We start from the raw sequence: 52,679 nt of genomic DNA, 5'->3' as shown, positions 1-52,679 counted from the left end.
CCAGCCCATGGCCCGTTGCAGCACCACGGTACGAACTTGGCTGGCCAGAGAGTGACGGATACGCTGCGGGTCGCGCTGATCGACCAGATTATCCTCCAGTGCGTCAATGACACCGCTGTTGTCGAGCGCTTCGCGGAGCAGCAGAGCACCGCTATCACTGGTGGTGCGCTCACCGCTCATTTCGACGCGGATAGACCCGTTGCAGGAGGGAGTCCAGGGAGATAAGATTTCACCCATAGCGAATGGCCTCTTGGAATCGTGTTCTTGCAGGAACTGTATGATTCTATTGGAGTTTACCATTCGCTATCTTCGTTTTCAGCACTCCCTCATGAATATCCCAGGTTTAGGTGAGCTCTAAGGACGAACATTAAGTTCGTTTATAAATTACCCTGAAATATCGTTTCATGCGGTAAAAGCTGAACTACCAGCAAGCAGTATTAAAAGTATACTCGAGAGTATTGATAATACTGATAAGCGAAGTAATGAAATAAAACTAATAACATTTCCTGGGATTATGTATTTTCGTCCAACAGGTCAAAGTCTTGCTCCTGCTGAAGACGACGAAGGGGTACCGTTTGACTTTCCGGACATTCCTTCGGAAGAAGGGCCAGTAGCCGCCCTTATCGACGGCTTCCCTCTGTTACAGCACGATGCCCTAAAAGAAAGGATACTAATTGATGATATTTTTGAATTAGAGCGCCATTATCAGCCTGGCGATCGAAAGCATGGCACCAGCATGGCATCGCTAATACTGCATGGTGATATGGGTGCTGAATATTCTGAACCGCTGACTAGGAAGTTATATTGCATTCCAATAATGCAACCAGACCCTAAAACACAAAATAGAAGCGAGCATATACCGGAGGACACCTTTTTTGAGGATAGGCTTCATATAGCTATAAAACACCTAGTAGAAGGATCGGAAACTTCACACTCCACCGGCATTCGACTGATTAACTTGTCTATGGGAGATCCTGAAAGACCTTTTATTCACACACCAAGTCCGTGGGCGAGACTTCTTGATTGGTTATCTTGGAAGTATCGAATTTTATTTTGTGTGAGTTCTGGCAATTGTATAAAACCGATTGATTTAGGCGTTAACCACAATGATTTTCGGGCTCAAACAGATGATGAAAAGCTATCTTCGTTCTTGAGATCTGTATCTCAAGATTTGTCTTCCAGAAGACTCATCTCCCCAGCTGAATCGCTAAATTCTTTAACTATCGGAGCGTTGCATGCTGATGATTTTGGAGAATATGTCGCAAATGGTAGAGAAGATATACTGCCGAGCAGTGAAATTTTCAGTCCGATATCAAGATTAGGATATGGGTTCCGAAAATCAGTAAAACCAGAAATTTTCCTGCCCGGGGGAAGGCAGCTCTATAATCCGCCTATGCTCGATAGGGATACTACATATCAAATCAACAACTTTACAGCTTTAGGTCCTGGTCAACGAGTTGCATCTGATGGTTCAAAACAAGGTGAGTTATCAAGTACTGCATTTACAAAAGGTTCGAGTAATTCTGCAGCTCTGGCTACTCGTGCCGGTATCAATATATACGACATGCTGGTTAGGCTCAGGGAAGACGAGAATGAGGAAATCCCAGATGACCTTATCTGTGTCGTCATTAAAGCGTTATTAGTACATGGAGCGAGACATCCGGAAAGTGCAAAGAAACCTTTAGTTCAATCACTTAAAACTAGTTCTAACTCTCGGCGGATAAAAGAAGTTATATCTAGATATGCGGGATACGGCACTCCTGATATAACAAGAGTGCTTGAATGCACGTCCCAAAGGGCTACGGTTATTGGTTGTGGAGAAATTCGAGAAGATGAAGTTCACGAGTATAAGTTCCCATTGCCAAGCGATCTTTCTGGCGAAAAATTGTGGAGGCGTCTTGCCATTACTCTCGCATGGTTATCCCCGATAAATCCCGATCATCGGAACTTAAGAGAGGCTAAACTTAATATTGAATCGGGTGGAACTAATTGGGGCAAGACGCCTTTAAAGGTAAAAAGACAAGATGCTGACCATAATCAAGTATTGAGAGGTACAGTTCAACACGAAGTGTTGGAAGGTAAAAACGAGATTGCTGCATTCCAAGAAGGAGACTCGTTAGTTTTGAGAATTATCTGTAAGAAAGATGCAACTAACCAACTGGATGAGTCAATTCCATACGGTTTAGCGGTAACCCTAGAGGTTAAAGAAGATACACAGATTAATATTTACCAGCAAATTAAAACTGCAATCAAGCCTCAGGTTCCAGTTGGCTCAAACCTTTAAGTTGGGATCTAGTATGAATTTGAGCAGTATCTAGTTTGATGGGTGCCTTTTTTTAATATAATGTACTATTATGTGCAAAATATTGGTTTATATGGACTATTTTTAGTTTTCCTCTTGCATACTCTCAACCTCATGGGAATATTTAATAAAAGCAGGAGGACATAATGAAAAAATTAGCACCCTTAACTACGGCAATATTGGCCGCTGCCCTGGCTGGCTACGCGGCCACCTCACGAGCTTACGATCCGGAAGAATCAATTTCGGGCTTTAAACCTGGCGAGAGCCGGTGGTACCTACGATATGGATTTGCGGGACTCTAAGGACGGTATCCGCTCCTACGGTAAAGACATGTTGGTGCCCTTACTGGATATTGTCAGTCTTGCGACTTCATTCGATGCACCGCTTCGACATCTGTCCGGTACCAAGACGTTTCTGTTCAACGCTACCCACATCATGATGACTCCAGAAAATCCGTCGGCGAGACCAAGCCTTATGGGTTGGATGCTTGCTTCGATGGTTGCGTCAGAACATCAAGCATATGAGCAGTATTTGGATCTGGTAGACCAGGCCATGCTGCAAGTTGCCAATGATATGGAGTTGAATGCCACCAAACTCAGCAACGTGGAGACGCCTTATATTGATGGCCATCCACTGGTGCTTTGGTCTATTGAAAGCGCTGAGTACGGGTGCGGTATAGGTCAATGTATGGTTGCCTACAACATAAAGACTCCGAATCGCTGGAAGGCACTCGCCTACGTGGAAGGTGGTGAATCTGAAAGCACAACATCGCAGCCAATCATCCAGAGAATTACTCTCGCGTGATTTTCCGGCAATCAGGTGAGCAATTTAGCTTCCCTGTGGACGAGTTCTACCGCGCTATCAGCGGTGCTATACCATTCTGGATAGTAATGTATTTTCCGCCGGGCACCATCATCCAAGATGACCAGTGATGTACGAGCAGGGGTAGCGAAGCCAAATCATGAGTGACTGGCACGATGAACTTTAGTTCGCACTGTTACCGCTTGAGGACACCAAAATCGCCAGCGACTGCATGACCTTTGTGGTCAGTTGGGTGCTCTTCGATCTATTTGGCCGTTTTATTTGCCGATACAGAAGCTGCCGAAGATCTCGCCCAACAAATCGTCGGCGCTGAATTCGCCGGTAATCTCGCCGAGCGCCTGTTGGGCATTGCGTAGGTCTTCTGCGAGTAACTCGCCTGCGCCGTAGCCATCGAGCTGAGCGCGTCCGGTTTCAAGAGCGTTCATCGCACGGTCAAGCGCGTCAAGGTGGCGACGGCGGGCTGAAAAACGGCCTTCGGTGGTGGCCGAAAAACCCATAATGTCTTTCAAGTGCGTCTTTAAGTTATCCACACCCTGTCCGGTTTTCGCTGATAAGCGCACCGTGGGTGGCGATGTGGATAAATCAATGTCTGCCTGCTCAGCGCTGGTGTCGATTTTATTGCGCACCAGGGTGAGGCGCTGCTGATCCGGTAGCCGGGCAACAAATTCTGGCCAGATAGCCATTGGGTCGGTCGCGTCGGTGGTGGAAGCATCCACGAGTAAAAGCACTCGATCAGCGTTTTCGATCTCTGCCCAAGCCCGGGCAACGCCGATCTTTTCCACTGCGTCAGGGGTATCGCGCAGGCCGGCCGTATCAATCACGTGCAGGGGCATACCGTCGATATGAATATGTTCGCGCAGCACGTCCCGGGTGGTGCCTGCGATGTCGGTGACGATGGCGGTATCTTGCTCGGTCAACGCATTAAGCAGGCTTGATTTGCCTGCATTGGGGCGACCGGCAATGACGACACTCATGCCTTCGCGCATTAGCGCCCCTTGGCCGGCGGCAGCGCGTACTTCGACAAGTTCATGGCGTACGTTGTCCAGCAAGCCTGCCACATGGCCATCGGCGAGAAAGTCGATCTCTTCCTCTGGAAAATCAATCGCTGCCTCAACGTATATGCGTAGCTCAATAAGGCGCTGTACCAGTGCCGATACGCGATTGGAAAACTCGCCCTGAAGTGAGCGTACCGCGTTTTCGGCCGCCGAGCGTGAGGTCGCCTCGATCAGGTCGGCTATCGCCTCGGCCTGGGCAAGATCAAGCTTGTCATTGAGAAAAGCGCGCTCGGAAAACTCGCCGGGCCTTGCCAGTCTTGCCCCTAGCTGCACACAGCGTTCAAGCAGTATATCCATGATCACCGGCCCGCCGTGGCCCTGGAGCTCCAATACGTCTTCACCGGTAAACGAGTGCGGATCAGGAAAAAGTAGCGCGATGCCCTCGTCAATGCTGCTTTCCGCGCCCATAAAAACGCCATAGTGCGCATGGCGGGGAGCTGGGCAGTGCCCTAGCATGGCCGTGGCGATATCGCGGCAGGCGGGGCCTGAAACACGAATGATGCCGACGCCGCCACGGCCGGGTGGGGTTGCCAAGGCGGCAATGGTGTCTTGGGTATAGAGTCGGTCAGCCATGGCGCTTCTCGCTGGAAAATGAGGCTAGTGTGAATTTTTTACCCCTAAAACGCCAGACCCCCGCAAGGGCGGGGGTCTGGGTGTCTTCGGGTATCGGCTTATTTTTTAGTTTTCATGCCTTTACCAATACTGGGGTCTTGCTCGATTTTGCGCGTAATAAAGTACTGCTGCGCCACCGAAATAATGTTGTTGACCACCCAGTAGATAACCAGGCCTGCCGGGAACCACAGGAAGAAGAACGTAAAGATGATGGGTAGCATCTTCATGATCTTCGCCTGCATGGGATCAGGCGGCGTGGGGTTAAGTTGTTGCTGTACGAACATCGAAACGCCCATCAAAATCGGCAGGATAAAGTACGGGTCTTTCACCGAGAGATCCTGAATCCAGAAGATGAAAGGCGCGTGGCGCAGTTCAACAGACTCCAATAGCATCCAGTAGAGAGCGATGAAGACCGGCATTTGAACCAAAATGGGTAAACAACCACCGAGCGGGTTGATTTTCTCTTTCTGGTAGAACTTCATCATCTCTTGAGACATTTTCTGGCGATCATCGCCATACATCTCTTTGAGACGTTGCATCTCAGGGCCGAGTTTGCGCATCCGCGCCATCGACTTGTAGGCCTTGGCAGAGAGCGGGAACAGTACGGTTTTTACCAGCACCGTCAACAGTACGATCGACCAGCCCCAGTTGCCCACGATGTCGTGGATTTTATCAAGCAGCCAGAATAAAGGGTTGGCCAGGAACCATAGCCAACCATAATCAACGGTTAAACGTAGATTAGGGGCTACTTCCTCAAGGTGATCCTGAATCTTGGGCCCCATATACAGCGTGGCACTTAGTGTGGCTTCTTCTTCCGCTGCCATATCACGGGTAGGGCCGGCAAAGGCAACAACGTTACGATCGCGTGAATCCGTCGAGACGTAGTAAAGGTTTTGCTGATCCTGAGGCGGTGCCCACGCAGAGACAAAATAATGTTGGATAATGGCTATCCAACCGCCTTGCGCCTCTTTGTTGTTGAACCCGCCGCTTTGGATATCGTCGAAATCAATCTTTTCGTAGTTCTCTTCTGGGGTTGAGTAGGCCGCGCCCAGATAAGAATTCATGCCCATGCTGACGCCGCTTGACGGGTCAGGGCTGTTGTCCCGCGCTAGTTGGCCAATAAAGCGAGCGCTAACGGGCTCACCAGTGTTATTGGCCAAATAGTAATTTACCTTAACGGCGTAGTCACCGCGTTCGAAGGTGAGCCGCTTGATGACATCAACACCGTTAACGTTGGCTGTCAGGTTCACTTCGACCCGATCATCATCATCGCCCAGTAAATATTCGCTGCTTTCAGGCGTAAAGGTGATACGGCTTGCTTCGCCGTTAAGCTGAAGCCCCGAGCGGGCTACGTAGCTGCGGGTTTGATTATCGGACAGCAAAATATAGCTGCGATTCGATTCGAGCGCCTGCTTATGCTGCGGCAGTGCCGCATAGACGATATCGCCGCCGTGCGGATCAATACGAACATCCAAAACATCCGTGGTGACGGCAATAAAGTCACGGCTGTCGCTTTCGCTGCTATCCAGTGCCTCTTGAGACGACGAGCCACCTTCGTTGGGCACAGCCAAGCTCTCAGCGTTATCGTCGCCGGTTCCTGCCCCGCTACTCGACGATGGAACGGCGCTGCTGCTCGTTTGGTTTTGCGATATCTCAGACGACGATTGGTAAGACGTCTGTCCGTAATCCTGATTCCACTGTACAACCAGTAGATAAGCCAGGATGGCAAGTGGAATCAGTAATATTAGTCGTTTTACGTCCATGAGGGTTCTGCCCGCTGGGTAGTGAACATGCTATGGCGCAGTGTCAATTACTCGACCTATGACACACGAAAGCCTGCCAGGCGGCAGGCCGAGGTAGAGCGATGAGGTGCCGATCAAGTATCGCGCATTGAGCCGCTAGCAAGAGGCGCATTAGCTGCTTGTGCATCGCGCCGAAGTCGCTTCCACATGCCGTGGAGTTGACGGAATAACACGTCGTTGTCCACTTCCTGAACGCCACGCCGAGCAAGCACCACAATATCCACAGCGGGGAGCTGGTCTTGACGTAGTCGAACCGACTCGCGAACGAGGCGTTTGAAGCGATTTCGATCAACGGCGAGTTTCACATTTTTTTTGCTGACCACTAAGCCAAGGCGAGGATGCCCTAAGGTATTCCAGCGTGCTAGCGCCATCATCCCTTTGCCATGCACCTTGAGGTCTGCTTGCTCAAACACGAAACGGTAATCCCCAGCGTTAAGTAACCTAAAGCACCGGGGAAACCCTTGATGTGGCACACGCAATCCGAGATCAGGCGCTCAGACGCTTACGGCCCTTGGCGCGGCGACGTGCGATAATGGCACGGCCGTTTTTGGTTGCCATACGAGCACGGAAGCCATGCGCGCGCTTGCGCTTAAGAACGCTAGGTTGAAAAGTGCGTTTCATAACTCGTTATTCCCACGTGGTTTAGGACGGAAAATGAATTCCAGAATGCCCGGTCCAGTGAGGAACTAGCCGGGAGATTTAATTCAAGACCGGAAATTGTAGAGGCTTCCTACGTCACGTGCAATTTTTCCTTGCAAAAAAGACCGGATGTTCAGAGATGACGCCCCCGATGTGATGCGCTGCGTTTCGCTATCACGTCATTTATCGTATCCGTACAATGTTGATAAGACGCTGTGACTAATAGTGGGGATACATTTTGTTAACAACTCGATATTAACTATCAAATTCAGTTGCTTATATGTTGTTTTATTATGTGTATAAGTTGCGCAAAAGACGATGATAAGCCGTTGATTAGCTGTGAATTAAAGTCTCGCTTTGATGAGCTTTTAGTCACCGTTAGCTAGCTAAACAGCCAAGCCTTATCGTGAAAAAGAAAGTTTTCCACAGGTTATTAAATCAGCCAATACCTGTGTGGATAACCACGCCGTTGGGCGCTACAATGGTCGGCCGTTTTCAACTGATGGTGAGATGAGTGTCACTCGCGCTTTGGCAACAGTGCCTGGATTACCTGCAGGACGAGCTGAGTTCGCAGCAGTTCAATACATGGATACGTCCATTACAGGCCGAAGATAGTGAGGCTAATGAGCTGCGCTTGTTGGCCCCCAACCGCTTTGTGCGTGATTGGGTCAGTGACAAGTATGCCAAGCGGATTAGTGAGTTAATGCGTGAGCTTGCCCCTTCCAAGCCGCCTAAAGTCAGCCTGACCGTTGGCAGCCGTCGTCCTGCGACACCTGCTCCGCAGCCTCGCGACTTGGGTAACCCGGTGTCCGCCTCCCCGGCACCCCGGGCGTCGGCGGCGGTTCACACGCCGCCGCGTGGTGATATTGCGGATGAGCGTGAAATTGATCGATTAAGAGATGAAAACGGTTCGGGAGGCGGGCGACGCAACAATGAGCGTCAAGTACAGGTAGAGGGCAGTCTCAAGCACCATAGCGGACTGAACCCTAATTTTACTTTCGACACCTTTGTTGAAGGTAAATCTAACCAACTCGCCCGTGCGGCATCTCGGCAGGTTTCCGAGAATCCGGGTGGGGCCTATAACCCGCTATTTTTATACGGCGGTGTGGGGCTTGGTAAAACCCACTTGATGCACGCGGTGGGTAATGCCCTGGCGGTGCGCCGTGAAAACGCGCAGGTGATATATCTTCACTCAGAACGTTTCGTCGCCGATATGGTCAAGGCGCTACAGCTAAACGCTATCAATGACTTCAAGCGCTTTTATCGCAGTGTCGATGCGTTACTTATTGATGATATTCAGTTTTTTGCTGGAAAAGAGCGCTCGCAGGAAGAGTTCTTCCATACGTTCAATGCGTTATTGGAAGGCGGTCAGCAGATGATCTTGACGTCAGACCGCTACCCCAAAGAAATCAGTGGCGTTGAAGAGCGTCTGAAATCACGTTTTGGCTGGGGCCTAACGGTGGCGATTGAGCCGCCTGAGCTGGAAACTCGCGTTGCCATTTTGATGAAAAAAGCCGAGCAAGCCAAAGTTGACTTGCCTCATGATGCGGCTTTTTTCATTGCTCAAAAGATTCGTTCGAACGTGCGTGAGTTGGAAGGCGCGCTCAAAAAAGTGATTGCCGATTCGCACTTTATGGGCAAGACCATTACCCAAGACTTTATTCGCGAGTCGCTGAAAGACCTGTTGGCTCTGCAAGATAAGCAGGTCGGGGTGGATAATATTCAGCGCACGGTCGCGGAATATTACAAAATCAAGGTGGCCGATTTGCTATCCAAGCGTCGTTCTCGTTCGGTGGCTAGGCCTCGACAGGTTGCGATGGCACTCGCTAAAGAGCTGACCAACCACAGCTTACCTGAGATCGGCGATGCCTTTGGCGGGCGTGACCACACTACGGTGCTGCATGCCTGCCGCAAGGTAAAATCATTGCAAGAAGAAAGCGCGGACATTCGCGAAGATTACAAAAATTTATTACGCCTACTAACCAGTTAATCACCCGAGGACGGACCTGTCTTTAGCAGGTCTTTCAGGATATAGAACGGAGTATTGATGAAATTTTCGATTTCCCGAGAGGCGCTGCTACGTCCACTAACGCTGGTGGCAGGGGTGGTAGAGCGTCGTCAGACATTGCCAGTGTTATCCAATGTGTTGATACAGGTCGAAGGCGATCAAGTAGCTTTAACCGGTACGGATTTAGAAGTTGAACTGGTAGGCCGGACTGTGGCCAGCCAAGTTGACCAGGAAGGGTCGGCGACCGTGCCCGCACGTAAGTTGATGGATATATGTAAATCGTTGCCTGATCAGTCAGATATACAGTTAGGGGTTGAAGAAGGACGAGCTGTTTTACGCAGTGGGCGTTCGCGCTTTACGCTGTCTACGCTGCCGGCAGCTGAGTTTCCGTCTATTGAAGATGCCGAAGGTAGCCAAGAGCTAAGCGTTCCTCGTGGTACCCTGAAGCACCTCATTGAAGCCACTTCGTTTGCGATGGCACAACAAGACGTGCGCTATTACCTCAATGGCATGTTACTTGAGATCCAAAGTAATTTGCTGCGCACTGTCGCCACTGACGGCCACCGTTTGGCGATGTGTTCACGCCCCGTTGATGTGGCGGTTGATCAGTCGCAAAAGCTGATTGTCCCACGTAAAGGTATTCTCGAGCTGTCGCGCTTATTAGACGACAGTGATGAGCCTGTTAGCTTAACGCTGGGAACGACGCATGTGCGGGCCCACACGGGGGATTTTACCTTCACCTCTAAATTAATCGATGGCAAATTCCCTGATTACGAACGCGTCGTGCCGCGTAACGGCGATAAGGTATTGATTGCAGAACGTGCTGAACTTCGCCAAGTGCTTTCTCGGACTGCGATCTTGTCTAATGAAAAGTACCGTGGTGTACGCCTTTATTTAGAAGAGAATAACCTTAAAGTCATGGCGAATAACCCCGAACAGGAAGAGGCAGAAGAAAACATCGCCGTTGAGTATGCGGGAACGTCCATGGAAATTGGCTTTAATGTGGGCTATTTAGTCGATGTTATGGGGGTGCTCGATGAGGATCGCGTGCAAATTACTCTCGCTGACGCCAATAGCAGTGCACTGCTAGAGGAGCCCGGTGGTGGTGATGCTCTCTACGTTGTGATGCCGATGCGGTTATAACGTATTATTGTCAACGACAACATAGCTTGGCGGCGCTGATTAAATCTCATGCGCCGCCAGCACTTTTCTAGTGCCGGTTAAAGACAAGTGATGGGTTAATGGGGCTTCTTCAACTTAATTTTGATGGTTTGCGTAACTTGCAGACTGTAGATATGGCCCCGTCGTCCCGTATCAACGTGATTAATGGTGTTAATGGCAGTGGCAAAACCAGCTTGCTCGAAGGTATCCATATACTGGGCATGGGTCGATCTTTCAGGACACGCCAGCTAAAGAATGTTATTCAAACTGAAGCTCCCTATGTGACGCTCTACGGCCGTTTAGCCGGTGAGCCACAGGTTGACCTTGGGGTGCGTCGTTTACGCAGCTCCAGTGAGCTGGAGCTGCGTGTCAAGGGCGATAAGAAGGCGCGCCTGGCTGATTTAGTTGAAACGATGCCGCTGCAGTTAATTAATCCCGATGCGTTTCGCCTTTTGGAGGGGTCGCCGTCCGGTCGGCGTGAATTCTTAGATTGGGGTGTGTTTCACGTGAAACACAATTTCCTAGCCATATGGAAGCGAACACGACGCGCGTTGAAACATCGGAATGCACTCTTGAGGCATGGTAGAATAGAACCACAGGAGTTGGCGGTTTGGGAGCAAGAGCTGGCGACCTGGGGTGAGCAAATGGATGTGCTGAGGCGAGCTTGGTTTGCTGAGTTTCTGCCTGTTTTCGAGGATACGCTCGATCAATTGCTTCCGTTGCCAGGTTTAACGCTCCGTTACGCTAGGGGATGGGATAAGAAGCGCGATTTAGCCGAGGTGTTACACGCGAGTCGGGCTACCGATCAGCAAATGGGTTTCACCCAACAAGGTCCTCAGCGCGCTGATTTGCGTATCAAGTTAAACAAGCAGCCCGCAATAGAAGTGCTTTCCAGAGGCCAGCAGAAATTAGTGGTCAGTGCGCTTAAATTAGCGCAGGGTCGGCTTCTGGAAAGTGCATCACAGCGACATTGCATCTATTTAATTGACGATTTGCCTGCTGAGCTCGATGAGCAACATCGCTTGCGTTTCTGTCAGTTACTCGAAGATATGCAATGCCAAGTATTTATTACCAGCGTCGAACCTAAAGCGTTAATGCAAACGTGGCAGGCTCAAACGCCCGTTAGTATGTTTCACGTGAAACATACAGATCGAGGGTTGAGCCAACTTACGCCGGATGGGTAGACGACACGGATAGAGACAGACTTCACGACGGAGTGGTCAATGAGCGAGCAGGCTTACGATTCATCAAGCATTAAGGTGCTCAAAGGGCTGGACGCAGTACGTAAGCGTCCAGGCATGTACATCGGTGATACCGACGACGGCACCGGGCTGCATCACATGGTCTTCGAGCTGGTGGATAACTCCATCGATGAAGCCTTGGCTGGCCACTGCAGTGAAATTCGCGTGGTTATTCACCCCGATGAATCCGTCACGGTTAGCGATAACGGTCGCGGTGTTCCAACCGAGATTCATGAAGGCGAAGGCGTATCGGCGGCCGAAGTCATTATGACCGTCCTACACGCGGGCGGTAAGTTTGACGATAATTCGTATAAAGTCTCGGGCGGTCTTCATGGAGTCGGCGTTTCCGTGGTTAACGCGCTGTCTGAAGAGTTGCGACTTACGATTTGGCGGCAAGGCGAAGTGTTCGAGCAAATTTATCGCGACGGTGTTCCTCAATCGCCGCTTGGCGTGGTTGGTAAAACCGACAATAGCGGTACGCGGGTGCATTTTCGGCCATCGCCCAAGACGTTCGGGAATATTGAATTTCACTACGATATCTTAGCCAAGCGCCTGCGTGAGCTGTCTTTCCTTAATTCCGGCGTTGCTATTCGCTTAATGGATGAACGCAGCGGTAAGGAAGAGCTGTTTCATTATGAAGGTGGTCTTAAAGCATTCGTTAACCACTTAAATAAAAACAAAACGGTTCTGAATCCCGTGTTCCATTTTAACGCCGTCCGAGACGATGGCGTAGAAGTTGAAGTGGCGATGCAGTGGAGCGACGCGTTCACCGAAAACATTTTCTGCTACACGAATAACATCCCCCAGCGAGATGGCGGCGCCCACCTAGCAGGGTTTCGTGCCTCGTTAACGCGCACGCTCAATCACTACATAGAAGCCCAGGGGCTGCTAAAAAAAACCAAGGTTAATACCTCGGGCGATGATGCTCGGGAAGGATTGACGGCGATTATTTCGGTCAAAGTGCCTGATCCCAAGTTTTCGTCGCAAACCAAAGATAAGCTGGTCTCATCAGAGGTGAAAACAGCCGTCGAGCAAGAAATGGGTCGGTTATTTTCGGATTATCTGATTGAGAAGCCAAACGAAGCCAAAGCGATCGTCAACAAGATGCTGGATGCTGCGCGGGCTCGTGAAGCGGCGCGTAAAGCACGTGACATGACGCGTCGCAAAGGCGCTTTGGATATTGCTGGCTTGCCCGGCAAGCTTGCTGATTGCCAGGAGAAAGACCCTAGCCAGTCTGAACTTTACCTGGTGGAGGGTGATTCGGCAGGTGGCAGTGCGAAGCAGGGGCGGGATCGCCGCACACAGGCGATTCTACCGCTGAAGGGTAAGATTCTTAACGTCGAAAAGGCGCGTTTCGATAAAATGTTGTCGTCGGCGGAAGTTGGCACGCTGATTACGGCGTTAGGCTGTGGTATCGGGCGAGAGGAATTTAATCCCGATAAGCTACGTTATCACTCTATTATCATCATGACCGATGCGGACGTGGATGGCTCACACATTCGAACATTGCTGCTTACGTTCTTTTTCCGTCAGATGCCTGAGTTGATTGAGCGTGGGCATGTCTTTATTGCCCAACCCCCGCTCTACAAAATCAAGCGTGGCAAACAAGAGTTGTATCTAAAAGACGAGCAGGCCATGGTCGATTACTTGACCACGACAGCGCTCGACGGGGCAGGCTTACACGTTAATGCCGATGCACCCAGCATTACCGGCTCGCAGCTTGAAACCTTGGTTAATCAATATCGCAACGTTATGAGGCGTATTGATCGGCTATCTCGTGTTTATCCCATTGAAGTGCTTAAGCAGACGGTTCATGCCACGGCACTACAGGGTGAAGCTAGTCTTAAAGACCGCGTTACCATGGAAAACTGGATTGCCGAGTTGCAAAAATTCATGGACGACATGCTGGCGTATGAAGGGGGGCCGCGTTATCAGTTTTATCTCCAGGAAGACGTTGAGCGTGGACTTTACCTTCCAGCGGTATCACTGATCGCCCATGGTGTTACGACCGAATACGTGTGGGGCCTGGACTTCTTTGAGAGCGCTGATTACCGCGGAATCGCTGGGCTTGGCGAGACACTGAATGGGTTGTTGGAAGAAGGGGCGTATATCGCCCGCGGTGAGCGTCAGCGGCCTGTTTCTCAGTTCTCCGAAGTCCTTGCCTGGCTTATGCAGGAAGGTCAGCGCGGGCTTTCTGTGCAGCGTTACAAGGGGCTGGGCGAAATGAACCCGGATCAGTTGTGGGATACTACGATGGATCCCGATAGCCGTCGTATGCTGCGTGTCACGATTGAAGACGCCGTCGCTGCGGATATGATGTTTAATACGTTAATGGGCGATGAAGTTGAGCCCCGCCGTGATTTCATCGAATCGAATGCACTTGTGGCAAACTTGGATATTTAGCGTAGTGTTTCACGTGAAACGCTAGCGCGGTAGCCGCGCTAAATGCAGCTTGAAAAAAGCGCCGCTCCTAAAAAGGGCGGCGCTTTTTTATCTCTTATTAGGCTATCAGGGTAGAAGGCTCTACCTAGGAGTCGGGTTATGCTGCTGGCACAGCCAGTCTGCAAACGCTGCCAAATCAGCGTAAATAACTGCGTTATCGAGGCCAACCTTGTTAGCTAATGTCTTCTCTCCTTTGCCGGTTTTAACCAGTGCGGGTCGACAGCCCACCGCTTCACCTGCTTGAAGGTCTCGAAGGCTATCGCCGACCATCCAACTCCCCGCTAAGCTCTCTATGCCCAGCTGATGCTGAATTTCTAGCAATAGCCCAGGTAGTGGTTTGCGACAGGTACATTGATCATCTGGGCCGTGTGGACAGTAAGCGATATAGGCAATGCGCCCGCCCTCAGACTCTACTAGGCTCACGAGCTGATTATGCATTTTGTGCAATGTCGCCTCATCATAATACCCTCGCGCAATACCCGATTGGTTAGTGGCGATGGCAATGGTAAACCCTGCTTGGTAAAGCTTGGCGATGGCCGAGATCGCGCTGGGGTAGGGGATCCATTCATCCAAAGATTTAATGTAATCGTCTGAGTCTTGGTTGATCACGCCGTCGCGATCAAGAATAACCAGTTGGTTGGCATTGGGCATAAGTGTCCTTCTTGAACTATTCGAGTACTGTTCAAAGCTTAATATGGGGGTGACAGCAGTGCGAATGTTTCACGTGAAACAGCTCGGCGAGGAAGTGAAAAGCCCGACACTTATTCAGTGCCGGGCTTGATTGCGAGTAAAGGGTTACATCTCCGCTTTAGTGAATACAGCGGAAAAATGGATACTTACTGGGGCAACTGAGAGATATCAGCTACTTCTAAGAACAGTGCCTGAAGGCTTGCCAGCAGTGCGAGACGATTACGGCGTACCGCTTCATCTTCCGTCATGACCATTACCTGATCAAAAAAAGCATCGACAGGCTCACGTAGAGCAGCCAATGCATCCAGCGCCTGTTGGTAATCTCCCGCTGCGAAGAATGGGGCTACCTGTGCCTGACTGGAGGACACCGCGTCGTACAATGTCTTCTCGGCTTCTTCATTGAGCAGAGCTGGATCGACGTGGGTGCTACCGTCATGGGACTGTTTGCTGAGAATATTGGAGACACGCTTGTTGGCAGCGGCTAGCGCAGCGGCTTCTTCGCGTTGGGAGAAAGCTTTGACAGCACGCAAACGGCGAGCGAAATCCAGCGGTTTGGAAACCGGGCGGGGGCGAACGGCCAGGTACATCTCCGCACTGATGCTCTCTTCCTGCCCCCAGGCGCGGAAGCGATCCAGCATGTAAGTCAGTACATCCTCGACGAGTCCATCAGCCTTAGGGAGGCCTTGGTGCTGCTTGGCGGCGACGTTGAGTAGATCTTTCAGGTCAAGATTTAGTTCGCCTTTGACCAGAATATTAAGCACGCCAATGGAGGCACGGCGAAGGGCAAAGGGGTCTTTTGCGCCGGTAGGACGCTGACCAATGCCGAAGATGCCCACCAGGGTATCCAAGCGGTCAGCCAGCGCCAGGGCTTGGCCGGTGAGGCTCTGAGGGATGGCATCGGTGGCAAAGCGGGGCAGGTATTGTTCTTCTAACGCCTGCGCCACTTCGGAAGGCTCACCATCTTGCTCGGCGTAGTAGCGGCCCATGATGCCCTGTAACTCAGGGAATTCGAGGACCATTTCGGTGACCAGGTCACATTTAGCAAGCGACACGGCACGTTGGGCGTGGGACACGTCACCGTTAATCTGCTCAGCAATAAAGCTGGCAATAGCAGTGCTGCGGCGTGCCTTGTCGGCTAAGGTTCCCAACTGCTGTTGAAATACGACGCTTTCAAGCTGCGGTATCCGCGACGCCAGAGTGCGCTTGCGGTCAGTGTCATAGAAAAACGCGGCATCGGCGAGGCGCGGGCGAATAACTTTTTCGTTGCCGGCGATTACCTGCTGGGGATCAGCGCTGTCGATGTTTGAAATGGTAATGAATAGCGGCTTCAGGTTGCCCTGGTCGTCCAGCAAGTGGAAGTACTTCTGGTTAGCCTTCATCGAGGAGATTAAGCACTCGGCCGGCACTTCAAGGAAGCGCTCATCGAAACTACCGGTCAGCGCGACGGGCCATTCGACCAAGCCGCTGACTTCTTCCAGTAAGTTCTCGTCGATCACCGCGTTGGCTTCCTGTACTTCAGCCTCCGCCAGCACTTGCTCGCGGATACGTTCGCGGCGCTGGTCGCGGTCAGCCAGCACATAGGCGTTTTCAAGCGCACCAAGATAGGCATCGGCGTGCTCAAGTTGAATAGCGTTAGGCGCGTGGAAACGGTGGCCGTAGGTGGTACGACTGGCTTCTAACCCCAGCGCTTCGGCGGCAATCACATCACTGCCGTATAGCGCCACTAGCCAATGCACAGGACGGGAAAACTCAATCCGAGAAGCGCCCCAACGCATGTTTTTGGGCACGGGCAGGGCGTCAATGGCTTTGCGAAGAATCTCGGGTAGCAGTGCCTGTATGTTGTCACCCTGTTGCTTTTCGCGATAGCCAAGCCAAGTGCCTTTATCGGTTTCCAAATGGATCAGTTGGTCAACGCTGACGCCACAGGAGCGGGCAAATCCTTCCGCTGCTTTGGTTGGGGCGCCGTCCTTAAACGCTGCGGCCAAAGCAGGGCCGCGGCGTTCTACCTCTCTGTCGGGTTGTTTGTCAGCCAACTGGCTAACCTGCACAGCAAGGCGACGGGGTGTGGCGTACGCAGTAACCGTCTGGAAGGGAATGTCGGCTTCCTGTAGGCCTTTCTCAATACCCGCGGCAAACGCATCGGAGAGCGCATCCAGCTCAGTGGGCGGAAGCTCTTCGGCCCCCAGTTCTAATAAAAGCGTATCAGCAGCCATTATGCGTCTCCCTGGTCGGCTAGTAGTTCTCGGCGCAGTGATTCAGTGGCCATGGGGAAACCTTCTGCTTTACGCGAATCAAAGTAAGCAGTGGCCACGTTTCTTGCCATGGTGCGAACGCGTAAAATAAAGCGTTGCCGTTCGGTGACTGAAATGGCATGGCGGGCGTCTAATAGGTTGAAGGTATGCGAGGCCTTCAATACTTTCTCGTAAGCTGGCAACGGTAGGTTAGCGGCTAGCAGTTTTCCGCATTCCTGCTCTTGGTGGTCGAAGTCGGCAAAGAGCTGATTAACGTCGGCGTGCTCGAAGTTGTAAGCGGATTGCTCGCGTTCGTTTTGCAGGTAGACATCGCCGTAGCTCACTTCACTGCCGTCGGGGGCAATCGCCCATACGAGGTCGTAAACGCTGTCGACGTTTTGCAGATACATGGCGATACGCTCAAGACCGTAGGTCAACTCGCCGGTGACGGGGTAACATTCAATGCCACCTGCCTGCTGGAAGTAGGTAAACTGGGTAACTTCCATGCCGTTGAGCCATACTTCCCAGCCAAGCCCCCAGGCTCCTAGAGTGGGGGATTCCCAGTTATCTTCGACAAAGCGAACGTCGTGTATTAGCAGATCCAGACCGAGGCGCTTTAACGAGCCAAGGTATAAGTCCTGCAAGTTGCTGGGAGATGGCTTCATTACAACCTGGAATTGGTAGTAATGTTGCAGGCGATTGGGGTTCTCGCCGTAACGGCCGTCCGTCGGGCGGCGAGAAGGCTGGACATAGGCTGCGTTCCACGTCTCAGGCCCAATGGCACGCAGGAAGGTGGCAGGGTGGAAGGTGCCTGCGCCGACTTCCATATCGAGCGGCTGGAGAATAACGCAGCCTTGCTCTGCCCAATATTGTTGCAGCGCAAGGATCAAGCCTTGAAAGGTCGACACATCAGGTGTCGATTGGTTTGTCGAGACACTCATCGCAGAAAGCACCGTTGGCCATGAATTCATTAGCCGTCAAGTATACAATCCCAGACAGATAGGTTATAGGCACCTAGGCCAACAAGCCGCTTTAGGTAAGGAGAATAGTATGATTGTGGTAACAGGCGGTGCCGGTTTTATCGGGGCCAACTTAGTTAAAGCATTGAACGCCCGTGGTCGTAGCGATGTGATGGTGGTGGACGATCTGCGCGATGGCACCAAGTTTGTCAATTTGGTCGACTGCACCTTGGCCGATTATCTCGATAAAGATGATTTCCTGGCTAGGGTAAAAGCTGCCCTGCGCGGTGAGAGCGTCGATCTACCTAAGATTGAAGCCATTTTCCATGAGGGGGCCTGCTCGGATACCACCGAGTGGGATGGTCATTACATGATGGAAAATAACTTCGAGTACTCCAAGGTACTGTTGAACTACTGCGAGTGGCAGGGAATTCCGTTTCTTTATGCCTCTTCCGCCGCTACCTACGGCGGTAGTGAGATTTTTAAAGAAGTCCCTGAGTGCGAAAAGCCGCTCAATGTTTACGGCTATTCTAAGCTGCTATTTGACCAGCACGTTCGGTTGCGCTGGGATGAGCTGACGACACAAGTGGTGGGCTTTCGTTACTTTAACGTGTACGGTCCACGAGAACAGCATAAAGGCAAGATGGCTAGCGTGGCGTATCATAACCACTTGCAAATTCGTAACGCTGAAAGCCTAAAGTTGTTTGGCGCGTATGCCGGCTATGAGGCGGGCATGCAAAGCCGCGACTTTGTGTATGTAGGCGACGTGGTAGACGTGAATCTATGGTTTTTAGACAACCCCAATGTCTCGGGCATTTTTAACCTGGGGACGGGACGAGCTGAGCCGTTCAAAGCAATAGGCGAAGCCGTGATCGACTTCTACGGCAAAGGGCAAATCGATTACATTGATTTTCCCGAAGAGCTAAAAGGGCGTTATCAAAGCTACACCCGCGCCGATATTAGTTATCTGCGTGAAGCAGGCTGCGATGTGGAATTCAAAACGGTTGCTCAAGGGGTATGCGCCTATTTGGAGTGGCTGAATGGCTAACACTGCAATGCGACTGCTGGTCATTGGCCCATCCTGGGTAGGTGATATGGTGATGGCCCAAAGCCTGTTTATGACGCTAAAAGTGCGTTTCCCCGGTGCTACCATAGGCGTGGTAGCACCGGCGTGGTCACAGCCAATTTTGGAGCGCATGCCCGAAGTAGACGAGGTGTTGCCGTTGGCGGTAGGCCACGGTGAATTCGGCCTTGCCAGCCGACGCGATCTGGCAAGGCGTTTAAAAGGTCGCTTTGACCGCGCTATTGTACTGCCCCGGTCTTGGAAAGCGGCGCTGGTTCCCTTTATGGCACGTATCCCTGAGCGGATCGGTTTTTTAGGTGAGCATCGCTATGGTTTGCTTAAAGAGCATCGTAAGCTCGACAGACAGGTACTGGATCAAACCGTTAAGCGCTTCGTATCGCTCGGCTTACCCCGAGATGAAGCGGAAGAGGGCGATTTCGCTATCCCTAAGCCTCGCTTAACCATTGATCGCGACAATTTGGTCAATTTGCGTCTGGCCCATGCGCTTTCCTCTCGCCCGGCCATCGGCATGATGCCAGGGGCTGAATACGGCCCAGCAAAACAGTGGCCGATCGCCTACTTTCATGCCTTGGCGAAAAAGTTGATCGCTGACGGTTATGAGGTTCGTGTACTCGGTGGGCCCAAAGACCATGATGACGCTAATGCTATTGTGGAAGGGCTATCTCAGGCGCACAATTTATGCGGTAAAACTGAGCTGGCAGATGCGGTGGATCTCCTAGCTGACTGCCGCCAGGTGGTCACCAATGATTCGGGCTTAATGCACGTGGCGGCAGCGGTAGGCGTACGTATCCACGCGCTTTACGGCTCTTCTTCACCCACTTATACGCCGCCGCTTACCCATAATGCCGTGATTCACTACCTGGGACTTTCCTGCTCACCGTGTTTTGCGCGTACTTGTCCGCTGGGCCACACTAATTGCTTAAATGAGCTATCGGTGGCGTCGGTTTATCAGGCAATCTTAGCTGACTGGCAGCAGGATATAGGGATGATTAACGCATAGTCTCATCTCTGTCGGTTCTGCCAGATGGCGTTTCAATTACTTGTTCCAGTGAGGGCCTCTCTCGGTATCACGGGGTTGAGGGGCGAGCCCATCCCACAAACGATGTTGTAAGGCGGTTTCCTGGCGCAGCCGTTCATTCAGCGTTTCCAAACTGTGACGCTCCACCAACGTCTTTTGCTCGCTAAGCAGTGAAACACCTAAGCCGGCCCGATGTTCATCCAGGGTGAAACCCAGGGCTTCGAGCAGGGTGGGGAATACGTCTAGCATTGTCGCATCGCGCTGAATGCGTTGAGGGGGTAAATGATCACCCAGCAGTATAAAGGTGTTTTCACGATCCAGTGCGGTCAACTCATCCCACACCGAGACGCGCATAGTGAGATGATCACTCATCACTGCCACGAGCGTATTGTCCAATAGCCCCTCACTGTCTAGGCGGTTAATCAAATCACGTGCCAGCCAAGCAGAGCACTCTACCGAATACAGAATATCCCGCTCATCAAACGGGCCCTGACGCTCGATACAACGTTGAGCGGGAAAGCCAGTGGGGGCATGGCCCGTAATGCTCAAGTTCACAACCCCCCATGGCCCATCATCGGCGTTGTCGAGCCGGCGAATTTCGTCAACGGTTATGTCATAAAGGCTGTCATCGTAAAGTCCCCAACTATTAACGTACTCAGGGTTATCTAGCTGGCGGGTTAATTCTTCCTTGCCTTTAACACGTTGAAATTGGTGGCCGCGATAAAATAAGCCCTTACCGGCAAATTCTTTGCTAGCACCGCCTAAAAAACTTAATCGGTAACCCTGGGCGGCTAATATATCACCCAGACAGTTAATCCCCGGGACCACGCTCTTCAACGGCTCAAATTGACTGTCATGGAGAAGACCGGCGGGCATTAGAGGAACACCACACTGGCTGGCTATCATACCGGCCATGGTCCAGCCGGTATTTTCCATTTGTCGAATGCCTTCAAAGACAACGCCGTGCTCACCAAGGGCGTTGAGATCATCGTAAGCATCGCCAAACTGAGGGTCGTCGTAGGTACGTTCGATACTCTCTAAATAAATCACTAATAGATTAGGGGCGCGCGATTGTTCTGAGGTGGGCGAGGCAACATAGCGATGGTCGAGCCAGTCTGCATCATCGGCCACCACCGCTGCGCTACGCTGACCAATGCCGTAAAGCAGAGGGTTACTGGCCAGCAAACCAATGGCAACGAAACGTTCCATTAGTCGCCAGCGTTGGTCATGGCGCGAAAGCCAAGTGACGGAAACCAGCACGCCGAACATACATAACGTATAAAGAGCGGCGGTGATCATTTTCCCCGCGCCGCCATGTTCTGCCATGCCTGCCTGTAGATGGAAAAAAACGGCACCTAAATCGACGTTACCGAAGCTATCTGCCAGGTAGACATAAATGCCTAACAAGCTTAACGGTGCTAGCGACCAGGGCCATACTTTGCGGTAGCGTGCATTAAGAGGGCGGCCCCAGCGTGATTTGACACCGACGCCTACCCATACAGCCGCAAAGAAGAACAGTGTCCACCAAGGCAGGCGCGTCAGCACGGTGATAGCATAGCCTAGGCAGAGGCCCAGCACCGTAATCGGCGGCCAAGTAGAAGTGTTTCGAAAAATACGCGCGGGCATGTGCCTCCTCTTGCGCTATTTTGAGAGATTGCTAACGGTAGATTGTTGCTCTCTGTTCATTAGCGTGCAAGTCTATTTGGATCGCTTTTTTCCCCTGCTATGCTGTCTATTCATGACCGGATCGCACGAAAATAGGTTTCATGGTCGCTTCATGGATCAGCGATTAGGAATCCAAGCATTACTAAAGCACCTTATAGCAGAGCTTGACCATATACATAATAGCTAAGTAAGCGTAAGCCATTGATTTTTTGACTAGTGCTATCGCCGTGTTAGTAAAAAGTTTACCATGAGGATGAATGAAGGTACGTACTGTGGTGCCGAAAGACTTCAATATAGGGAGGTGATAGCCGAGTGATAACTGCTAACATTATTACATTGAACGAAGAGAAACACATAGCGGAGTGTATCGAATCAGTTGCTAAGGTTTGTAGCGAAATTATTGTCGTAGATTCTGGTAGCGTCGACTCTACGGTTAGTATTGCAAAGTCTCTTGGGGCTAATGTTATATATCAACCCTACTTGGGCGACGGCTTCCAAAAAAATATAGCTATGGATCACGCTTCAAATGAATGGATACTTAGTTTAGACGCAGACGAAAGGTTGTCAGAAGAGATGGTGGAGGTAATAAAAAAGATAGACTTTAGTCAGTCCCCCTTTGATGGCTATGCGTTTAGAAGAAAAAATATGATTGGCTCAAGGTGGATAAAAGAGTGCGGCTGGTACCCTGATTTTTGCGTAAGATTATATCATCATAAAAGAGCAAAATTTTCAGAAGTAAAACAGCATTCAAGTGTTAAGTGTGAAAGTGTTTGTATGTTAAAAGCCGATATTATTCATTATTCTTTTGAAAATATAGGACAGCTTTTTTGCAAACCTGGCCGGGATTTTAGTGGCAGAGCTGCAAAAGTTATGTACCTTAATGAAAAAAAGGTAAATGCATATTCGCCTTTTATACATGGCTTCAGTGCTTTTTTAAAAAAATATTTGCTTCAAAAAGGTTTTTTAGCAGGCTTGGATGGTTTGACAGTTTCTATAAGTGCTGGACTAAGTGGGTATCTTAAATATGCTCGGCTGCTTGAGTTAAAAAAAGATTTATCGGTTTCAGAAAAAGAAGACTTTAATAAGATATGGTGACCTAGTTGAATATAGCACACGTTAATTTAGCGAGAGGGTTCCGTGGAGGTGAAAAACAAACTGTAATTTTGATAAAAGAACTCAGTAAAATGGGAGGAGTTAGTCACCAAACGTTGGTTTGTCGCGATGACTCTCCAATGAGAGAAGCGTTGTCAGATGTTTTAAACATAAGTTTCTACAAGGCAAATAATATCTTCGACGGGCACCTAACACAGCTTTCTGCAGATATGTTGCACGCACATGATGCTAAAGCGATTCACTGGGCTTATATAAATAAGAAAATTTATAAAGCTCCCTATATATTTACGAAAAGAGTTGATCTTCCTGTTAAAGATAAATTCTCTAACAAGCTGTCTTACTATGGAGCTTCGGCAGGCGTTGGAGTTTCAGATGCTGTTGTGAGAAAGATAGAGGATTTTGGTGTTAGTAGGATATACAAAATACCCGATGCTGGGTCTGACATAGTTGAGAATAAAAAGGAACAGCTTGAATTTCGCCAGAGATTTGAAAATAAGTTTATAGTTGGGCACATAGGTGCACTAGTTGATAGGGACAAAGGCCAAAAAGTAATTTTAAAGGCAGTTGAATTGTTGAATAAACAGAATAATGATTTTGTATTTGTCTTTTTTGGTGAAGGAGAAGATGAAAAAGTTTTAAAAAAAATCAGTAAAGGCTTTGAAAATGTTTTCTGGATGGGGTTTGATAGTAATGTAGATAGTTACATCTCTGCTTTCGATGCTTTTGTGTTTCCGTCTCGTAGTGAGGGTATGGGATCAATATTGATTGATGTTATGCAGGCCGGGGTTCCTATTGTTGCATCTCGTGTCGGAGGTATACCTGATATAATAGCCGATAAAGATAATGGTCTTTTGATAGAAAGCGGAGATTACGAAAAATTGGCGAGCAACTTGCTTGATATTAAAAATAATCTAATGCTTAGGGAAAGACTAATAAAAAATGGCATAAGTGAAAGTGAAAAATATTCTGCCCTTTCGATTGCTCAAAAATATTTTGATATTTATGAAAGAGTTTTAAGTGAGTGATGATTGAATATGAAGAAAGTTTTGCTGGATATCGAGAGTCTGATTGGGAAAGGCAATAAAAGATTATGTTTTGAATACCCCAAAAATAATCTGAGATGCATTAAGGTTGCCCACCGTAGAGATGGGTGGAAAGAGAATGTTATTGATTGGATTTATTTAAAATATTTGGTTTTCAGGAAGGCAGATTTAAGCCGTCTTGCCATGTGTCACGGGTGGGTGCTAACTAATTATGGTCGAGGGTTGGTTTTTGATAAGGTTGTTAATTTCGATGGAAAGAACGCTTCTACTCTCAAAGATTTTTTGAATAAAAACTTAGAAAGTTTGAGTCCTCAAGATGTATTGATGTTAGTTTCCGATCTAAAGCTTTGGGCTTTAAAGAATGGCGTAGCAGTTATAGAGCCGAACGAAGTTAATATTATGGTGAGGGATAACGGAGAGGCGTTGGAGTTGGTTGTCATAGATGGGGTGGGAGGAAGAGAGAGGTTTAGCATTAAAAATATTATGTATATTATTTCAAGAAGGTACTCTAACAGGAAGACAGAAAAACAGTTTTTAGCATTCGAAAGTAAATTGAAAAATCTGTTTTAAGGATTTTAAGGCTAAAAATTTAAGTAGAGAATTAAATTCTCAACTCACTTGGAATTCGAGTATCAAAATACATGTTGCTTTGGAGGCATAGTGTCACGTCAATTACCAGTTATACCCGGAAGAGACCCAGCATTTCTTCCATTAGCTGACGATAGAATGTATTGGCCGGTACAGCGCGCTTGGGCGCAAGTGGCGGTGCGTGAGGGTTTTCAGGCAGTGGTTGGCAACCCCATCGAGCGAACGATCTTCCAGCTATGGAAGTCCGGCGTTCCTGGAAGGAATATAGTGGAGCATATGGGGCTCCCACGTCGTGCAGTCGAACGGGACCTCAACAATAAGTTGATAATTCATGTAAACCCAAGGGATCTAGTGCGTATCCGGGATTGGCGTCAACTTCCTAAGCGTCAACGACCTCCAATTTCGGCGTTCATTTGGAGCGGAGATTGGGATCTGAGGCGTGGGGATCTTCGTTATGGCTCACGTTACCGTTTCATTAGTGACCTGGTGCTAAATCGCAATGATTTAACTCAGAGCGATGCGTTTTACCGTTACAAAGCTTATATTGATAAAGGCCGCCCCTGGTCTTCTCACCATTTAGGTATTTTTCTTGACTCGGAAGAGCGTATTCTCGCTTACCTGCGTGTTTATCTAAGTTTTATAGATGATATGAAGCGCAATGGTTTTGATCAGGATCGAGGTAAAGATGAATTAGGCGTTGTGGTAAGTAGATGCGGTCGTTTGATAAAAATAAACCGTGGTTTGCATCGGCTGGCCATGGCGCAATACTTAGGCCTGCCGACGGTGCCGGTGAAAGTGAAAGCTGTCCACAGAGAGTGGTGGCAAAAAGTGACCCAGAATACGCATGGCGCTGAAGCGCTTGAGCGTGTGGTTGAAGCATTACAGCATTGTCAGCCGGAAACAGAATCTGGCCCCCTTGATCCTGAGCAAACCCCTGAAAACTTTATGTGGCCATCCAGGAAATCCTAGATCAGCTTGCTGTGTGAGAGCCGTGAAGGTTGCGATAGCTTCCCATGTCCGGATTCAACTTGCTTGCACCTTCCCCAGTACCTCTGATTTAAGCTTTTTTGTACATGCCTGGGCGATCGATACAGGCGAAACTGGTCGTTCGTGGCGTGCTTTGTGATCGTTAAGGCAATCTGCAAAGTTGCGCACACCGATAGTGCGCTGAGTAACCAATTTGAAACCTGGTTGATGCAAGGTACGTGAGTACAGAGCCTCCGACATGTTGCCTTAGCTTACGATGAACAATATCTGGAAGTGACGGTCAGTTTGTATTTAAGAAATAGTTAAAAATCCCGCGGTATAAGAGGCGAAACACGTATGCTTAACTCCGTCTGCATTATGCGACTGTCTGCGTTAGGTGATGTGACGCACGTCATACCGGTTGTAAAAAGTTTGCAGGCTCAAGCTCCTGGTATTGCAATCACCTGGGTGATCGGCAAGCTGGAAGCCAAATTGGTCGGCGATTTACCGGGTGTGGAGTTCATCGTCTTTGACAAAAAAGCGGGGCTTGAAGGCTACAAAGCGTTACGTCGTGCTATGCGGGGAAGACATTTCGATGCACTTCTGCATATGCAGGTCTCATTACGCGCCAATCTTGCCGCGGCTTTGATCCCAGCCACCATCAAGGTGGGCTATGACAAGGCTCGTAGTAAGGATCTGCACAGCCTTTTCATCAACAGACGCATTGCCAGTGAAGCCGAACAACATGTCCGCGATTGTCTGGCCAGCTTTCTCGATCCTCTGGTTCTGGTGCCGGCACCACCGAGATGGCATATTCCGCTGAACGACGCAGATTATTCGCTGGCTCGCGAATACTGTGCGCAAGACTGTATAAACTTCGTTATCAGTCCCTGTGCCAGCCACGCCCTGCGCAACTGGTCATCACAACGATACGCTCAGTTGGCAGATTATGCTGTCGTCGCTCATGGTGCTAACGTCATTTTGGTGGGCAGCCCAGCAGAGTTTGAAAAGACCATATGTCGCGAAATTGAAGACTTGATGAACGAAAAAGTCGTGAATATCTGTGGCCAGGATACCCTCAAACAATTAACGGCGCTTCTTGAGCGCGCGGACTTGCTCGTATCACCGGATAGCGGGCCGGCGCATATTGCCAATGCCATGGGTACCGATGTGTTGGGTCTTTACGCCGCTAGCAATCCTGATCGATCCGGCCCTTACAACTCCTTGGCATGGTGCGTTAACTGCTATCCCGATGCATTACACAAGTTCACGGGCAAGACGGTTTCTCAGGCTCGCTGGGGGGCAAAAGCGGAATTTGAGGGTGCCATGGACATGATTTCGCTTGATGATGCCACTGACCAGTTGGACTTGTGGATGGAAAAACGTTTCAAGTCAGCATAGTAACCGAAATATCAGGGGGTTGAGGTATAGTCCTGATAAGACTTTTCTTCAACAAACCGTGATCCAAGGTGCAAGTTCACGTCTTTTTTGATGGCGGCACGTCGGTCATTGGTGAAATAGACTGACCGCGAGAGGGAGACAAACTGGGGCCCGAAATCCTGCTTTGCTTCCTGGGCACGGATATCGTCCTCTATGTCCCAAAGCTCTTCGTTGACGGATTTCATTTGAACACGTAAGTCCCCAATCCGTGATGAAGCATGAATCTCGTGCTCCCAGATACTATTCAGCGCGTCCAGCTCCAAGCGTACGTTGCTGATTTTTTCCTCGTTCTCGATACGCTCGGATTTAATTTCCAATATCGTGATCTTGTCCAGCACCTCACCGAACGACAGCGGCACTTCGATAGTGTCTTTCATGGGTATTCTCCCGGTGCATTATGGATAGCTCCCACTTGGCAAATTAATGGGGGCCGGGTCAGGTATGTTTCTACTCAGTAGCAGCGAGCCTGACACGAAGAGAGAGGCCTTTGATACCCGCTCCGAACCTTTTCAAGCCTTGGCACTCAACACAATGATTTCTCCAAAATCCTAGGATTATCCTGATATGTCATTATTGCCTGTTGTCCTGGCAGGGGGTGGTGGATCAAGACTATGGCCATTATCACGTCAATTGTATCCCAAGCAATTTCTGTCATTTGATGGCGGCCCCACCATGTTGCAAAAGACATTAGGGCGTCTTGATGGGCTTGAAACACAAGCGCCCATCGTCATATGCAACGAGGAACATCGCTTTCTGGTGGCAGAACAGTTACGCCAGATCGATACCGATAACCGTCACATATTGCTGGAGCCGGTCGGGCGCAACACGGCACCTGCGATTGCCTTGGCGGCCATTGCCGCCACTCAAGACGGCGCTGACCCTCTATTGCTGGTGTTGGCTGCTGACCATCTGATTCAGGATGTCGCGCAGTTCCACGACAGTATCAAGCAGGCGCAGTCGCTTGCAGAGCTCGATTGTTTGGTCACCTTCGGTGTGGTGCCCACCAGCGCTGAAACCGGGTACGGTTATATTCATCAGGGGGCACCGCTGGGATCGGGTTATGGTGTCAGGCGTTTTGTCGAAAAGCCTGACGCGGCGACGGCCGCTGCTTACATGGAAAGTGGCGAATATCTGTGGAATAGCGGCATGTTCCTGTTTCGAGCGAGTCGCTACTTGCAGGAGCTGGAGTGCTTCTACCCCGATATGCTTCGTGCCTGCCATCAAGCAATGACGCATACAACGAAGGATCTGGATTTCACGCGTATTGATAAAGACGCCTTCGCCCAATGCGATGACATATCGGTAGATTATGCCGTGATGGAGAAAACTCGGCATGCCGCCGTCGTGCCCTTGGCGGCGCGCTGGAGTGACCTGGGCGCTTGGTCGTCAATATGGGAGTTAAGCGATAAGTGCGAGTTGGGTAACAGCTATCATGGTGATGTCATTCAGGAAGATACCCGCAATACCCTGATGCGTTCTGAGAGCCGCTTGGTGGTCGCGATAGGTCTTGAAGACCTTGTCATTATCGAAACCAAGGATGCCGTGTTAGTGGCTGATAGGCATAAAACGCAAGACGTTAAAAAAATTGTCGAGCGACTCAAGTTGGAGGGACGAGACGAGTTCAAAAATCATCGGGTTGTCTATCGTCCTTGGGGGCGCTACGAATCGGTAGATAGAGGCCAGCGTTACCAGGTCAAACGCATCACGGTGAACCCTGGCGCAAAGCTCTCAGTACAAATGCATCATCACCGGGCAGAACACTGGATAGTGGTGTCCGGCACGGCGGAGGTGACTAACGGAGAGATAAGTTACCTTGTGTCTGAAAATGAATCGACCTACATTCCCATCGGCCAGATCCACGCGCTGAAAAACCCCGGCACGCTGCCACTTGAACTGATAGAGGTACAGTCCGGCAGCTACCTTGGCGAAGACGATATCGTTCGCTTCGAGGATCAATACGGCCGTGCTGGATCAGCTTGTTGAGCGATATCCTTGAAGAACAGGGTAGATCGACAGGCTTGAATCAAACTTGTGTATGGACTTCTCAAGCCTCTCCAAATTCGCGTTCTGCCACTTACCCGGTTGGCGCAATCGGCAGCGATCCAAGTCAATCAGCCATGGCGCGCCGTTGGCATCAATCAAAATATTGCGGGCGTTTAGGTCAACATGATCAAGCTGTGCTTGGTGAAAGCGTCGTATCATGGCGCCTACGCGTTGCAAGAGCGCTTCATCCGCCAGATGGTTGACGATCAACTCAGCTAACGCTTTGGCACCGCTGATGCGCTGAGTGATCAAGGCAGCTTCGTAGCTGAGCCCATGACGAACCACGCAAGTAGCGATAGGGCGCGGGACAGGTAAGCCTTGCTCGAACAGGTCGGCCGTGAGGCGCATTTCGCGAAAGCCGCGGGTGCGCTCAGCACCTAGCCAGAGGTAGCGTTTTTGGCTTAGTTTGGCGGCTAGGCCGCCTCGCCGGTAAGGGCGCAAAACCCATTGCTCCGTAGGGGTGGCCTGTAAAAAAAGGCTGCTGCCCCGGCCGGGTGCTTCGCCCACCACTAAATTGCGCGATTGCCAGTATTCTGCTCTGAACAGGGCGGGATCGGGTTGGTATGACATGGCAGCGTCACATAAACTGTCTGCATCATGTAAAATCAGCTTATTTTCTTGCCGGAGTGCCGCTAAGCGCATGAAGCCCTCTCTGCCAGTTCAACCCAATCATATTGCCATTTTGCGCCTCTCCGCCTTGGGAGACGTGTGTAACCTCGTGCCCACGGTGCGAGCGTTGCAACGCCAGTGGCCGCACGCGCGCATTACCTGGATTATCGGCAAAGGGGAATACAGTTTACTGGCCGGTCTTTCCGGGGTCGAGTTTGTTGTGTACGACAAGTCGACCGGGCTTAAAGGGATGCGTGCCCTTTGGCGTGAATTGGCGGGCACGCGTTTCGACGTACTTTTGCACATGCAGCAAGCCATTCGCGCGAGTGTTTTATCGCTTGGGTTGAAGGCCAATGTGCGTGTGGGCTATGACAAGGCCCGCGCTAAGGATGCCCAGCACCGATTTACCCAGCTCCATATTGCGCCCAGAACCAACCCTCATGTGTTGGAATCATTTATGGATTTCGCACATTTGCTGGGTGTCGAAGAGGGGCCACTAGAGTGGGATTTGCCGGTGCCTCCTGCTGCGTATGACGAAGCACGCACGATTAGCGGTGAAGCCCCTTATTTGGTGATTAATCCATGCAGCAACGTGCGGCTACGCAATTTTCGTAACTGGTCGGTAGAAGGGTATGCCAGCGTGATTGAATATGCGTGGGTTCAGCACGGCCTGAAAAGCGTGTTGACTGGCGGCGGCAGTTCGCTTGAGCGTGAGATCGGTGAGCAAATTGAAGCTCTCTGTCAGCCAGGAAGCGTCATCAATGCTATTGGTAAAACGTCGTTAAAGGGCCTTTTAGCGCTGGTTGATGGCGCGCGCGCAGTGGTTTCGCCGGATACTGGCCCTGCTCATATGTCAAACGCAATGGGCACTCCGACACTAGGGCTTTACGCTACGACCAATCCCCAGCGTGCAGCGCCCTACCTATGGCGAGATTTTGCCGTTAATGCTTACCCGGATGCGCTGCGCACCTACCTGCAAAAATTAGTGGAAGAGGTAAGCTGGGGGCAGCGCGTTCGCCATGCCGATGCCATGGCGCTCATCAAGGTTGATGACGTGATTGCCAAGTTAGAGGCACTGCTGACATATACGGCGCACCCAACCACAGGAACCATGGATGAAAGTTGATTTAACCGCTCTGGAGCATGGCCGCGTTCTCGTTGTGGGCGACGTGATGTTAGACCGCTATTGGCATGGCGGCACCTCGCGCATATCACCAGAAGCGCCGGTACCGGTTGTCCGCGTCGAGGATGCCGACGACCGCCCCGGTGGAGCCGCAAACGTGGCGCTGAATATTGCCGCCTTGGGTGCGCACGTGGCGTTGGCGGGAGTGGTCGGCACCGATGAAAATGCGGAGTTGCTCAAGACACGCCTTGCCGACTCCAATGTAAGTACTCACTTTCAGTGCAGTGCCGATATACCCACGATCACCAAGCTGCGTGTCATGAGCCGTAATCAACAGTTGCTGCGTCTGGATTTCGAACAGCGCCTGGACGGTGTCGATACGAGTGACCTGATAACCCAAGTGGAGCAAGCGCTGCCCAGCTGTGACGTGATGATTCTTTCCGACTACGGCAAGGGCACACTGAACCAGGTGGAAAAGCTGATTTCGTCGGCGCGTGCACAGGGCAAACGTGTATTGATTGATCCCAAGGGTAGCGATTTCAGCAAATATCGTGGGGCGAGTTTAATCACCCCTAATCTCACTGAATTTGAAGCGATTGTCGGTGCTTGCCACAGTGATGCCGAGCTCGCCCGTCGGGGAGAAGCGCTGCGCGTCGAGCTTGAACTGGAAGCGTTGCTGATCACCCGCAGCGAAAAAGGCATGACACTCATTTGCGATGGTCAGGATCCGCTACATTTACCTACCCGTGCCCAAGAAGTGTTTGACGTGACAGGCGCGGGCGATACCGTGATTGGGCTGATGGGGCTAGCGCTGGCATCCGGCCATGCACTGGCTGAGGCCATGATGCTTGCCAACCTGGGCGCGGGACTGGTGGTTGCTAAACCCGGTACCGCGACGCTGTCGATCGCCGAGCTTTATACCGCCCTGCATGGCGATAAGCTCGCCGAGTATGGCGTCATTGGGCAGCCCTCCTTAATTGAGGCAGTGCGGGCTGCCCAGCATCGCGGCGAACGTGTCGTCATGACTAACGGCTGCTTTGATATTCTGCACGCTGGGCATGTGGCGTATCTCGAACAGGCAAAACGGCTGGGCGAGCGTTTGATTGTCGCGGTGAATGACGATGCTTCCATCGGTCGTTTAAAAGGGCCCAAGCGGCCGATTAATCCACTTAATCGCCGTATGCAGGTGCTGGCAGGGTTGGGCGCTGTGGATTGGGTCGTCGCCTTTAGCGATGATACCCCTCAAGCGCTCATTGAAGCCGTACTGCCGGATATTTTGGTCAAAGGCGGCGACTATCTTCCGGAAGATATCGCCGGCGGCGAAGCGGTGATTGCTAGCGGCGGTGAGGTCAAAGTACTGGGCTTTGAAGATGGCGTGTCGACCACGGCGATGATCAGCTCGATTCTGGATCGCGAGCACTAATGGCGGTACCCACCTGGCCTCGGCTTGCTTACTCAGCGGTGCTGTATTTACTGTCGCCGCTGATTACCTGGCGTATTTGGCGTGAGCAAGTGCCCACTTACTCTCGTCTGCAGCGGCTTGGCTTACGCCTTGGCCCGCTGCCGCCAGGGCCGCGACTTTGGCTGCACTGCGCTTCGGTAGGCGAAGTTCGCGCCGCTCGTCCGCTGATTGAGGGCTTGTTAGCGCGTTATCCTGATTACAGCCTGCTGGTAACTACCCTGACGGCTACCGGTGCCCAGCAGGCCCAGGCGCTGATTCATGAACAATCCGAAACTGACCAGCCACGGCTTGCCCATCGGTTCTTGCCGCTCGACTACCCGGGGGCCGCTAAGCGCTTTGTCGCCAGGGTGAAGCCCGCGCTGGCGATCATGTTTGAAACCGAACTGTGGCCCAACTTGCTTCACGCTTGCCGTCATCAGGCAGTGCCCGTGGCTGTGGTCAATGGGCGCTTGTCTCCCCGCGCCTTTACACGCTATCAGCGGTGGCGGCCATTGATGGCCACTACCCTGGCGAACGTTAGCTGGTTGGCGGCCAAATCCTCGGCTGATGCCGATCGATTTAACTCCCTGGGATGCAGCGCTGAAGTAACCAGCGTGGTGGGTTCGTTAAAATTTGAAATACCCACTCAGGAAAGGGCACTTGAAGAGGGTGAGCGCTTACATCAGCAGTGGGGCCAACGCCCAGTATGGGTAGCGGGCTCCACGCGTGACGGAGAAGAAACGCAGCTACTTCAGGCCCACCGCCAACTGCGCACACGCTACCCTAATGCGCTTTTAGTTGTGGTACCGCGTCATCCAAAGCGCTTTGATGAAGTGGCGACGCTCTGCCGCAATGAAGGCTGGTCAATAAGTCGCCGTAGTCAGCAGCAGCCCGTTACCCCGCAAACAGCGGTGTACTTGGCGGATACGTTGGGTGAGTTGTCAGCGTTGTATGCGGCAGGCAGTGTGGCTTACGTGGGCGGCAGTTTGGTGCCCTTGGGCGGCCACAATGTTTTGGAACCGGCCGCTCTCGGCAGGCCGGTACTCAGCGGCCCCTCGATTGAGAATTTTGCCGACGTGGCTGAACCGCTGCAAGCGGCAGGTGCGCTAACGTTGGTCGATAGCCCTGAAGCCTTGGCAGACGCTTTGGTGGCCTACTTTGCTGACCCTGAGCGCGCCCAGCAGGCTGGGCAAGCCGGGCGCGCGACGATTGAGGCACAAAAAGGCGCGCTGGCCCGTACCCTGACAGGCTTGGCGCCGCTACTAGCCCGGTAACAACCCTTGACGCCGGTATATTCGATTTCCTTTAGGCGATTATCAAAGCGCTATGCGCTCCACGCCATCTGCTTTGCCTAAGAGAAGAATATCGGCGCCTCGGGCGGCAAATAAGCCGTTGGTCACCACGCCGACGATAGCGTTAATTTTCGCTTCCATGGCCACAGGGTCGTCGATCATAAAGTTAAAGCAGTCGATAATTTGGTTGCCGTTGTCGGTGACCACGCCCTGCCGATACACGGGCTCGGCTCCAAGGGCGACAAGCTCGCGGGCAACGTAAGAGCGAGCCATGGGGATAACTTCCACCGGCAACGGAAAATGGCCTAGCTGGGCAACATACTTAGAATGGTCGGCAATGCAGATGAAACGCTCGGCACAGGCAGCGACGATTTTTTCTCGAGTGAGCGCGGCACCGCCGCCTTTAATCATTTGTAAGTTAGCGTTTACTTCGTCGGCGCCGTCGATATAGAAAGGCACCGTGCCTACGCTATTCAGCTCGAATACCTCAATGCCCAGCGACTTAAGCCGCTGAGTGCTAGCCTCGGAGCTTGCCACCGCCCCCTTAAATTGATCGCGTAAGGGGCCTAAACGATCGATAAATAGGTCGGCCGTTGAGCCGGTGCCGATACCCAGCACGGTATCTCTTTCAAGCCAGGATTGAATCTCGCTGATCGCTTTATCGGCGACGGCGGCCTTAAGTTCGTCTTGGGTCATGATATGCCTTTACGCTGAAAGAGTGTATTTGCCCATTATAACGCTACAAATGCGACGTGTTGATCTAAACGCTGCTAGCCGCTAGACGATGCTAGGCGTAATCTGCTACCAATATATGTTTTGTCCGCGCCCGTCAGGGTCACGCTCTTCCTAGGATTTTCCGCATGCTTGAAGCTACCGTCAAAAAGATCCTCCAAGCCCACGTTTACGAGGCCGCTTGTGAGACACCTATTTCGTCTGCTCCCTTTTTGTCGCGTCGTTTCAATAACCAGATTTTAATTAAGCGCGAAGACTTACAGCCGGTTTTTTCGTTTAAAATCCGCGGCGCCTACAACAAAATGGCCCAGCTTAGCGAGGAGCAAAAAGCGAAAGGCGTGATTGCCGCCTCGGCGGGCAATCATGCCCAGGGGCTCGCCATGGCCGCCAAACTGATGGGCGTGAAAGCGGTGATCGTGATGCCACGTATTACCCCTGAGATTAAAGTGCAGGCGGTACGCGCACGGGGTGCCAAAGTGGTACTCAAGGGGGATGCGTTTGCCGCCGCCGCTGAGCACGCCCAGGAACTGATCAAAGAGCACGGCTACACGTATATTCCACCCTTCGATGATATTGACGTGGTTGCCGGTCAGGGCACTGTTGCGGTGGAAATTCTGCGTCAGCAGGCGGGGCGTCTTGATGCTATCTTCGTCCCGGTGGGTGGCGGTGGGCTGATTGCCGGCATTGCGGCCTACGTTAAATATCTGCGCCCGGATATCAAAGTAATCGGTGTGGAGTCTGAAGACAGCGCCTGCTTGAAAGCGGCGTTAGACGCCGGTGAGCGAGTTGTGTTGGATCAAGTAGGCGTTTTTGCCGAAGGCGTTGCGGTGGCACAAATTGGCGAAGTGCCTTTCTCGCTGGTCAAAGACCTTATCGACGATGTGATTACCGTCACCGCTGATGAAATGTGCGCGGCGGTAAAAGATATCTTTGAAGATACCCGTGCCGTGGCGGAAACGTCCGGGGCGCTATCGCTTGCCGGGCTGAAAAAATACATTCAGCAAACCGGCGTGGAAGGCGAAACCCTGTTGTGCATTAATTCGGGAGCCAATACCAACTTCGATCGTTTGCAGCATATTGCCGAGCGAACCGAACTTGGCGAGCAGCGAGAGGCAATTTTGGCGGTCACCATCGCTGAAAAGCCGGGTAGTTTTAAAAAGTTTTGCCGCACGCTGGGTAAGCGCATGGTCACCGAGTTTAGCTACCGCTATGCGGACAGCAGCGAAGCGCATATTTTTGTCGGCGTACAGGTCAAGCCTGGCGGTGAAGACCGTCAAGCGGTCATCGATAAACTCCGAGAGTCGGGCTATCACGTGGAAGACTTAACCGATAACGAGTTGGCGAAGCTGCACATTCGCCACTTGAGCGGTGGTCGGCCAAGCAAGCATTTCGAAGAAGAGCTGTATCGCTTTGAATTTCCAGAGCGTCCGGGCGCGCTGATTAACTTCCTTACCCAATTACCCCACGACTGGAATATTTCGCTGTTCCACTATCGTAACCACGGGGCTGCCTATGGCCGCGTGTTGGTGGGTATGCAAGTGCCCAACGGGGATCGTACGCACGTTGCGGAGCATTTGGATGCGATTGGCTATCGCTATTGGCGGGAAAGCGATAATCCTGCTTATCGGTTGTTTATGGCGTAGTAGTGAGTCGCATGACGTGTAAGTGTTTACTCACAACACGGCCCGCTATGTATCAGCGTGTAAAGGGACGGTGTGCATATATTTTTTAGTGGCATATTGGCTTTATATTCGTTGTCAACGCCCATCCATTGGCCCTATAGTCATGAATGAAATTAATGAAAGACGTCATCTAGGCAGTACGAGAATGCTCATGACAGGCAAATTCGATGGCGTCTTGATGAATAAGCAACTTTTAGGGCGTTGGAGAAGCAATATGCGGCGTAGAAAGCCCGATATGGTAATGGCACTGGTCATCGTGTTTGCTCTCGGGGTATTAGCCACCGGCTACGCGCAGGCATTATCAGGTAGTTAAGCCGTTACGCAAGGGTAAGTAATGAGTTAATTGTTGAACGGGCGGGCCTTATGGGTCAGCCCGTTTTGTTATCAGGCTGATTAAAACGTCTTCGGGCGAATAATTTGCTTGTCGCTGACCACCGCGCTTAACGCAATATCCCAGGGCTCAATGGGGAGTGTGTCTACTTGTTGGCAGTCGTGGGCTACGCCCAGCAGAGTTGGTTTAGGGCCAGGACGACGCATAAACGCAAGGCTGCGATCATAAAAGCCACCGCCCATGCCCATCCGATTAGCCTGGGCGTCAAAACCCACTAGTGGCACAATCAGCGTATCCAGCGCCCACGCCGGCAAACGGTGTTGGCGTTTGGCCGCAAAGCGGGTGGCAGGCTCGTTGATGCCGAAACGGTTTTTGATCATCGGCGTGGCGTGATGGTAAGCCACAAACCACAGTGTATTCGTGCTGAAAGGGCGTAAGACGGGTAAATAGATGGACACCCCGCGGCGGCGTAGCCAGGGGATTAACGGTGTCGGGTCGATTTCGCCCATCATAGGTAGGTAAAGACTAAGACGTCGTGCACGTCGGATTTCAGGCAGTCGTTTAAGCTGCTGACAAAGCCGCGAAGCCGCTTGATGCTGCTCGCGTGGTGAGAGGGACTGACGGCGACGACGAAGTTCACGGCGCAGTGCCCGTTTATAGTCAGCGCTGTGTAGGCTGTCTTGCATGTGAGTGTTCCCCAGAGTGCCGCTGTCGTTCTGGCCCTGAACCTACTGGTTCAGGTGGGTGGCCGCAGCCAAGCCGTCAGGCTTTCCGTCGCACGGACATGCGCACAGGCTTGGCTAGCATTTGGCCCCCTGGGTATTACGCATAGGCTCGAGGGACTTTAACGACTGGCGCACACCCCAGAGAACCTGGGTATCCTAACAGAGCGCGGGCTAATGCCAAAGACTTGCGTTAAACGCGCCTACGGCTTGCGGGTTTGCGACAATGCCTGTTCGAGCCGTTCGTTAAGCCGGTTCAAGTTGGCTTCCCCAGCGCGATGTTCATCCATTGCTTCAAGCAATTCATGGGTAATGTTGAGCGCCGCCATAATCGCAATACGCTCGTTTCCCAATAGTTTGCTCTGCGCCTGAATGCCTTGCATGGCGCGGTCTAGATAGCGGGCCGCGCGTTCAAGTTTGGCTTCTTCGCCGGGGTCGCAAGCAATCACGTAATCACGCCCTAATAGGCTGATTTCGGTAGTAGGCCGCTTAGTGTTACTCATGACAAGCTCCGGCACGGGTCAAAGGGATGCCCAATGCGTTAACATCACTGCATAGGAAGGACGATGTCGCTCACTATAAGAGAGCCGCTTGCGCGGGGTCAACGCGCAAGCGTCAGCGGCATACGATCTTGAATCCCTGCTAACGAGTGAAGTAGACCATGTCGCTAATTGACGAACGCCAAGATTTTTCGGATATCGCCGATGTTTTTTTGTTGCATGGCAGCATGCAGTCGCCCGCCTTTCTGGATGGACGTTTGTGCGCCCTGTTAGCCCTGCGCGATGTTGATGCCCAAACTTGGCTGGAGGAGGTCTGTGTAAGCCTTGGTGTCGAACAGCCCCACGATCCCGCCAGTGCCGAACGGTTGCTGGGCTGGAGGCGACAAACGCTAGAAGCGTTGAGCGCCAGCGATCTAAATTATGCTCCCCTGCTGCCAGACGAGCTTTTCAGCTTAGCCGAGCAAGCCCAGGGCCTGAAAGAATGGACGCTGGGGTTTATGGAGGTAGTGGACGAGGTTGCCGATGAGGCGCAGCGAGAGCGGTGGTCGCAAACCCTGCGCGAAGCGGTGGATGACCTCGCAGGTCTTGGACAAATCGAAACCGATATCGACGATAGCTCGGAAAATGAAAATGACCTCTTTGCGCTAACCGAGCACGCGCGGATGGCCGCCATGATGCTGTATACCGAGCAACATCCTGGTCAGCCGCAAGTCGAGCAAACCGATACGCCTGTTCATTAATCTGTTGTTGGAAAACGCTATGTTGCCAGATGTATTACCTCGTCCGCCGGCCATCGCCCCCGCGGAATACCGAAAGCGGCGTGACGCCCTCATGGCCCAATTGCCGCCTCATACGGCAGTGATTTTGCCCGGCGCCTCGTTGGTGACGCGCTCCAACGATAGCGACCACCCGTTTCGCCAAAATAGCGATTTTTACTACCTCACCGGCATCAGTGAGCCAGACGGCCTGTTGCTCCTGTTGCCGGGGCGTGATGAGGGTCAGAGCGTAGTGTTTTGCCAGGATCGAGACCCTACGATGGAGGCCTGGACGGGGCGGCGGTTAGGCGCCGAGGGTGTCATGAGGGAACACGGCATTGACCAGGCATTCGAGAACGCCGAGCGCGAGTCCCTTTTGCCTGAACTGCTGAAGGGGCGCGAGCTGATCTATCTGCCGCTCGATAATGGCGACGCCCTCGCCATAGCGGAAGCAGCATTGGCCGAGGCGACGGCTGGCCAGCGCCGCGGTCGTCCCGCCTTGAAAGGCTGGATGGATATTGGCCCGTTGATTCACGCCATGCGCCAGATTAAAAGCGCTGCAGAAATTACCCTACTACGCCACGCAGCGACGATTTCTGCCCATGCGCATTTGCGCGCGATGCGCGTGGCACGGCCCGGGCTGAGCGAGTATCAGCTACAGGCCGAATTGGAGCATGAGTTTGCTTGGCAGGGCGGCAGCGGGCCCGCTTACAGCACCATTGTGGGGAGTGGGGCTAATGCCTGCGTGTTGCATTACATTGAAAATAGCGCACCGCTGGCAGACGGCGCGCTGGTGCTGATCGATGCCGGCGCGGAATTTGAGCTATATGCGGGGGATATTACCCGCACCTTCCCCGTGTCAGGGCGTTTCAGCGATGCCCAGCGGTCGTTGTACCAAGTCGTGCTGAACGCCCAAGAGCGAGCGGTCGCTGCCGTTCAGCCCGGTGCGACCCTTGCTGAGATTCATCAGGGCGTGGTGGCCGACTTAACTGCGGGGTTGATTGAGCTGGGCCTGCTGGAAGGCGAGCTGCAAACCTGTATCGATGAGCAGCGCTACCGGCGGTTTTATCTGCACTCAACGTCGCACTGGCTGGGCCTGGATGTGCATGATGTGGGCACCTATCGGCTGAACGAAGATACGCCGCGACCGCTGGCGCCGGGCATGGCGCTGACTGTTGAGCCAGGGCTGTATATTCCCGATGAGGCAGACATTCCCGCCGCATACCGGGGTATTGGCATCCGAATTGAAGACAACGTGGTGGTGACAGAACAGGGCCACGAGGTATTGACCGACCAAGTGCCTAAACGGATAGCGGATATTGAAGCGCTAATGGCCACTACCTGAGGCCTTGCCAGGGTATTATGTAATTTACGTTACACGGTAATCGCAGTGTGTTGTAGCGCGTTAGTCATAACTGGGAGAGAGTCAATGCAAGCGTCGGGGCAGGCAATAACCCATGACATTGTCATTGTAGGAGGCGGGTTAGTGGGCGCCAGTTTAGGTTGTGCCTTGGCGCCGCTGATTGAGCGGTATGGCTGGAAAGTCGCCATCATTGAAGCGGCACCGCTGCCGTCTGAGTCCCTGGATGACGCGTGGCAACCTAGTTTTGATGCGCGCGCTAGCGCCATTGCCGAAGGCTCGGCACAGCGCTTTCGTCAATTGGGCGTGTGGGAGGCGATGCAAGACCAAGCAACGCCGATTCAGCGCATCCATATCAGTGAGCGGGGGCGGCTAGGCGCAACGCGTCTTAACGCTTGCGAACTTGGCGTCAAGGCCCTGGGGCATGTGATCCCTAATGCGTGGATGGGTCGCGTCCTGCATCAGCGGCTCAATGCGCTACCCCTTGAATGGTATTGCCCCGCCAAGGTTGACAGCATCACCCCGACGCCCCGGGGCCACGACTTGACGCTCTCCGATGGAAGCCAGCTTTGCGGTGCTTTGACGGTACTGGCCGATGGCGGACGGTCAGGCTTAAAAGAACAGCTGGGTATTGCCAGCCGCCGTGCGGCCTATGATCAAACCGCAGTGATCGCCCACGTGGGCGTCAGTCAGCCGCACCATGGCGTGGCTTACGAGCGTTTTACCGACGTGGGGCCGATAGCCTTGTTACCTTTGCCGGGGCAGGCAATGGAGTTAATCTGGACGCATACCACCGGGCAGGAGCAAGCGCGGCTGGATCTTCCGGACAGTGAATTCCTGACCCAGCTCCAAGCGGCTTTTGGCGATCGGGTCGGGCGCTTTACTCAGGTTGGGCAGCGCCTCAGTTATCCGCTGACGTTAATTACGGCCAATGAACCTGTCCGCCCTGGGCTAGCGGTGCTGGGCAATGCGGCCCACGCGCTCCATCCGGTAGCAGGGCAAGGCTTTAACCTGGCGCTGCGCGGCGTGATGGACTTAGTTGAGGCGCTTGAGCAAGGTGAGTGGGCAAATCGGCCACTGGGTGATATGACCACGCTTCAGGCGTTTGAACGCCAACGTGCGCGTGACCGTGCCAATGTGGTTCGCTTTAGCGATGGGTTGATTCGGCTGTTTGGACTGTCATTCCCCCTGTTGCCCCATGCCAGGGCCGCAGGTTTGATGGGTCTTAACGTGCTGGGACCCTTACGTAAAAGCTTGGCGCGCCGGGCGATGGGCTTGGAGCGCTAAGCCCCACCACCCTAAGATTCATTCGCCTGATGAACCGATTAGGCCAACAAGGAATGCTATGCAGTCGCCAAGTGAGTCAGATAGGTCGCCAGCCAATAGCGTCGACGTTGCCGTTGTCGGCGCTGGTATGGTGGGTACCACGCTGAGTTTGCTGCTCGCCGAGGCGGGTATGCGAGTGGCACTCGTTGAGGCCAAGGAGGCGCCGTGTTCGAATCAAGCAGGTGCGCTTCCGGCACCGCGGGTAAGCGCGTTGACGCCGGTTTCCCAGCGGCTTTTGACGCATATTGGTGCGTGGCCGCTGATGGTGGAGACCCGCGTGACTGCCTATCGGTATATGCAGGTTTGGGATGCCGAGGGCAGCGGCGAGATTGCCTTTTCGGCCGATGAGGCAGGTGTCGCCGTACTGGGGCATATCGTCGAGAACGATGTGACGTTGTCAGCACTACACGCCAAACTGCAAAACCAGTCCCAGCTCAACGCGTTTTTCGGTGCCGGGGTTGAGGCATTAGAGCACGCGGCGTCGGGGTATCAGTTGCGCCTGGCGAACGGCGAGTCGCTGTACGCGCCCTTGGTCGTCGCTGCCGATGGTGCTCACTCGGTGCTGCGTGAGATGGCGAGGATCGAGGTGGCAAGCGAGGCGATGGGCCAGGATGCGGTGGTCACCACGGTGCGCTGCGCTAAACCTCACGGCGACACCGCGCGGCAAGCGTTTGTCGACGGGCGTCCTTTGGCGTTTTTGCCACTGACGGTTGAGGGCGACGCGCATTATTGCTCGATTGTTTGGTCGACAACGCCTGCCCACGCCGAAGAGCTGTGCAAATTGTCCCGCGAGGCGTTAGGCGACGCTCTAGGCGATGCAATGGGGGATCGGATGGGCACCGTCAGCGTCTGCGACCGAGCGTATCGTTTTCCGTTAGTCCAGCGGCATGCGACCCGTTACGTGCAGCCGCATTTTGCGCTCGTCGGGGATGCGGCCCATAGCCTTCACCCACTCGCCGGGCAGGGCGTTAACTTGGGCTTGATGGATGTCGCGGTTCTCGCCGAAGAGGTGACGTCGGCCTGGCGTCGTGGAGCACCCTGGGGCGAGCTTAGTACGCTAAATCGTTATGCCCGCCGCCGGCGAATCGATAACAGTGCCATGCTTGGCTTAATGAAAGGGTTCAAAACCCTGTTTGGTAGCCATGACCCGGCGCTGACCCTCATGCGCAATCTCGGAATGAGCGGCTTGCACCAACTGACACCGCTCAAGCGTATCGTCATGCGGCAAGCGACCGGCGAGCGCGGGCGTTTGCCGATGACGTGCCGTTAACCGCGACGGCGGTCGACCACATTGAGGGCTTTCAACAAATTAAGCGCCTCGCTTAGCTGGTAATCATCGCGGAGACGTTGTGACACTTCTTCGCGATCACGCGGGGCTTGCTGGGCGCGCAGATGGCCTTCTAAATCCGCTTCACGGGTCTCGCGCCGCCCTTCAGCGACTTCCAGGCGTCCGCGGACGACATCGACATCGGGGGCAATGCCTTGGGCTTGGATGGAGCGCCCTTCCGGAGTGTAGTAAAGCGCTGTAGTGAGCTTCAGGCCTTCTCCGTTACCCAGCGGCATAATCTGTTGAACAGACCCCTTACCGAAACTTTCGGTGCCCATGATGACCCCCCGGCGTTGATCCTGGAGGGCACCGGCGACAATTTCGGCGGCCGAGGCGCTGCCGCTATTTATTAGCACGACAAGCGGGACATCAGCTGCTGGCGTATTGGCAGAGGCTGAGAAAGACAGCTCGTTGTCAGGGATGCGTCCCTCGGTATAGACAATTAAGCCTTCGTCTAAAAATAAATCTGCCACCCCCACAGCGGCTTGGATTACGCCGCCGGGATTATTACGTAAATCGAGTACTAAGCCGTCTAGCGGTTGCTCACGGGCCATGCTCTCGAGGGCTTGGCGCGCTTGTTGTGGCGTGCGCGACTGGAACTGGCTAATTCGTAAATAGCCATAGCCGGTTTCCAACAGTTCATGTTTAACGCTTTCGCTACGGATAATCTCGCGGGTTAAGGTGAATTCGAGGGGCGACTCTTCACCTGCGCGCAAAACAGAAATGTCCAGCGTCGTGTCGGGGTCGCCACGCATTAAGGTAACGGCCTCCTGTAGCGACATGCCCTTGGTGGGTGTGCCTTCGATGCTGACAATAATGTCCCGAGACATTAGCCCGGCTCGCGAGGCGGGCGTATCGTCGATGGGGGTAATGATCATTAGCTGGCCGTTTTCCAAGCCTACTTCAATGCCGATACCGCCAAATTCGCCCTCGGTGGATTCGCGCAGGCTTTGGTATTCCTCTTTATCGAGGTAGGCAGAGTGAGGATCTAGCTCATTGAGCATGCCCCGCATGGCGTTACGTAATAGTGTGCGATCGTCAACTTCCTCGACATAGGCACGCTTGATGCGTTCAAACACTTCGGCAAACGTCTGGATTTCTTCAAGCGGCAAGTCGCTGTCAACGCTATCGCCACTCGGCTGAGCAAACAGTGATATCGGGGCTGATAATAGGGCAATAGGGAGCAGAATCGCCAAGAAGCGTTTGGCGGTGGCCGATCCCTGGGTAACTGATAGCGTCATGCGGACTCCGCGAAGCGATAGGTGGGCAGCGCGCGCCGCTACCCGAAGTGACAACAATAATGACTCAGCTTATCCCGTCAGCGGCGTGCAATCCAACGTTGTGGGTTAATTGGTTCACCGCTTTGGCGAACTTCAAAGTAAAGTGCGTTTCGCGGTTGACCCCCGCTGTCGCCTACCCGGCCAATGCTATCGCCACGCGATACTTGTTGACCAGGTCGCGCATTAAACTGCTGTAGATGCGCGTACAACGTCATGATTTGGTCGCCATGGTCGATTATCAATAAGTTACCAAATCCGCGCATCCAGTCGGCAAACACCACCCGGCCGGTGTGGACGGCGTTCACCGAGGTTCCCGCTGCGGCCTGAATCACGATGCCGTTGTAGTGCACGCCGTCACGGCGCTGAAAGTCAGCTGTGATATTACCCTGGACGGGCCAGGGGAGATCACCCTGTGTACGCGCAATATGGGTAGTCGGAGTAGGCTCGTCAAGCCGCGCGAGCTCGGCCTGAATCTCGCGAAGCCGACGTTCGGCCTGTTCGCGGTCGTTATTCAGGTCGGCCAATCGCGCCGCCTCGCTGCCGTAGCGGTCATCAAGGGTTTGTACCACGCCACGACGCGCCTCGGTTTGCTCGGCAAGCAGTGCGCTTTCAGCTTCGAGCTCCTCGGCCAGCGTCTCCAGGCGTGCTTGGCGCTCGGCAAGCGCTTTTTGAGTATCGGCAAGCGCATTATCGAGTCGCGCAATATCAGTCAAACGCTGCTGACGGGCCTCGGTCAGCCGGTTTAAATAGGCTTGCATGCGGTCAAGCTCGGCGGGGTCGCCCTGATTCAACAGCAGCTTGAGTTGGGGCGTCGGGCCTAGTCGGTATAGCGCCGCCAGTTGTTGGCCAAGGGCGTCGGCCTGATCTTCGCGGTCGGCTTGGAGGCGATCACGGTGTTGCCGAAGCTGAGTGGTTTCTTCATTCAGCTGACGGCGTTCCCGCTGTAGTTGGTCGAGCCGCTGGTGGATGTCAGCGAGCTCGGTTTCAACCTCTCGCAGCTCGCGTTTGGCCCCTTCGCGAGCGTCATCGGTTTCGCTCAAACGCTCGGAAAGCGCTTCAATGGCTTGGCCAATATCATCCAGCTGCTGGCGCGCCTGGTTTTCGCTTGGTTGGGCCGCGCTATGGGCGACATACAATAAGGCGACGCCAGCGGCAAGCCTGCAAAGTCGTTGCATCAAGCAGATTAACCGAAAGTAATCAGTGGTTGGCCCGTCATCGCTTGAGGAACGTCTTGGTTCATCATGGTCAGCAGTGTCGGTGCCAGATCACACAGGCGGCCATCGGCTAACTGTCCAGAACGCTCACCCACATAAATCAGCGGCACCATAAAGGTGGTGTGGGCGGTTTGCGGCGCGCCGGTTTCGGGGTGGACCATCTGTTCGGCATTGCCGTGGTCGGCGGTAATCAGGCAGGCCCCACCCGCTCGCTCAATCGCCTCAACCACGCGGCCAACGCAGGTATCGACGGTTTCAATGGCTTTGACGGCGGCGTCAAAATCACCGGTGTGGCCGACCATGTCACCGTTGGCGTAGTTGCACACCATGAGATCAAAGCGACCGCTATCAATAGCGTCGACGAGTTTGTCGGTAATCTCAAAGGCGCTCATTTCGGGCTTTTCGTCGTAGGTTTTCACATCCCGCGGGGATGGAACGAGGATGCGCTCCTCGCCGTCATACTCGGCTTCGTTGCCGCCTGAAAAGAAGAAGGTGACGTGGGGGTATTTCTCGGTTTCGGCAATGCGCAGCTGAGTTAAGCCGCGTTTGGCCACCACTTCGCCCAGGGTGTCGTGTAGATCGCTGGGTGGGAAGGCGGCAGGCGCGGGAATATCTGCCGCGTACTGGGTCATCATGACCAGTCCGTCACCCGCGAGCTTGGGGTACTCGCGGCGCTTGAAGCCGCTGAAGTCAGGCTCGACAAATGCGCGAGTCAGTTCGCGAGCGCGATCCGAGCGGAAGTTAAGAAAAATCGCCGCGTCGCCATCCTGTAACGTGATGGGGTTATCGCTAAGCGGTATGCTGCTGGCAGAGACGAATTCGTCGGTTTCACCACGCTCGTAGGCATCGCGCAGGGCCGATTCGGCGCTAGTTGCATAATACTCGGCATGACCGTCTGTGAGTAAGCGGTAGGCTTGTTCAACGCGCTCCCAGCGGTTGTCCCTATCCATGGCGAAAAAGCGCCCAATGATCGATGCGACAAAACCGTTGTCGGCCCCAACCAGCTCAGCCAAGCGGGCGTTGGCGCGCTCGATGGAGCGCAGTGCACTTTGCGGCGGCATATCGCGACCGTCTAAAAAGGCATGCACGTAGATGCGCTGGGCGCCACGGCGGGCGGCCAGCTCGGCCATGGCAATGAAGTGGTCTTCATGGCTGTGGACGCCGCCTGGCGACAGTAATCCTAGTAGGTGCACGGCGTGCCCATTGGCCACCGCCTCGTCGATGGGCTGGGTAAGCACGTCGATAGTGTCTAGATCGCCGTCTTCAATCGCTTTGATGATGCGGGTGAAGTCTTGGTAAACAATGCGCCCAGCACCGATATTCATGTGGCCGACTTCTGAGTTGCCCATCTGTCCGTCAGGCAACCCTACATGGCGTCCATCCGTGTGAACAAAGGCGTGGGGGCGGTCGGCCCAGAGCTTATCCATCACCGGGGTGTTGGCGGCGGCTACCGCATTGTGCGCGCTGTCGGGGTTATGGCCGTAGCCATCTAAAATAACCAGCGCGACGGGGCGGGGAGTGCGTGTAGTGTCCATAAAATTCTCCTGGTAAGTGACAAGCCGAGCGCCGAAAGGCGGATCGGGGTCGCGACCAACGCATGCTTGGGGCATCATAACGCAGCCAGTGGCTAAGCGTCATGGCGAAGGCCTGCGCGCTGCCCCGCTAGACGTGTATACTTGTTGCGTTTTGAGGGTGGCAACGCCGCTTTTTTCCGCATTGACCAAGAGATTGTGTCGCGATGATCGATCAGCTGTTCGAATTCGTAATGAATCATCCCCTGTTAGTGGGGGCGTTTTTGCTAGCGCTAATAGCGTGGATTATTTATGAAACACGCAGCGCTTCAACCCATGCGTTGACGGCCTCCGAGGCTACTCAACTTATTAATCGTGAAGACGCCGTAGTATTGGATATCCGTGAAAGTAAAGATTTTAAAACGGGGCATATCGCGGGTGCGCGCAACATCCCCCAGAGCAGCCTTGATAGCCGCATGAATGAGCTGAACAAAGTAAAAGACAAGCCGATCATTGTGGTGTGTAAACACGGACAAAGCTCAGGTGCTGCCCAAACAAAGCTTGCTAAAGCAGGTTTTGAGCGCGCCTTTAAACTGAAGGGCGGCATGGCGCAGTGGCAGGGCGACGGCCTTCCGGTGGTTAAAAAGTAAGCGCAGCGTGTATTCTATTCATTGCATGAACCATTGCATAACCGATTGTATTAACAATAAGGAGTTCTCCCATGGCGGAAGATAACAGCACCCCGCAGGCCGGCGCGCAAACCGATGAAAAACCGCAGCTTAAGTTCTCGCTGCAGCGCATTTATGTAAAAGATATCTCGTTTGAAGCGCCCAACTCGCCGTCGGTATTTCAGCAGTCGTTTAAGCCTAAGGTCAGCCTCGACCTCAACACCAGCAGCAAAAAAATTGCCGATGACCAATACGAAGTCGTCGTCAAAGTGACGGCGCAGGTTAACGATAACGAAACCGGTACGACGTCTTTTCTGGCGGAAGTCGAGCAGGCCGGCCTGTTTCGTATCAGCGGTATCGAAGGCGCGCAGCTTGATCAGACCTTAGGCGCTTTCTGCCCTAACTTGCTGTTTCCCTATGCTCGTGAATGCGTGGATAACTTGGTTAACCGGGGCGGGTTCCCGCCGCTGATGCTGGCACCGGTGAATTTTGAAGCGATGTATGCGCAGCGCAAGCAGCGCGAAGCACAACAAGCCAACCAAGCCGAAGAGAACACCCACTAAACAATGCGCGCCGCCGACTGGTACGCCGCTCACGGCAAAATGCCCCGCCTCTTCGTGCCTGAGGTGTTTAGCCCAGGCGACGAGGTGGCGTTGCCAGAAGGCCCGGCGCGGCACGTGACACGTGTGCTTCGCCTGGCCGAGAGCGCACCGCTGGTGCTATTCGACGGCCAAGGTGTTGAGGCGGGTGTTCGCTTGGTTGACGTCAGCCGTAAGCGTACCGTTGCACGCGTAGAAGCCGTTTGGTCGGGCGGCGTTGAGTCACCGCTGGTGGTGCATTTAGGCCAGGCGATTTCCAAAGGCGACCGGATGGATTACGCGATTCAGAAGGCCGTCGAGTTGGGGGTTGCAGCGATTACACCGCTGTATACCGAGCGCGGCGATGTGCGTTTAAAGGGCGACCGGGAAGAAAAAAAGCTGGCCCATTGGCAGGCGGTTGCGGCTAGTGCTTGTGAGCAGAGCGGACGCGCCGTCGTGCCGCCCGTCAATCCACCTATAACGCTTAAAGCCTGGCTTGAAGCGCGTCAAGAGCCGCTGCGCTTAATGCTTCATTTAGCGACTGGCCATATTTTCGACCGTGAGACGCGCCCTGAGAAAGCGGCGCTGTTGATTGGCCCTGAGGGCGGGCTTAGCCCAGACGATGTGGCCGCTGCCCTGGCGGCCGAGTTCGCACCGCTCACTCTAGGCCCTCGGGTGTTGCGCACCGAAACTGCACCCGTGGTGGCATTGACGCTTCTGCAACACTATTTCGGCGATTTGTAAGCACTTACCAACTATGCGTTGCACTGCTTAGTCTAGGCGGTGGTGTTGACCGCTGTATCCTTTGATATCCGACACGCTTTGCCTTACCGATTCAAGGCATCATAATGAAGGCCTATTTACTGTAAGGACGGTACCTATGGTCCGTGAGCCAGATTCCTTTCCACGCTCTGCTAGCGATGCGTCTGCCCAATTGGGTGAAGTGGCGTACTTGACGGTGACCACCGTCAACAACACCGGGGCTTTTTTGCGCTGGGGTCAGCCCAAAGATGTGTTATTGCCTTACAGTGAGCAGCGCTTTCGCCCCGATCCAGGTAAGCGAGTGTTGGTTATGCTCTACCAGGATGATCAGGGCCGCCCCGTGGCGACAATGCGCCTTGATCGTTTTTTAACCGATGATGCCTGGGCGTTGGAGACGGGTGAACCGGTTTCAGTTGTGGTGGCTGACCGTACCGACCTGGGAATGAAAGTGGTGGTTAATCACCGTTACTGGGGGTTGATCTATCAGGACGATATTAGCCAGCCGTTGCGGCGCGGCCAGTCGCTAACGGGCTACGTCAAGCAGCGCCGCGAAGACGGTCGTCTAGATATTTCGCTCTTGCCGCCTGGCGCTGCACGATTGGATGTGGTGGGCGATAAAGTGCTCCAAGCATTACGCGAAAGCGGTGGTTACTTAGCATTAGGTGATAAAAGTGCTGCTCACGATATCAAGGCGCGCTTGGGCGTCAGTAAAAGCGCCTATAAACAGGCTATTGGTCGCCTATATAAGCAGCAGTTGATCACCTTGGAGCCCGACGCAATACGTTTAGTGCCGGGCGCTCTCAGCGACTGATACGGCTAGCGGTTGGAGCCGACGAGGCAGTACGGCATACTGCTCACCAAATTATTATTGTATGGATTTTGACCCGATGAGTCAGTCAACAGTGCATCTTGGTGTCGTGATGGATCCCATCAGCGATATCGCTTACAAGAAAGATACCACCATGGCCATGCTATGGGCCTCTCAGGAGCGTGGTTATACCCTGCATTATATGGAGCAGGAAGATCTTTTCTTGAATGCGGGCCAAGCCTACGCGCGCATGCGGCCTTTAACGGTGCACCGTGACCCTAATCACTGGTACGACTTAGGTGAACCTTCCGCTCGGCCGATGGCCGAATTAGATGCGGTACTGATGCGTAAGGATCCGCCGGTGGACGCTGAATTTACCAATGCGGTTCATCTGCTCGGGTTCGCTGAGCGAGAAGGCGTATTCATTGTTAATCCAACAGCCGCGCTTTTGCAGTGCAATGAAAAGCTGTTTGCCCAACAATTTCCTCAGTGCTGTGCACCAACGCTGGTCGCCAGTCGCGCTGATGTGCTGCGTGCCTTTCACGCTGAGCATGGCGATGTGATCTTTAAGCCGCTTGATGGCATGGGCGGCACCGGCATCTTTCATATTGGTCCAGAAGGTCGCAATATCGGCGCGGTGATTGAGCAACTGACCTTGCGTGGTCAGCGTCAGATAATGGCACAGCGCTATCTGCCGGCTATCAAGGAAGGCGATACGCGGATTTTACTGGTGGATGGCGAGCCGGTGCCTTATGGGCTGGCGCGCATCCCCTCGGCGGGAGAAACGCGAGGCAACCTCGCCGCTGGCGGACGCGGTGTGAGTCGTGAACTGACCGAGCGCGATCACTGGCTTATCCAGCAGGTGCAGCCTATGATCCGCGAAAAAGGGCTGATGTTTGTCGGCCTGGATGTCATCGGCGATTACATCACTGAAATTAACGTGACGAGCCCAACCTGCGTGCGAGAAATCGACGATCAGCGTGGCACTGATATCGCAGGGCTACTACTCGATGCCATAGAGCGCCGGCTTGCCTCGTAAGTCATCTTCGGTAACGTAACGTACTGGCGCGCATTATTTATTGATTTTTAGGCCGGCTGTTGATAATTAGCGGGCCGCAGGAGACGCATGCATAGTTTAAAGCATCATTTTTTGATGGCCATGCCGCACCAAGATGACCCCAATTTTGCGGGAAGCCTCATATATCTCTGCGACCATGACCACAATGGCTGTATGGGCGTAATAGCTAATCGGCCGCTGGAGATCACCCTCGATGCGCTGTTTGAACAGCTGGAGCTAGGTGGTGATGACAGCCCGCACCGCAATGCACCCGTTTATTACGGTGGGCCGATGCATAAAGATCGTGGTTTTATCCTTCATACGGGCGATAGCCAAGCATGGGACTCGAGTCTTCAGGTCGAAGATGGCATTTCGCTGACCACGTCGATGGATATCCTTCAGGCACTGGCGAACGGCGAAGGCCCAGAACAGTTCCTGGTCTGTCTAGGCTGTGCCGGTTGGGAAGTGGGTCAGATTGAAGAGGAACTGAAAGAAAATGCGTGGCTGACCGTGGAAGGCCAAGCCTCGGTACTCTTCGACACACCCCCCGCTGAACGTCTTGCCGCCGCGGCAGGCATTCTCGGGGTCGATCTTAACCTGATGACCCGTGATGCAGGGCACGCGTAATGGCCGAGCGCAATGGCTGATAGTGGTCAGCGTCTGCTGCTGGCGTTCGATTTTGGTACGCGGCGTATAGGCGTGGCGGTGGGAAATGAGCTGCTTAAAAGCGGCCGCGAGCTTGCGCCGCTCACCGCCCGCGACGGCATTCCCGATTGGAACCTCGTCACGCGCCTGGTCGAGGAGTGGCAACCCGATCTGTTTGTGGTGGGGTTGCCGCTCAACATGGACGGCACGGAGTCGGCCATGAGTACGCGTGCGCGTAAATTTGGCAATCGACTCCACGGACGTTTTGGCACACCCTGCGAAATGGTCGACGAGCGTGGCTCTACGCGTGAAGCCAAACACATTGCTCAGGCGGCAGGCCATCGCGGCAATTATCGAGAAGAGAGCGTCGACGGTATTGCGGCGGTGCTTATTCTGGAAGGATGGTTCGCCCACCAGGAAGGGCTTCCCGGTGGGCGCACATCGCTGTAGCGACCGTCATCCAACTCAGCGATCCAGGGTGCCGATTTGTGACGGCACAAACCAGCGTGCCGGACGCAGCTGTTGTTCTATCAACGTATCGACTTGCAATAGCGTGGCAAAAATGGCCATTCGCATCGGAATGCCGTTATCGGTTTGGCGAAAAATCGCTAGGCGCGGGTCGCCGTTAAGATCCACATTCAAGTCATTGGCTCCGGGGCGACTATCCCGGGGTAACGGGTGCATCACAATTGTGCTTTGGTTGCAGCGCTGGTCGAGAAAGTCTCGATTGACCATAAAATCATCGGAAAGCCCCTGGAAGCTTTCGTTCATCTCATCGGTAAAGCGTTCCTTTTGAATGCGCGTAGCGTACACCACGTCTAAATCAGAAAAGTCGTTTGCCAGCGATTCGCGCTGTTCTATGCGGTGTCCGCGAGACGCCACTAAGTCAATCAGCGTTGAGGGCATCTCAAGCCCCGGCGGGGATGCCAAGGTAATGCGCAGCGGATCATACAGCGATAAGAGCTTAACCAATGAGTGGACAGTGCGGCCGTATTTTAAGTCCCCGGTGAGCAGAATATGCGCTCCACTGAGTGACTTGCCCAAGCGGTGGAACTCTTTGTCGATGGTATAGAGATCAAGTAACGCCTGGCTCGGGTGTTCGCCTGGGCCATCCCCGCCGTTAATTACGGGCACATTCGTCGCGGCGGCAAATTCGGCGACTGAGCCTTGGTCGGGATGGCGCATGACGATGGCATCGCAGTACCCGCTCATTACCCGGCTAGTGTCGTAAAGCGACTCGCCCTTAGCCATGGAAGAGAAGGTAAAGCCGGTGGTGTCACATACACTACCGCCTAATCGACAAAACGCAGCGTTAAAGCTCACTCGGGTACGCGTGCTGGCTTCAAAGAACAGGTTGCCAAGCACCGCGCCTTCCAGCACCCGTGTGACTTGACGGCGGCTGGCAATGGGCTCCATACGCGCAGCAACGCGAAGTAGGTGGTCAACGCTCTCGCGGCTTAATGAATCGACAGTTAACAAATGCTGGCTCATCGCGGACCTCGGCAGGGATGTAGATGACGCTAGTGTAACTGCCAACCAAGCTGTCGCCGAAGCGCTTTTAAAGCTCAATATTATCGATGATAAAACTTTTCCCTCAAGCCCTTGCCAACGAGGCTGTGAAGCCGTAAAGTACGCATCCGCTGCCGGGGACGCACGGCGTTGCCAGTGGTGGATGAGGTGTAAAAACCTTGGTTTGTCAGGTGGTTAGGCATATAGCTGGAAGGAAAAGCAGGTCGATTATTTCCTTCGCTTCTGCCAATCAGTGATTGACAAGCACAGCGAAGTACGTAGAATACGTCTTCCTCGCTCAGCAGCGGCCACGTCATGTTGTATCGGCCCGCAAGCGATTGCTCTTTAATAATTTGATCAGGTAATTCATGTGGGCGCTTGCCGATGAGGGTGATAAATCACCGAATATCAAGGCAAGCGGTCATGCAAACAACAGTTTGAATGAATTCGTTTGAACCTTGAGCCAAGCTTGGTTCGCTTCTGTCACTTTCGGGTGGCAGGTAAGAACCACATCGATCTTAAA

Annotated in this window: 46 protein-coding genes, 1 other RNA gene and 1 pseudogene; 29 read left to right on the top strand and 19 right to left on the bottom strand. The window is 53.1% G+C overall.

Annotated features, from left to right (window positions below; translation table 11 throughout):
- Nucleotides 1–237, bottom strand: a 237-nt coding sequence (locus tag BLR97_RS18055) for a transposase (protein WP_422821938.1), incomplete at its 3' end; no start/stop codon positions are given.
- Between the two features lie 277 nt (nt 238–514).
- Here BLR97_RS18055 and BLR97_RS18050 point away from each other — a divergent pair.
- Together BLR97_RS18050 and BLR97_RS18045 are read left to right on the top strand one after the other, a co-directional pair.
- Entirely contained in the window at nt 515–2,284 is a 1,770-nt protein-coding gene (locus BLR97_RS18050; RefSeq protein WP_089708090.1) for a S8 family peptidase, read from the top strand.
- A gap of 300 nt (nt 2,285–2,584) precedes the next feature.
- Entirely contained in the window at nt 2,585–3,106 is a 522-nt protein-coding gene (locus tag BLR97_RS18045; RefSeq protein WP_244511381.1) for a hypothetical protein, read from the top strand.
- A 275-nt stretch (nt 3,107–3,381) separates the two neighbouring features.
- Here the strand turns inward: BLR97_RS18045 and mnmE are convergent, their stop codons facing one another.
- The 4 genes from mnmE to rpmH all read right to left on the bottom strand — a co-directional run bounded on the left by mnmE (nt 3,382) and on the right by rpmH (nt 7,214).
- Nucleotides 3,382–4,752, bottom strand: a complete 1,371-nt coding sequence (gene mnmE / locus BLR97_RS18040) for a tRNA uridine-5-carboxymethylaminomethyl(34) synthesis GTPase MnmE (RefSeq protein ID WP_089708088.1) — start codon at nt 4,750–4,752, stop codon at nt 3,382–3,384.
- A 98-nt stretch (nt 4,753–4,850) separates the two neighbouring features.
- A complete protein-coding gene (gene yidC / locus BLR97_RS18035; RefSeq protein WP_089708086.1) occupies nt 4,851–6,554 on the bottom strand; it encodes a membrane protein insertase YidC in 1,704 nt (567 codons plus the stop codon).
- A 113-nt stretch (nt 6,555–6,667) separates the two neighbouring features.
- The gene (gene rnpA / locus BLR97_RS18030; RefSeq protein ID WP_089708085.1) at nt 6,668–7,066 is read right to left on the bottom strand and encodes a ribonuclease P protein component; all 399 of its coding nucleotides are present in this window, start codon (nt 7,064–7,066) and stop codon (nt 6,668–6,670) included.
- 13 nt (nt 7,067–7,079) lie between these two features.
- Nucleotides 7,080–7,214, bottom strand: a complete 135-nt coding sequence (gene rpmH, locus BLR97_RS18025; protein ID WP_074398078.1) for a 50S ribosomal protein L34 — start codon at nt 7,212–7,214, stop codon at nt 7,080–7,082.
- Between the two features lie 532 nt (nt 7,215–7,746).
- Between rpmH and dnaA the strand changes: the two genes are divergently transcribed.
- The 4 genes from dnaA (at nt 7,747) to gyrB (ending at nt 14,045) form a co-directional block, all read left to right on the top strand.
- The gene (gene dnaA / locus BLR97_RS18020) at nt 7,747–9,222 is read left to right on the top strand and encodes a chromosomal replication initiator protein DnaA (protein WP_089708083.1); all 1,476 of its coding nucleotides are present in this window, start codon (nt 7,747–7,749) and stop codon (nt 9,220–9,222) included.
- A gap of 57 nt (nt 9,223–9,279) precedes the next feature.
- Nucleotides 9,280–10,383 (top strand): DNA polymerase III subunit beta, encoded by a 1,104-nt coding sequence (gene dnaN / locus BLR97_RS18015; protein ID WP_089708081.1) that lies wholly within the window; start codon nt 9,280–9,282, stop codon nt 10,381–10,383.
- Nucleotides 10,384–10,481: 98 nt separating this feature from the next.
- The gene (gene recF, locus BLR97_RS18010) at nt 10,482–11,585 is read left to right on the top strand and encodes a DNA replication/repair protein RecF (RefSeq protein WP_089708079.1); all 1,104 of its coding nucleotides are present in this window, start codon (nt 10,482–10,484) and stop codon (nt 11,583–11,585) included.
- A 39-nt stretch (nt 11,586–11,624) separates the two neighbouring features.
- On the top strand, nt 11,625–14,045 hold the full coding sequence (gene gyrB / locus BLR97_RS18005) for a DNA topoisomerase (ATP-hydrolyzing) subunit B (protein ID WP_089708078.1): 2,421 nt from the start codon (nt 11,625–11,627) through the stop codon (nt 14,043–14,045).
- A gap of 120 nt (nt 14,046–14,165) precedes the next feature.
- Here the strand turns inward: gyrB and gmhB are convergent, their stop codons facing one another.
- From gmhB to glyQ, 3 genes are all read right to left on the bottom strand, one after another.
- Nucleotides 14,166–14,735, bottom strand: a complete 570-nt coding sequence (gene gmhB, locus BLR97_RS18000; RefSeq protein WP_089708076.1) for a D-glycero-beta-D-manno-heptose 1,7-bisphosphate 7-phosphatase — start codon at nt 14,733–14,735, stop codon at nt 14,166–14,168.
- Nucleotides 14,736–14,920: 185 nt separating this feature from the next.
- Nucleotides 14,921–16,987: a glycine--tRNA ligase subunit beta gene (gene glyS / locus BLR97_RS17995; protein ID WP_089708075.1), complete on the bottom strand. Its 2,067-nt coding sequence runs from the start codon at nt 16,985–16,987 to the stop codon at nt 14,921–14,923.
- Nucleotides 16,987–17,946, bottom strand: a complete 960-nt coding sequence (glyQ, locus tag BLR97_RS17990; protein WP_089708073.1) for a glycine--tRNA ligase subunit alpha — start codon at nt 17,944–17,946, stop codon at nt 16,987–16,989. The genes glyS and glyQ overlap by 1 nt, the downstream gene beginning before the upstream one ends.
- 109 nt (nt 17,947–18,055) lie before the next feature.
- Between glyQ and rfaD the strand changes: the two genes are divergently transcribed.
- On the top strand, nt 18,056–19,012 hold the full coding sequence (gene rfaD, locus BLR97_RS17985) for an ADP-glyceromanno-heptose 6-epimerase (RefSeq protein ID WP_089708071.1): 957 nt from the start codon (nt 18,056–18,058) through the stop codon (nt 19,010–19,012).
- Complete coding sequence (gene waaF / locus BLR97_RS17980; RefSeq protein WP_089708069.1) at nt 19,005–20,048, top strand: lipopolysaccharide heptosyltransferase II; 1,044 nt, start codon at nt 19,005–19,007, stop codon at nt 20,046–20,048. Before rfaD ends, waaF begins: the two co-directional genes overlap by 8 nt.
- On the opposite strand, the pseudogene BLR97_RS17975 reads toward waaF, so the two are convergent.
- Nucleotides 20,038–21,692 (bottom strand): annotated as a pseudogene (locus BLR97_RS17975) (sulfatase-like hydrolase/transferase). The gene waaF and the pseudogene BLR97_RS17975 overlap by 11 nt on opposite strands.
- A 351-nt stretch (nt 21,693–22,043) precedes the next feature.
- On the opposite strand from BLR97_RS17975, the gene BLR97_RS17970 reads away from it, so the two are divergent.
- From BLR97_RS17970 to BLR97_RS17950, 5 genes are all read left to right on the top strand, one after another.
- A complete protein-coding gene (locus BLR97_RS17970; protein WP_089708067.1) occupies nt 22,044–22,826 on the top strand; it encodes a glycosyltransferase family 2 protein in 783 nt (260 codons plus the stop codon).
- A gap of 5 nt (nt 22,827–22,831) precedes the next feature.
- A complete protein-coding gene (locus tag BLR97_RS17965; protein ID WP_139172986.1) occupies nt 22,832–23,869 on the top strand; it encodes a glycosyltransferase family 4 protein in 1,038 nt (345 codons plus the stop codon).
- Nucleotides 23,870–23,878: 9 nt separating this feature from the next.
- Nucleotides 23,879–24,457 carry a YrbL family protein gene (locus BLR97_RS17960; RefSeq protein WP_089708063.1) on the top strand — a complete coding sequence of 193 codons (579 nt, stop codon included), beginning with the start codon at nt 23,879–23,881 and terminating at the stop codon, nt 24,455–24,457.
- 90 nt (nt 24,458–24,547) lie between these two features.
- Nucleotides 24,548–25,444 (top strand): hypothetical protein, encoded by an 897-nt coding sequence (locus tag BLR97_RS17955; RefSeq protein WP_139172984.1) that lies wholly within the window; start codon nt 24,548–24,550, stop codon nt 25,442–25,444.
- A 354-nt stretch (nt 25,445–25,798) separates the two neighbouring features.
- Nucleotides 25,799–26,842, top strand: a complete 1,044-nt coding sequence (locus tag BLR97_RS17950; protein WP_089708059.1) for a glycosyltransferase family 9 protein — start codon at nt 25,799–25,801, stop codon at nt 26,840–26,842.
- Nucleotides 26,843–26,853: 11 nt separating this feature from the next.
- Here the strand turns inward: BLR97_RS17950 and BLR97_RS17945 are convergent, their stop codons facing one another.
- A complete protein-coding gene (locus BLR97_RS17945; RefSeq protein WP_089708057.1) occupies nt 26,854–27,258 on the bottom strand; it encodes a DUF6165 family protein in 405 nt (134 codons plus the stop codon).
- A 187-nt stretch (nt 27,259–27,445) separates the two neighbouring features.
- Between BLR97_RS17945 and BLR97_RS17940 the strand changes: the two genes are divergently transcribed.
- Nucleotides 27,446–28,864: a mannose-1-phosphate guanylyltransferase/mannose-6-phosphate isomerase gene (locus BLR97_RS17940; RefSeq protein ID WP_089708055.1), complete on the top strand. Its 1,419-nt coding sequence runs from the start codon at nt 27,446–27,448 to the stop codon at nt 28,862–28,864.
- On the opposite strand, the gene BLR97_RS17935 is transcribed toward BLR97_RS17940, so the two are convergent.
- Nucleotides 28,853–29,566: a 3-deoxy-D-manno-octulosonic acid kinase gene (locus tag BLR97_RS17935; RefSeq protein ID WP_089708053.1), complete on the bottom strand. Its 714-nt coding sequence runs from the start codon at nt 29,564–29,566 to the stop codon at nt 28,853–28,855. The two genes, BLR97_RS17940 and BLR97_RS17935, sit on opposite strands and share 12 nt — an antisense overlap.
- Here BLR97_RS17935 and BLR97_RS17930 point away from each other — a divergent pair.
- From BLR97_RS17930 to waaA, 3 genes are read left to right on the top strand one after another with little or no spacing between them, the layout of a single operon-like run.
- Nucleotides 29,565–30,659, top strand: a complete 1,095-nt coding sequence (locus tag BLR97_RS17930; protein WP_089708052.1) for a glycosyltransferase family 9 protein — start codon at nt 29,565–29,567, stop codon at nt 30,657–30,659. The genes BLR97_RS17935 and BLR97_RS17930 overlap by 2 nt on opposite strands.
- Entirely contained in the window at nt 30,649–32,079 is a 1,431-nt protein-coding gene (gene hldE / locus BLR97_RS17925) for a bifunctional D-glycero-beta-D-manno-heptose-7-phosphate kinase/D-glycero-beta-D-manno-heptose 1-phosphate adenylyltransferase HldE (protein ID WP_089708050.1), read from the top strand. Before BLR97_RS17930 ends, hldE begins: the two co-directional genes overlap by 11 nt.
- Complete coding sequence (waaA, locus tag BLR97_RS17920; RefSeq protein WP_089708048.1) at nt 32,079–33,371, top strand: lipid IV(A) 3-deoxy-D-manno-octulosonic acid transferase; 1,293 nt, start codon at nt 32,079–32,081, stop codon at nt 33,369–33,371. The genes hldE and waaA overlap by 1 nt, the downstream gene beginning before the upstream one ends.
- 42 nt (nt 33,372–33,413) lie before the next feature.
- On the opposite strand, the gene rpiA is transcribed toward waaA, so the two are convergent.
- Nucleotides 33,414–34,085: a ribose-5-phosphate isomerase RpiA gene (gene rpiA, locus BLR97_RS17915; RefSeq protein ID WP_089708046.1), complete on the bottom strand. Its 672-nt coding sequence runs from the start codon at nt 34,083–34,085 to the stop codon at nt 33,414–33,416.
- Between the two features lie 164 nt (nt 34,086–34,249).
- On the opposite strand from rpiA, the gene ilvA reads away from it, so the two are divergent.
- Nucleotides 34,250–35,764: a threonine ammonia-lyase, biosynthetic gene (gene ilvA / locus BLR97_RS17910; protein ID WP_089708044.1), complete on the top strand. Its 1,515-nt coding sequence runs from the start codon at nt 34,250–34,252 to the stop codon at nt 35,762–35,764.
- A 432-nt stretch (nt 35,765–36,196) separates the two neighbouring features.
- Here the strand turns inward: ilvA and BLR97_RS17905 are convergent, their stop codons facing one another.
- The 3 genes from BLR97_RS17905 to BLR97_RS17895 form a co-directional block, all read right to left on the bottom strand.
- Entirely contained in the window at nt 36,197–36,820 is a 624-nt protein-coding gene (locus tag BLR97_RS17905; protein ID WP_089708042.1) for a 5-formyltetrahydrofolate cyclo-ligase, read from the bottom strand.
- 4 nt (nt 36,821–36,824) lie between these two features.
- A non-coding RNA gene (gene ssrS, locus BLR97_RS17900) (6S RNA) lies at nt 36,825–37,007 on the bottom strand.
- 52 nt (nt 37,008–37,059) lie between these two features.
- Complete coding sequence (locus BLR97_RS17895; protein ID WP_089708040.1) at nt 37,060–37,359, bottom strand: cell division protein ZapA; 300 nt, start codon at nt 37,357–37,359, stop codon at nt 37,060–37,062.
- A 158-nt stretch (nt 37,360–37,517) separates the two neighbouring features.
- Here BLR97_RS17895 and BLR97_RS17890 point away from each other — a divergent pair, with 158 nt between their 5' ends.
- The 4 genes from BLR97_RS17890 to BLR97_RS17875 all read left to right on the top strand — a co-directional run bounded on the left by BLR97_RS17890 (nt 37,518) and on the right by BLR97_RS17875 (nt 42,067).
- Nucleotides 37,518–38,096 carry a UPF0149 family protein gene (locus tag BLR97_RS17890; protein WP_089708038.1) on the top strand — a complete coding sequence of 193 codons (579 nt, stop codon included), beginning with the start codon at nt 37,518–37,520 and terminating at the stop codon, nt 38,094–38,096.
- A 19-nt stretch (nt 38,097–38,115) separates the two neighbouring features.
- Nucleotides 38,116–39,456, top strand: coding sequence for a Xaa-Pro aminopeptidase (gene pepP / locus BLR97_RS17885; RefSeq protein WP_089708036.1), 1,341 nt, complete (start codon nt 38,116–38,118; stop codon nt 39,454–39,456).
- Between the two features lie 84 nt (nt 39,457–39,540).
- Nucleotides 39,541–40,758, top strand: coding sequence for a 2-octaprenyl-6-methoxyphenyl hydroxylase (gene ubiH, locus BLR97_RS17880; protein ID WP_089708034.1), 1,218 nt, complete (start codon nt 39,541–39,543; stop codon nt 40,756–40,758).
- Nucleotides 40,759–40,816: 58 nt separating this feature from the next.
- Nucleotides 40,817–42,067 carry a UbiH/UbiF/VisC/COQ6 family ubiquinone biosynthesis hydroxylase gene (locus BLR97_RS17875; RefSeq protein ID WP_089708033.1) on the top strand — a complete coding sequence of 417 codons (1,251 nt, stop codon included), beginning with the start codon at nt 40,817–40,819 and terminating at the stop codon, nt 42,065–42,067.
- Here the strand turns inward: BLR97_RS17875 and BLR97_RS17870 are convergent.
- From BLR97_RS17870 to gpmI, 3 genes are all read right to left on the bottom strand, one after another.
- Complete coding sequence (locus tag BLR97_RS17870) at nt 42,064–43,365, bottom strand: S41 family peptidase (RefSeq protein WP_089708031.1); 1,302 nt, start codon at nt 43,363–43,365, stop codon at nt 42,064–42,066. The two genes, BLR97_RS17875 and BLR97_RS17870, sit on opposite strands and share 4 nt — an antisense overlap.
- 77 nt (nt 43,366–43,442) lie before the next feature.
- Complete coding sequence (locus BLR97_RS17865; protein WP_089708029.1) at nt 43,443–44,579, bottom strand: murein hydrolase activator EnvC family protein; 1,137 nt, start codon at nt 44,577–44,579, stop codon at nt 43,443–43,445.
- Between the two features lie 8 nt (nt 44,580–44,587).
- On the bottom strand, nt 44,588–46,153 hold the full coding sequence (gene gpmI / locus BLR97_RS17860) for a 2,3-bisphosphoglycerate-independent phosphoglycerate mutase (RefSeq protein WP_089708027.1): 1,566 nt from the start codon (nt 46,151–46,153) through the stop codon (nt 44,588–44,590).
- Between the two features lie 203 nt (nt 46,154–46,356).
- Here gpmI and BLR97_RS17855 point away from each other — a divergent pair, with 203 nt between their 5' ends.
- The 7 genes from BLR97_RS17855 (at nt 46,357) to ruvX (ending at nt 51,097) form a co-directional block, all read left to right on the top strand.
- On the top strand, nt 46,357–46,779 hold the full coding sequence (locus BLR97_RS17855; RefSeq protein ID WP_089708025.1) for a rhodanese-like domain-containing protein: 423 nt from the start codon (nt 46,357–46,359) through the stop codon (nt 46,777–46,779).
- Nucleotides 46,780–46,850: 71 nt separating this feature from the next.
- Entirely contained in the window at nt 46,851–47,360 is a 510-nt protein-coding gene (secB, locus tag BLR97_RS17850; protein WP_089708023.1) for a protein-export chaperone SecB, read from the top strand.
- A 3-nt stretch (nt 47,361–47,363) separates the two neighbouring features.
- Complete coding sequence (locus BLR97_RS17845; RefSeq protein ID WP_089708021.1) at nt 47,364–48,119, top strand: 16S rRNA (uracil(1498)-N(3))-methyltransferase; 756 nt, start codon at nt 47,364–47,366, stop codon at nt 48,117–48,119.
- Nucleotides 48,120–48,255: 136 nt separating this feature from the next.
- Complete coding sequence (locus BLR97_RS17840) at nt 48,256–48,948, top strand: CvfB family protein (RefSeq protein ID WP_089708020.1); 693 nt, start codon at nt 48,256–48,258, stop codon at nt 48,946–48,948.
- 76 nt (nt 48,949–49,024) lie between these two features.
- Nucleotides 49,025–49,984, top strand: coding sequence for a glutathione synthase (gene gshB / locus BLR97_RS17835; RefSeq protein ID WP_089708017.1), 960 nt, complete (start codon nt 49,025–49,027; stop codon nt 49,982–49,984).
- Nucleotides 49,985–50,071: 87 nt separating this feature from the next.
- Entirely contained in the window at nt 50,072–50,629 is a 558-nt protein-coding gene (locus BLR97_RS17830; protein ID WP_089708015.1) for a YqgE/AlgH family protein, read from the top strand.
- A gap of 12 nt (nt 50,630–50,641) precedes the next feature.
- A complete protein-coding gene (gene ruvX / locus BLR97_RS17825) occupies nt 50,642–51,097 on the top strand; it encodes a Holliday junction resolvase RuvX (protein WP_089708014.1) in 456 nt (151 codons plus the stop codon).
- Between the two features lie 15 nt (nt 51,098–51,112).
- On the opposite strand, the gene BLR97_RS17820 is transcribed toward ruvX, so the two are convergent.
- A complete protein-coding gene (locus BLR97_RS17820; RefSeq protein ID WP_089708012.1) occupies nt 51,113–52,138 on the bottom strand; it encodes an aspartate carbamoyltransferase in 1,026 nt (341 codons plus the stop codon).
- Nucleotides 52,139–52,679: the final 541 nt, after the last annotated feature.

This window comes from Vreelandella arcis, assembly GCF_900103865.1.
Classification (GTDB): Bacteria; Pseudomonadota; Gammaproteobacteria; order Pseudomonadales; family Halomonadaceae; genus Vreelandella; species Vreelandella arcis.
The sequence above is the reverse complement of the archived record's forward strand: the minus strand, read 5'-3'. Positions and strand labels throughout refer to the sequence as shown.

Excerpts from the sequence above, each read along its gene's own strand:
- BLR97_RS18050 (WP_089708090.1), top strand. The coding sequence starts at position 515 with ATGTATTTTCGTCCAACAGGTCAAAGTCTTGCTCCTGCTGAAGACGAC.
- BLR97_RS18045 (WP_244511381.1), top strand. The coding sequence starts at position 2,585 with ATGGATTTGCGGGACTCTAAGGACGGTATCCGCTCCTACGGTAAAGAC.
- mnmE (WP_089708088.1), bottom strand. The coding sequence starts at position 4,752 with ATGGCTGACCGACTCTATACCCAAGACACCATTGCCGCCTTGGCAACC.
- yidC (WP_089708086.1), bottom strand. The coding sequence starts at position 6,554 with ATGGACGTAAAACGACTAATATTACTGATTCCACTTGCCATCCTGGCT.
- rpmH (WP_074398078.1), bottom strand. The coding sequence starts at position 7,214 with ATGAAACGCACTTTTCAACCTAGCGTTCTTAAGCGCAAGCGCGCGCAT.
- dnaN (WP_089708081.1), top strand. The coding sequence starts at position 9,280 with ATGAAATTTTCGATTTCCCGAGAGGCGCTGCTACGTCCACTAACGCTG.
- recF (WP_089708079.1), top strand. The coding sequence starts at position 10,482 with ATGGGGCTTCTTCAACTTAATTTTGATGGTTTGCGTAACTTGCAGACT.
- gyrB (WP_089708078.1), top strand. The coding sequence starts at position 11,625 with ATGAGCGAGCAGGCTTACGATTCATCAAGCATTAAGGTGCTCAAAGGG.
- gmhB (WP_089708076.1), bottom strand. The coding sequence starts at position 14,735 with ATGCCCAATGCCAACCAACTGGTTATTCTTGATCGCGACGGCGTGATC.
- glyS (WP_089708075.1), bottom strand. The coding sequence starts at position 16,987 with ATGGCTGCTGATACGCTTTTATTAGAACTGGGGGCCGAAGAGCTTCCG.
- glyQ (WP_089708073.1), bottom strand. The coding sequence starts at position 17,946 with ATGAGTGTCTCGACAAACCAATCGACACCTGATGTGTCGACCTTTCAA.
- rfaD (WP_089708071.1), top strand. The coding sequence starts at position 18,056 with ATGATTGTGGTAACAGGCGGTGCCGGTTTTATCGGGGCCAACTTAGTT.
- waaF (WP_089708069.1), top strand. The coding sequence starts at position 19,005 with ATGGCTAACACTGCAATGCGACTGCTGGTCATTGGCCCATCCTGGGTA.
- BLR97_RS17960 (WP_089708063.1), top strand. The coding sequence starts at position 23,879 with ATGAAGAAAGTTTTGCTGGATATCGAGAGTCTGATTGGGAAAGGCAAT.
- BLR97_RS17950 (WP_089708059.1), top strand. The coding sequence starts at position 25,799 with ATGCTTAACTCCGTCTGCATTATGCGACTGTCTGCGTTAGGTGATGTG.
- BLR97_RS17945 (WP_089708057.1), bottom strand. The coding sequence starts at position 27,258 with ATGAAAGACACTATCGAAGTGCCGCTGTCGTTCGGTGAGGTGCTGGAC.
- BLR97_RS17940 (WP_089708055.1), top strand. The coding sequence starts at position 27,446 with ATGTCATTATTGCCTGTTGTCCTGGCAGGGGGTGGTGGATCAAGACTA.
- BLR97_RS17930 (WP_089708052.1), top strand. The coding sequence starts at position 29,565 with ATGAAGCCCTCTCTGCCAGTTCAACCCAATCATATTGCCATTTTGCGC.
- BLR97_RS17935 (WP_089708053.1), bottom strand. The coding sequence starts at position 29,566 with ATGCGCTTAGCGGCACTCCGGCAAGAAAATAAGCTGATTTTACATGAT.
- hldE (WP_089708050.1), top strand. The coding sequence starts at position 30,649 with ATGAAAGTTGATTTAACCGCTCTGGAGCATGGCCGCGTTCTCGTTGTG.
- waaA (WP_089708048.1), top strand. The coding sequence starts at position 32,079 with ATGGCGGTACCCACCTGGCCTCGGCTTGCTTACTCAGCGGTGCTGTAT.
- rpiA (WP_089708046.1), bottom strand. The coding sequence starts at position 34,085 with ATGACCCAAGACGAACTTAAGGCCGCCGTCGCCGATAAAGCGATCAGC.
- ilvA (WP_089708044.1), top strand. The coding sequence starts at position 34,250 with ATGCTTGAAGCTACCGTCAAAAAGATCCTCCAAGCCCACGTTTACGAG.
- BLR97_RS17905 (WP_089708042.1), bottom strand. The coding sequence starts at position 36,820 with ATGCAAGACAGCCTACACAGCGCTGACTATAAACGGGCACTGCGCCGT.
- BLR97_RS17895 (WP_089708040.1), bottom strand. The coding sequence starts at position 37,359 with ATGAGTAACACTAAGCGGCCTACTACCGAAATCAGCCTATTAGGGCGT.
- BLR97_RS17890 (WP_089708038.1), top strand. The coding sequence starts at position 37,518 with ATGTCGCTAATTGACGAACGCCAAGATTTTTCGGATATCGCCGATGTT.
- pepP (WP_089708036.1), top strand. The coding sequence starts at position 38,116 with ATGTTGCCAGATGTATTACCTCGTCCGCCGGCCATCGCCCCCGCGGAA.
- ubiH (WP_089708034.1), top strand. The coding sequence starts at position 39,541 with ATGCAAGCGTCGGGGCAGGCAATAACCCATGACATTGTCATTGTAGGA.
- BLR97_RS17875 (WP_089708033.1), top strand. The coding sequence starts at position 40,817 with ATGCAGTCGCCAAGTGAGTCAGATAGGTCGCCAGCCAATAGCGTCGAC.
- BLR97_RS17870 (WP_089708031.1), bottom strand. The coding sequence starts at position 43,365 with ATGACGCTATCAGTTACCCAGGGATCGGCCACCGCCAAACGCTTCTTG.
- BLR97_RS17865 (WP_089708029.1), bottom strand. The coding sequence starts at position 44,579 with ATGCAACGACTTTGCAGGCTTGCCGCTGGCGTCGCCTTATTGTATGTC.
- gpmI (WP_089708027.1), bottom strand. The coding sequence starts at position 46,153 with ATGGACACTACACGCACTCCCCGCCCCGTCGCGCTGGTTATTTTAGAT.
- BLR97_RS17855 (WP_089708025.1), top strand. The coding sequence starts at position 46,357 with ATGATCGATCAGCTGTTCGAATTCGTAATGAATCATCCCCTGTTAGTG.
- secB (WP_089708023.1), top strand. The coding sequence starts at position 46,851 with ATGGCGGAAGATAACAGCACCCCGCAGGCCGGCGCGCAAACCGATGAA.
- BLR97_RS17845 (WP_089708021.1), top strand. The coding sequence starts at position 47,364 with ATGCGCGCCGCCGACTGGTACGCCGCTCACGGCAAAATGCCCCGCCTC.
- BLR97_RS17840 (WP_089708020.1), top strand. The coding sequence starts at position 48,256 with ATGGTCCGTGAGCCAGATTCCTTTCCACGCTCTGCTAGCGATGCGTCT.
- gshB (WP_089708017.1), top strand. The coding sequence starts at position 49,025 with ATGAGTCAGTCAACAGTGCATCTTGGTGTCGTGATGGATCCCATCAGC.
- BLR97_RS17830 (WP_089708015.1), top strand. The coding sequence starts at position 50,072 with ATGCATAGTTTAAAGCATCATTTTTTGATGGCCATGCCGCACCAAGAT.
- ruvX (WP_089708014.1), top strand. The coding sequence starts at position 50,642 with ATGGCTGATAGTGGTCAGCGTCTGCTGCTGGCGTTCGATTTTGGTACG.
- BLR97_RS17820 (WP_089708012.1), bottom strand. The coding sequence starts at position 52,138 with ATGAGCCAGCATTTGTTAACTGTCGATTCATTAAGCCGCGAGAGCGTT.